Here is a 57,671-nt window from a genome sequence, read left to right on the forward strand (position 1 = left end):
CTAACGTAAATTTTCCTAAAGTATCTATACTTGTGCATAATCAATATTTACCAGTAAAGTATATGCTTGTAAGTGTTACAAGACCGCTAGAAGAAGCAGCAAGGACTGAGCCTAACGTAACTCTTGTAAGATCACAAACAGGCAATGGTCTATCAAAAATTCATGTTTATTTTAATTCAAATGTTAATCCAAAAACCGCATACCTTATGCTACAAGCAAGAATAGCAAAAATCAATTTACCCCCGGATTCAAATGTAAGTATCCGTTTAATGGAACCAAACATATATCCATTTGCAGAATATGCCCTTGTTTCAAACAAAATTGACAGTTCAAACATAATGAGTTATTATTATTTTCAAGTAAAACCCACGGTTCTTGGTATAAACGGTGTTTATAAAGTAGAAGAAACTTCACGAGGTTGGCCTGAAATTAATATAGCTATTGATCCCCAAAAATTATTACAATATAAAATATCACCTCAAGAAATAATACACTATCTTATTTTAAATCAGGGGCCTTTTTTTTCGGGAGTAATGAATTATTTCAATCAACAATTAAACCTCTCAACTACAAGTATAGATAATATCAAAGATTTATCTAATTTCACAATTCCTATAAAATCCAGAAATTCCGAATTTATACCGTTAACATTAGATAAAATAGCTGATATAAAAATCCAAAACCCACCATTAATAAAAGAAGCTAAAGTATCTGGGTACAAGCATGCATTAATAATGGACATACTTTCTCAAAATAAAGCTAATGAAGTAAAGGTATCTAAAGAACTTCAAAAAGTCTTTGAAACAATTAAAGATAGGTTGCCTTCTGGTATAAAACTAATAAAAATTTATGATTTAAGCGACTTAATCAAAAGTAACCTGAATGATGTGTGGATCGCGCTTATTTTAGGCAGCATCATTGCATTGATAGTTGTAATGTTATTTATAGGTAGAATAGATGGTGCTTTAAGTGTGTTTATAGTAGTACCGCTTTCTTTATCTTTAACTTTTATTGCTCTATATTTAATGGGTTTTGGATTAAATATTATGACACTTGGTGGAATTTGCGCTTCAATTGGTGCGATGATAGACCATGCCATAGTTATCATTGAAAGGGGTCTGCAAAACATAGAAAGCAATGCAAAGAAAAGATTGTCTGGTGTTTTTAAAAGGTTAAAAGATATACTGCTTCCCATGAGTTTAGCTACTATAACTTCAACTGTTGTGTTTATTCCTCTTATCTTTTTGCCAGGCACATTAGGGTTGTTATTTAAACATATGGCTATTGCTATAATTATAGCTCTTATTGCATCACAACTAATTGCTTTAACTTTTACACCAATATTATCCATGATGATTGTATATCGCAAAACCAATAAAAAAATTATACCAAAAAATAGAAAACTATACTTTATGTTCAGTCATTCATTAATTTTTTTTATGAGAAGACCATGGATTTCTATCATTATAATTCTTTTAGTTGCAGCAACAGGCTATGTTTGTTTCAAAAATCTTCCAACAGCCTTTTTGCCAAAATGGGATGAAGGCTTAATTTCTGTGCCATTTAGAACACCTGTTGGAAGCAGTGTAGAAACTACAACAAAAATAGGTGAACTTTTAATGAATGAAGCTTCGAAAAATCCAAATGTTGACAAAGTTTCTTTAATGGTTGGTAGAGGTTTTGGAAACTCTTTTTCTACACCAAACAAAGCTATCATGATGATCGTATTAAAAAAAGACAGAAAAGAAAGCACACAAAAAGTTATGTTAGAATTAGATAAAAAATTTAAAATTTTAGCACCTAACCTTATTTCATTAAATTCATCACAAATTATGGTAAATAGACTTGGTGATTTATCTGGTTCTCATGCTCCTTTAGAAGTTTTTCTATTTGGCAGCGATCCTGATAAATTATTCAAAGAAGGACAAAAACTTTATAAAATACTTGCAAAAAATAAAGATTTTGAATCTGTCACATATAAATCGCCTTCTGCAGGCCCAGAAATAGAATTTAACCCTAATTATTTTGCTACGGTAAATAATATAAACTCAAAAAATTTAGCTGACACAATCAAACTCTATTTTTGGGGTGAAAATGCAGGTTTTTTGTTGAAAGGTGAACAGTTATTTCCAATAAGGATAACACTTAAAGACAAACCACAAACAATTCAAGAGCTTAAATCTTTAAATATTATTCACAATGATATGCCTATGGCTTTAAATATGCTATCCAACATTAATATAAAAAACAGCGTTCCATATATTACACACCAAAATTTAGTGCCTTATTCATATATATGGGTCAAACCATATTCTCACATAGGTTTGACAAAGGCTGCAAATGATATTGATAATATAGTTAAGCATATGAATCTTCCACATGACATTAGCTATTCTATTGGTGGCTATTACAAACAACAAACAAAAAGTTTTCAAAATATGTATCTAATACTAACGATAGCGCTTTTTATTTTGCTAATACTTTTTGGTTTTCAATTTTCAAGCCAAAAATGTGCTATAGTTGCAATAATAGTTATTAGCTCTACTGCGAGTTTTTCTTTATTGTCACTTTTAATAGCGCGACTAAATCCTGATAGTACAGCTTTTTTAGGCATACTGCTTGTATTTGCTATTGTAGTAAACAATATAATACTCATATTTTCAAGATCAAAACAATTAAGCAAAACTCACACGCACAAAAGTGTAGCCCTTGCTGTTCGTAGCAGATTAAGACCAATTATTATGACAATGAGCGCTGATATTGTTGGTTTTTTGCCTTTAGCCATAGGTATTGGCAAAGGTACTGATTTATTGAAACCCCTTGCTACTGCTACTATTGGTGGTTTGATTTTTGGTGCTTTTGCATCTCTAATAATAGCTCCTTCTTTGTTCAGTTTGTTTAGTATTGTAAAATATAAAAAATAAAGGACAACTTAAATTTTCACACTTTATGGTTTTAAGTTATAAAAATTGAATAAAAATAATCAAAAAATGAAACTTGCATTTAGAAAAGACATATAAGATAATTTATTATGACCTTGATATTTATTTGTCTATTAATAGCACAAGCATCTCTTCTAAACTATTCTGGTAATCTTTATTGTGTTTTTATAGGTTAATACAATCAATTTCTACAAGCAAACTTTTAACTAAATTTATCCATTATCTTTTAGATTAAAAATAGACATAAGAATTACCCCTCAAAGCTTCTAAACTATTGTTCCCTCTATGTATACAATATTAGCAATTTTCAAGTTTTTGTACAAAATCTAGCATTTTTTTGATTTCAAACTGATAGATCTAATGTATTAGCAACAAATTATATTTGAATTTAAAGTACTATAGTATATAATGGTAATAATGATTGAGTGTAGAAACATTGTTAAAAAGTATAAAACAAAAGTGGCTGTGGCAGGCATTAATTTAATTGCAAAAAAAGGTGAAATTGTAGGACTACTTGGTCCAAATGGTGCAGGCAAGACAACAACATTTTATATGATATCAGGTTTTATCAGGCCAACTAGCGGTCAAATTTTTCTTGATGGTCAAGAAATCACAAAGATGCCAATACACAAGCGTTCAAAAATAGGAATTTCATATCTTCCGCAAGAACCTTCTGTATTTAGCGGATTAACAGTGGAACAAAATATTTATGCTGTACTTGAATTTGTTGATATAAAAAACAAAAAAGAACGTTTAGAAGAGTTGCTTTCTGAATTTAACTTAACCAGCATAAGAAAAACAAAAGCATATGCGGTAAGCGGCGGTGAAAGACGAAGGGTTGAAGTAGCCAGAGCCCTTGCAACAAATCCTAAATTTTTACTACTAGACGAACCTTTTTCTGGTATTGATCCTTTAATGGTTGAACAATTAAAAAAAATGATATTTGATCTCAAAGAAAGAGGTTTGGGAATAATTATTACAGACCATAATGTAAGGGAAACGCTTGATATAGTAAATAAAGCATACATATTATATGATGGAAAGGTTATAAAAGAAGGTTCTAAAATGGATATTGTAAATGATGAGCGGTTGGCTAAAATATATCTAGGCGAAACATTTAAACTATAAACTTATGGTAGAGCTAAGGCATGAATTAAATGTAAATTTAGGTCTTATTCTTACTCACCAACTTGATTTATCTCTTAAAATTTTAAGTGCAAGTCTGATAGAGTTACAAGAACAAATTGATGAAATAGTTTTGCAAAATCCATTAATTGATATAGATGCAAATTATCGTACTGCGCCAAACAACTATTTTGAAAGTAAATTTAAAGAAATAGATCAAAACTATAAAGTTAAATTTGAAAGTGAAGAAGAATATGATGAATTAGACTTTATTGAACAAGAAACTACATTCGAACAAAAATTACTACAAGATTTGGTTTTATCTTATAATTTGAATCAAAAAGAAATACAAATTGCTGAGCAAATAATATACAACTTAGATGAAAAAGGTTATTTTTTAGATCACGGTCTAGATAAAAAATATGAGTATATCAGAAGATTAATAATGAACCTCGAACCATTAGGTGTGGGCACTAAAAATGTTCAAGAGTTTTTTCATTTACAAAATGAATTTTTTTATAAAAACGAACCGTATTTTAATAAATTAAATGAATTTTTAGATACAATTTTTACTTTTGGTCTTGATCTAAAAAAACTTCAAAAATTCAATCTAAACGATAAACAGGTACAGTTTTTTTTAGAAAAAATAAAAGCTTTTAGGCCTTATCCTTTATATGGCTATATAAAGTCACATCAGGAAGATTTTTTATATTACGATATAGAAATAAAGCAAATTGGTAACGAATTTATACCCATCGTGAATGATGAATTTTCAAATAAATTAATAGTAAATGAAACACTTATCAATCAGATTAAAGACGTAGATTTCCTAAAGGAAAAACTTAAAGAAATTAAAATACTCCACGATGCTATAAATATGCGCTATCAAACGCTTTTAAAAATCGCAAATATTGTTGTGCAAAAACAGAGGCTTTTTTTTGAAAAAGGCGTGCTTACACCCCTTTCTATGTCTCAAATAGCTATGCATATAGGATATAGTGTTTCTACAATAAGTCGAGCACTTTCAAATAAATATATTTTATTTAAATCTAAAATTTACCCATTTAAAGTATTCTTCTCAAGTGCATCAAAAGAAGGTATATCAAAGCATAGAATATTAGAAATAATAAAAGCTGCCATTGCTCAAGAAGACGCTTCAAATCCACTCGATGATGAATCTCTAAGACAGATATTGATAAAACACAATATTAATGTAACAAGACGCGCAGTTGTAAAATATAGACAAGAACTTAAAATCCCAAAGGCAAAGGATAGAAAAAGCGAGTTTCTTTTATAATGTCTAAAAAAAACAAAAGTAAAAGAATTTATATAAAAGGTCTATTTAAAATAGAAAAAACACATTACTCAATAATTACAGACAAAAATACTTACAGTATTGAAAAAGAATTTTTTGATTTTTCAGATAAATTTGCTCAAGATAGTGATGAAGTTGAAGCACTTTTTATTTGGGCAAAACATCCAAAAGCAAAATTGTTAAATGTTGTAAAAAGGTACAATGAATACGTAGTTGGTTATATAAAAAAAATAAATTCTAATTATTTTTTTGAACCTTTAAAAACAAAATTTCTTGTTAAACTCTCAGGCCAAGCTGAGGAAGGTAAGCTTGTTAAAGCTAGAATTATACAGCAAAAAAATACTGAGTTTGCAAAAATTGTTGAAGTCTACTCTAATTCATCTTTAAATGACGAATTAATTGTAATAGACAAATATAGCTTGCCAACAGAATTTAGCCCGGAAGTTGAAAAAGAACTTCAATCTATAAATGAACCAAACGAGAAAGATTTTATTGGAAGAAGTGATTTTCGAAACTTAAGAACCATAACTATTGACGGTGCTGATGCTAAAGATTTTGATGATGCAATTGATATAGAGTTTTTAAAAAATGGCTATAGGTTATATGTGCATATTGCTGATGTAAGCTATTATGTTAAAGACAACAGCGCAATCGAAAAAAGTGCCTTTGAGCGAGGCTTTAGTGTATATTTTCCTCAAAGCAACATACCGATGTTACCAAGAAAACTTTCTGACGATATTTGCTCACTTGTTCCAGATAAAGACAGACTTGCATTTACAGTTATTATAGATTTTGACAAAAAAGGTAATCGAAAGTCATTTAAGTTTACAAAAAGCATTATAAGAAATAAAAATCGCCTTACATATGATTTTGTAGAAAATTGTTTGAACGATTTGGTGGATTGTGAAGAAAACTTAAAGTCTTATTTGCAAAAAATGAAAATTTTAGCTAAAATTTTACGTGCAAGAAGATTCTTAAAAGGAAGTCTTGATTTGGACATTAAAGAAGCCACTTTTATAATAAATAACAACGAAATAGTAAATGTCATACAAAAACCAAGATTGTTTTCTTATTCAATAATAGAAGAATTTATGTTGGCTGCAAATAAAACTGTTGCCGACTACCTAAACAATAAAACAATTTTTTTGCGTAGAATACATGAAAAACCCCAAATAACTAAACTTATGGATTTAAGCAATCAACTCAAAGAAATGGGTTATGCATTCCCTAAAAAACCAAATGCAAAAAAAATGCAAAAATTTATCTGGTCAATAGAGGAAACAAAAAGAAGCATTATATCAAAAATAATTTTAAAAAGTATGGAAAGAGCAGAATACTCACTAGAGGAAATCCCACATTTTGCACTTGGTTTTGAAAATTATACGCACTTTACATCGCCCATTAGACGCTTTCCTGATTTGATAGTACATAAAATACTTCAAGCTACATTACTTAATAAAAAAAATTATTCCCACAAAAGGCTTGAAAGTATAGTTAAACAAGTGCAAAAAAGAGAACTTATTACAGAAGCTGCCGAATACTTTGCAAAAGATATAAAGCAAGCAAGACTTATTGAAAAATATATTGGTAAAATTTTTAATGGTACAATTGTTTATATGATAGGAAGTGGTATGTTTATTGAACTAAAAGAAATGTTTGTAGAAGGATTTTTATCATACAGTGCTTTGAAAGATGACTTTTATACATTTTTTGACCAAAAACAAATGATAATTGGAAGAAAAACAAAAAAAATTTTTAGACTAGGTGATTCTATAAAAGTCAAACCTATAAAAGTTGATATTTATGAAGGAAAAATAGATTTAGAGCCAGTATAAGGAGTAAATATGAAGGTTTGTGTTAACATCGGCTTTGGCAATATTGTAAACAAAGAAAGGGTTATAGCCATATTAAACCCAGATTCAACACCAATCAAAAAATTAAAAGATGAATTTAAAAATACTGGCAAAATAATTGATGCTACAAAAGGAAAAAAAACACGCGCTATATTGATAACAGATTCAGGACATATTATAATGTCTGCAATTGCGCCTCAAACATTAGCTGAGCGCATAAATGAGACTTAGACTATGATTATTATTATTTCAAGCCCAAGTGGCGTGGGCAAAACAACAGTTGCAAAAGTACTTGAAAAATCAAATTTTGAGCGTATTGTAACTTATACTTCAAGACCAAAGCGTCCAATTGAAACAGAAGGGGTTGATTATTATTTCATAGAAAAAGAAAAATTTAATGAATTAATTAAGCAGGGTTTTTTTGCAGAGTTTTCATTGGTGCATGATAATTTTTATGGTATATCAAAAGAATCTTTAAAGTCAAATTCTAAACACAAAATACTCACCATAGATGTCCAAGGTGCTGCTAAAATAAAAAAAATTATGCCTTCTGTTGTAACAATTTTTTTACTTCCACCTTCTTTTGAAGAATGGATGAAAAGAATAAATAAAACCCAAAGAAATAACTTTGATATACGTTTAAAAAATGCTATAAAAGAATTGGATGAGGTATGGAATTTCGAGTATGCTATTGTGAATTACTCAGTAGAAAAAACCGTTAAACAAATTCAAACAATTGTATATTGCGAAGAAGTAAAATGTAAAGAAAATATAAAAAGTTTAATAAATGAGCTAAAATCTAACATTAAGCAATATGAGGAGGATTAATGGAAACAACTGTTGAGCTTGTATATAAGGCACTAGAACACATTGAAAGCAAATACGCTTTAGTAAAAGCAGCAGCAATTAGAACCCACGCGCTTTACAGAGGAGATAAACCTCTTATAAATATTAAACCAAATACACACAAAAATACTGTTATAGCATTAAAAGAAATAGCTCAAGGATATTGGAGTATAAAATAGAACCAGACATTGAGATTGCATATAAAGATTTAATAGAAACTATAAAGGATGCATGTCTAAAGCAACAAAAGAGTAATTTAAATTTTGAACTTATAGATAAAGCTTTTTTGTTTGCTTATGAAAAGCATAAAACTCAAAAGCGTGCTTCAAATGAAAGTTACATTATCCATCCAATAAATACAGCAAAAATCGTAACTAGATTGATATTAGATGAAAATACAATAGCAGCTGCACTTTTGCATGATGTTTTAGAAGATACGCAAACAAAAGAAGAAGAAATAGAAAATGCTTTTGGATCTGATATATTGATGCTAGTTAAAGCATTAACCAAAATTGAATCTTTGCAATACAAAAGCGTAGAACAAAAACAAGCAGATAACTTTAGAAAGCTTTTGATTTCAGTTGCAAATGATCTAAGGGTTATTCTTATAAAACTGGCAGACAGATTACACAATATGCGTACCATTGTTTATTTAAATGAAGAAAAAAGACAAAGAATAGCCCGTGAAACACTTGATATCTATGCACCTATGGCCCATAGACTTGGAATATACTGGCTCAAAAGCGAACTTGAAGACAGAAGCTTTGAAATTATAGATTATAAAACTTATAATAAAATAAAATCTTACCTGGAAAATATTTTGGAAAAAAAAGAAGAATATATAAGGTTTATAGAAAATTCTTTAAAGGAAGATTTATTGCAAAACAATATTAAATGCGAAGTTAACGGACGAGTAAAACACATATACAGTATATATACCAAAATGCAAAGAAAAAATATTGATCTTGATAGTATTTATGATTTTGTAGCTTTTAGAATCATAACAGACACAGAAAGGGATTGTTACAATGCATTAGGTGTGGTGCACAAGCTTTACAAACCCCTACCAAATCGTTTTAAAGACTACATTGCTCTTCCCAAGCAAAATATGTATCAATCGTTGCATACAACTGTATTTGGTCCGGGTGATGTTATACTTGAGATCCAAATTAGAACAAAAAAAATGCATGAAATAAACGAAGAAGGTTTGGCTGCTCATTGGCGTTACAAAGAAGGCAAAAAATTTAACCTAAATGATAAAATGTTTGTGTGGCTAAGAAAACTCCTTGAAAATACACAAAGTGAAAGTTCACAGGAATTTCTAAGAAACATGAAAAATGATTTGGAAAGTGGTGAAATATATGTCTTTACACCTGCTGGCGATTTAAAAGTTCTGCCTAGAGGTTCAACCTGTGTTGACTTTGCATATGAAATTCATACACAAATTGGAGATATGTGCACAGGTGCTAAAGTCAATAATAAAATAGTGCCTCTAAGACATGAATTGCAAAGTGGTGATATTGTAGAAATCCTAACAAGCCCATCTCATAAGCCCTCAAGAGATTGGCTTTCTTTTGTAAAGACATCAAAGGCAAGAAACAAAATAAAACAAAGCGTAAGAGAATTAGAAAAACAAGAAATGGTTGCAATAGGCAAAAATCTATTATCAAAAGAATTGCTAAGGCACAATATAACTCTTACCTCTTATCTTAAGTCTAAAACCTTTAAAGATATGCTTTCAAGTTTAGGATTTGCAAAAGAAGATGACTTATTTGAAAATATAGGACTAAAAAAAATAAATCCCCAAAACCTGCTAAGCTCTTTAGAACCTCAAAAAGATACAAAGAAAAAAGAAATCGACGCTCAGGCAAAATCTGAATTTATGATTACTATTGACGGCACAAACAACTTTGATATAAAATTAGCAAAATGTTGCAGTCCTGTTGTAGGAGATGAAATTATTGGGTATATTTCAAAAAAAGGTATTATTATGATACATAGACTTGATTGTGAAAATATTGCAAAAATTGGTTATAATTCAGAACGCCTAATTAAGGCTCAATGGCAAGAATCTAAAAAGAAAATTAAAACCATTCTCACTGTACACGCAAAAGATACACTTGGTTTAATATCAAAAATTTCTTCTGCAATAGCAAATTTAAATATAAATATAACAGACTTTAAAATGAAAAAAAAATCAGAAAAAGATATATTTTTACTCGAAATAGAAGTATCTAGTATCAAAGAAATAAATGAATGCATAAATGCACTATCAAAAGAACCAAGTATTATCAAAGTTGAAAGAGGATTAAAAAAAGATTTTAGAAGAGGAGAATAATAAAATGACTAGCTTGTTAGGTAAACTTATTAATTACTTTTCAAATGACATAGCAATTGATCTTGGAACAGCAAACACAGTTGTTTATGCAAATGGCAAAGGTATTATACTAAACGAACCAAGTGTTGTTGCAGTAAAAAAAGAATCAAATGGTGTTGAAAAAGTATTGGCAGTAGGTAAAGAAGCTAAAGAAATGGTTGGTAGAACACCAGGTAATATTACAGCAATAAGACCTATGAAAGATGGAGTTATTGCAGATTTTGAAATAGCAGAGCGAATGATAAGGTATTTTATCAAAAAATCAAAGAACTCAAGAACAATATTTAAACCAAGAATTATAATAGCTGTACCTCATGGAATTACTCAAGTTGAAAAAAAGGCAGTAAAGGATGCAGCAAACGATGCAGGAGCAAGAGAAGTATATTTAATAGAGGAACCCATGAGTGCAGCAATTGGTGCTGGCCTACCAGTCCAAGAAGCAATAGGCTCAATGATAGTAGATATTGGTGGTGGTACTACAGAAGTTGCCGTCATTTCACTTGGAGGTATTGTCAATAGTGTTTCTATTAAATGTGGCGGCGATAAATTAGATGCAGCTATAGCTAGCTACATAAAGAAAAAATATTCACTACTAATTGGCGAATCAAGCGCAGAAAACATTAAAATAAACTACGGAAGCGCTTATCCTCAAGAAAATGACAGCCAAAAAATATCAATTAAAGGCATTGATTTAATAACAGGCATACCAACCTCAATAGAAATTACGGTAGAAGAAATTAGAGATGCAATAAAAGAGCCTATACAGTTAATTGTTAATGCTGTAAAAGATGCGCTTGAGCAAACTCCACCCGAACTTGCAAGTGATATTGTAGACAATGGTATTACACTAACTGGTGGTGGATCTCAAATAAAAGGTTTGGATACACTGATTTCAAAAGAAACTGGTTTATCTGTAAAGGTTTTTGAACAACCACTACTTGCTGTTGTCTTAGGAGCTGGAAAAGTACTTGAAAATCTTGATTTTCTAAGTGAAGTTACAATTGAATGAAAAAACTCATTATATATGCGTTACTTGCTTTTATTCTTTCACTCATAAATTACTATACAGATTTTAGTTTTTTTATTGCAAAGAGTTTATTGTATATTGCAAATCCAGTTGAAACTCAAAGCTTTTATGCTTTGGATTCAATTTCAAATATTGCAAAAAACTACATAATCTTGCAAAATGCTCAAAAAGAAAATAGACATTTAAAAAATGAAATTAATAAATTAAATTTAGAAAATAAGATTTTGCAAGCAAAACTTCGCAATATTGATACTTCCATTGCACCAAATTTAATAAAATGTCCATTTATATTTAAAGATTTCTCTGATATTAATTATATTTACATAAAATCAAATGCACCTGAAAAAGACATCCTTCATAAAACAGTTGTATCTCAAAAACTCAATTTAGTTGGAACAGTGGAATCAAAATTAGGCAATCTTTATGCAGTAAAAACAATATTCAATAGTAATTTTGTAGCAGATTGTTTTATAGTACACGAGGGTAAATATTACAGAGGTATTTTCAAAGGTTCACTAAATCAACCTAAAATAGAATTTTTAAATACACAAAGTCATATACAAAAAAATGATTTAGTAATAACGTCTGGTTTGATAGGTAATATACCACCAAATATAAATATCGGTACAGTTGAAAAGATTTACGAAGTTAGAGGCTTTTACAAAGTCGCTATAGTTAAAGTTGACAAAACATTTTTAAATGATAGTTTTGTTTTTGTGGTTAAATAGATGAAATTTTTGATTTTAACAGTTATTTTTATTATAGCATGTGCATTTTCAATATTTAGCAGCTATATGTTTTTTATACCTTATAACTTTTTTTCTTTTTTAATAATTATCATACTTGCTTTATCCAATAATACACAATCCAGCTCTAAAAGTAATAACAAGCTCTACCTTGTAGCTTTTTTTGGAGGTTTTTTATTGGATAGTTTACAGCATAATACAATTTTTTATAATGCAATTATCTTTTCTTTTATAGTTTTTTTAAATGATTTTTTAAAAAATATGTTTGGTTCTAAATTTGTTTATATTTTTTTATTATTTATTGCTATATACGATAATTTGGTATTTAAAATACCCGTTTTTACTTCATTATTAAATCTTTTTTTGCTATTAGTTTTTTATCATATTACTAAAAGACTTCTGCAAATTAACTATGCCAAGAAAGATTGATATTCCTGTATCAAAAAATTTTACCACAGCAAAAAATTACATTAAATTTATTTTACTTATAGCAACAATTATAATTATAGGCAGGTTATTTTATCTGCAAGTTATAAACTATAACCAATATAATGAAATGGCAAAAAATAACTGCTTGCGCCTTATTGGGATAAGACCGGCACGTGGTGAAATTTTAACTTCTGATAATTATATTATTGCATCAAATGAACCGTCATTTACATTGTATTTTACAAGAAATATTAAAACCGACCAAAAAGAAATAGATCTATTATCCAAAATCCTTAATGAACCTAAAAATAAAATTGAAAAAAAAATTAATTCTATCGGCTACTTTTCAACTCAAATACTAGCAAATAATATAAGTCATGACCAAGTTTTTGAGATATTATCGCATAAAAATACATTAAAAAATGTTGATGTTGAAATAGAACCAAAAAGAGTTTACCTTGGAAACCCATATATTTACGCAAGTGTTGTAGGATATATTCAAGAAGCCAATCAGCAAGACATTGAAAAAGGTGCAATTCCAGGCTCATATGTTGGACAAATGGGCGTTGAAAAAATATTTAATAAGCAGCTTCAAGGTACATGGGGCTATAAAGAAGTAGAACGTAATGTTTCTGGCACAACGGTAAAGGTTTTAGGCCAGCAAAATCCAATAAAAGGAGAAAACATACGATTAACCATAAACTATAAAGCTCAACAGATAGCCTATGATGCACTTGGTAATTATAAAGGGGCTGTTGTTATTCTAAAAAGCAACGGTGATGTGTTAGCCCTGGTAAGCAAACCATCTTTTAATCCCAATGATTTTGTTGAAGGCATAAGTGAAGCTGAATGGAAACAATTACAAGAAGGCGATAAAATTTCCCTTTTTAATAGAGCTGTTCAGGGCGCATACCCTCCAGGCTCAACAATCAAACCTTTTTTAATTTTTGCTGCACTTCAAAAAGGCATTATAACGCCTGATACCTATTTATACTGCCCTTACGAAATTAAAATTGGCAAATATACTTTTAAAGATTGGAAACCGGGTGGTTTTGGCAAAATTAATCTATATACAGCTTTAGCTGGATCATCAGATGTTTTTATGTATCAGATAGGTATGAAATTGGGTATAAAAACTATTGATGAATATTTGCAGAAATTTGGGTTTGGTAAAAGTGTAGGTTTATTTGGGTATGAATCAAAAGGAATTATTGCTTCTCCAAAATATAAATATGAAATGTATCATACACCATGGTATTTAGGAGATACAATTACAAGTGCTATTGGACAAGCCTATACACTTGTTACGCCACTGCAACTTACTGTTGCATTTTCTGTAATAGCAAACGATGGAATTGCCTATAAGCCTAGATTAAGTTATATCCAGCCCCATGAAATTCTATATGATATTAAAAATGCCAAAAAAGATTTTGAAATCATCAAAGATGCGCTTGAGTTAACCGTATCAAGCCCGGTTGGCACAGCCCACAATGCTTACATCCCAAACTTAACTATATGTGGCAAAACAGGCACAGCTCAGGTTGTGACAAGTCAACAGCTAAATACGTTACTTGTAAATAGTAACTGGGATTTAAACAAAATCAGAAAATATTTACCTCAAGCATGGTTTGCTTCATTTGCACCAAAACATCACCCTCAGATAATCATGGTAGTGTTTTTGGAGCATGGCTATGATAGTCACTATGCAGCAGCTGTTTCAAAAAAAATTTATGAGGGATTATTAAAATATCATTTGATAGAACCAAATAAATAAGCTATAGGATTTTTTCATAAATACGATAAGTTTTATAATGTTCTGCATTCATTGATAAAATAGCTTTATTAATTTTATCGTTGTCTTCTAATGTCCACGAAAGCTCACCGCCTTTTCCGTTTCTTTTTTCAACAACCTCAAAACTTTTAAGATATAAAAGCAAATCAATACCCAACTTTCTATATTCTGGTAAGATTCCAAGTGTAATAAGTCTGTAATTATCAATTTTAGGTAATGCTGACATAATTGAAACCAAATTCAAAGGTGTTATAGAACCTTTTGCTTTTTTTAAAATATAATTAAAATCAGGTATAATTGCAGAGTAAGCACAAGGAATTCCGTCTTTTTCTGCAATTATAACAAGTTCTGAGCTTACTAGATTTTTCATATCATTTGATAAATAAAAAAATTCTTCTTTGGTTGGAGGTACAAATCCCCAGTTATCAGCCCAGGCTTTAGAGTATATGCCCCATAAAATTTCTAAATCTCGTTTAAAATGTTTTTTTGAAAGATTTCTTAAAGTAATATTGTATTTTTTTGCAATCTTTTTGCTTAATTCTATATACTTTTGGTTAGGCTTGTTTGCCACAGATAAATAAAAAGCATATAGATCTTTTGCCTTTTTGAAGCCATAATTTTCGATTAATTCAATATAGTACTTAGGGTTATAAGGCATCATATAAACTGGTTCTTGAAAATAACCTTCATATAATACTGCGCAGGTATGGTTAAGTGAAGGGTTTGCGGGTCCCCTTATGGATTTTAAACCATTTTGTCTCAAATAATCGCTTGCAGCATCAAATAAGGCTTTTGCAACTTCATAATCATCAATGCATTCAAAAAACCCAAAAAACCCAACTTTATCTTTATGGTAATCATTGTGCCATTTGTTAACAATAGCGGCTATTCTTCCAAGTATTTTATTTTCTTTTTTGTAAAGAAATAGTTTTATCTTGGCATTTTTGTAAAATGGATTTTTCTGGTCAAATAATTTTTTTTCTTCAAAACGCAACGGCGGCACCCAAAATTTGTCTTTTTGGTATAATAAAAAGGGAAAATCGATAAATTCTTTTAATAAATTGTTGCCAGTTACCTCAACAATCATATAACGCCTAATTTTTTGCCTACTTTTGTAATTTTTTCAATAGCAAAATCTATCTGATCAAATGTATGTGTAGCCATCAAACTTAATCTTATGAGAGCTTTGTTTTTTGGTACAGCAGGCGAGACTACTGGATTAACAAATATGCCCTCTTCAAAAAGCATTTTTCTATACTGCAATACCTTTAAATCTTCCCCTACAAGTACAGGAATAATTGGCGTGCAGCTTTGAAGCGTATCAAAACCAGCGCTTTTTAAACCGTTCCTCATGCGATTTGTATTTGCCCACAATTTTTCTATCAACTGAGGCTCACTTTGCATTATCTCAAGGCTTGCAAGTACAGCAGCACATGATGCTGGCGTTATACTTGCAGAAAATATCAAACTTCGCGCAAAATGCTTTAAATAATCTATAACATATGCATCTGCAGCAATAAAACCACCAAGTGAAGCAAATGACTTGCTAAATGTGCCCATTATAATATCAGTATCTTCTATTAAATTAAAATGGCTTGCAGTCCCAGAACCATTTTCACCAATTACACCAAAAGCATGTGCATCATCTACCATTACGCGTGCATTGTATTTTTTCTTAAGCTTTATAATTTCTGGTAAATTAGCAATATCTCCGTCCATACTATAAATACCATCTACTACAATAAGCTTACCCGCATCTATATCAATAGATTGAAGCACTTTCTCTAAAGATTGCATATCGTTGTGTAAAAAGCGCTTTACTTCACCAAATGATAGCTTTGTGCCATCAACTATGCTTGCATGGTCTGATTTATCAATGATAACATAATCATCTTTGCCTACAAGACCAGCTATTGCTCCTAAATTTGCTTGAAAACCTGTAGAAAAAAGAACCGCTTTTTCTTTTTTTGTAAATTTTGCAAGTTTTTCTTCAAGCTCTATATGAATATCTAATGTTCCATTTAAAAAACGAGATCCAGCACACCCAGTCCCATATTTTTTTATTGCATTAATTGCTGCTTGTTTTACTTTAGGATGAACAGTTAAACCTAAATAACTATTAGAACCAAGCATTAGTATTTTTTTGCCATTTATTATTACTTCTGTACCCTGCTCGCTTGAAATTGGCTGAAAATAAGGGTAAAGTCCTGCTTGTTCTATTTCTTTGTAAACCACAAAATTTTTGCATTTATCAAATAAATCCATCCTGCAAACTCCTTTTAGTGTTTTTTTCAAAATCCAATAACTCTTTTTTAAATTCAACAGAATACTGATATCCACCAATTGAATTTTTTGCAACAACTCTATGACATGGTACAACGTATACAAAAGGATTTTTTTTCATTAAATAGGCAATTTTCCTTTGATGAAAACCAAACTTTTCGCCCAATTCTTTATAAGTGATAATTCCATTGAGTAGCCTTAAATAGTCATACACCATCCTTTGTTCGTCACTTAACTTTTCCCAATTAAGTAAATCATAATCAAAAAAAGACAAATCCTTTTTGTTAAATACCATAGAAAACATTTTTTGTAAAGGAGTTTGTTTATATGTATTATTTTTTTGAACAAAAATAATTCTGTCTATCTTATTTTCACCCATAATCAACAAATCCTTTGAAAAAGGAGTTTTAATTATCAAATACAATTTTTAAATGGAAAAGGGTTGATAAACATTCTTCTTTGAGATTATTTATCATATCTTCAAACATCTCAAAAGAAGCTTTTTTATATTCCACTAATGGATCCCTTTGACCATAACCTCTAAGCCCAATTGATTCTCTTAATGCATCCATATTCTTTAAGTGCTCTCTCCAAGCTGAATCTAAAACTTGTAGCAATATGTTTCTTTCTAGATCTCTCATCTGGTCTTGTAGTATGTCTTCTTTTTCTTTATATACTGCAAGGACTAAGTTTTTTAATTGATCAAATATCTTTTCTCTATCTTTTTCATTTTCATCGATATCAATTTCTAAATTAAAAATTTGTTTAAATTTTAACTTAAGTGCTTTTAAATCGATAATGTTTTCTAAATAACTATCCACAATGGAGCTTATTACATCATCTATAAAATCTAAAATTGTATCTTTAACGCTTTCACTTTCGAGTATTTCTTTCCTTTGTCTATAAATTACACTTCTTTGAGTATTTGCCACATTATCGTAATCAAGCAGGTGTTTTCTTATATCAAAGTTATATTCTTCAACTTTCTTTTGAGCATTTTCAACTGCTCTTGTAACGAATTTATTTTCTATAGCCTCACCTTCAGCTATGCCTAGCTTATCCATTATAACTTGAATTCTCTCTGATCCAAATATCCTTAATAAATCATCTTCCAGTGAAAGAAAAAACCTTGATTCTCCAGGATCGCCTTGTCTGCCAGCTCTACCTCTTAGCTGATTGTCTACCCTTCTTGACTCGTGGCGTTCTGTACCAAGTATAAACAAACCGCCAAGTTTAGCTACTTCTTCATCTATTTTTATATCAACACCTCGTCCAGCCATGTTTGTAGCAATTGTTACTGCCTTTTTTTTGCCTGCTTGAGCGATAATTTCTGCTTCTTTTTCATGGTGTTTGGCGTTTAACACCATATGTGGGATACGCATTTTAATAAGGATTTTGTGTAATTCTTCTGATTTTTCAACACTTGTTGTACCAACCAGTACAGGTTGACCTTTTTCGTATCTTGCTTTTATTTCATTTATGATCGCATTAATTTTTTCTTTATGTGTTTTAAATATTAAATCCTGTCTGTCTATTCTTATCATAGGTTTATTTGTAGGAATAACCACCACATCAAGGTTATATATTTCCTTAAATTCTCTACTTTCTGTATCTGCCGTACCCGTCATTCCACACAACTTTTCATACATTCTATAATAGTTTTGAAACGTAATTGTAGCTAGCGTTTGAGATTCTTCTTGAATTTTAACTTTTTCTTTTGCTTCAATGCACTGATGAAGGCCGTCAGAATAGCGTCTATCTGGCATCATTCTGCCTGTAAATTCATCAATTATTATTACTTTAGCGTCTTTTACTATATAGTCTCTATCCTTTAAAAATAAAGTGTGAGCTTTAAGTGATTGGTTAACTATATGTATTATTTCTATATTTTTGCTATCGTATAAATTATCCAAATGTAGAAGTTTCTGTATTTTTTCTACGCCTTTATCTGTCAAAACAGCTGTTTTAAGTTTTTCATCTACCTCATAATCATCTTTGGTGAGCTGACTTACTGCTTTGTCTACTTCGTAGTAAACTTTAGTAGGAGTACCACTTGGACCTGATATTATAAGTGGCGTTCTTGCTTCATCTATCAAAATTGAATCAACTTCATCTATTATAGCATAATAAAAACCACGCTGTACCCACTCATCTTTAGAATATGCCATATTATCTCTCAAATAGTCAAAGCCAAACTCACTATTTACACCATATGTTACATCTGCCAAATAGGCATCTTTTCTCTCACAGGGTACAAGCTTTGTTTTAAAAGTCTTTTCATCTTCAAATTCAACTAGGTACGATTTATTTTCCTGTTGTATAACACCAACATTCAAACCTAAAAATTTATATATAGGACCCATCCATAAGGCATCTCTTTTTGCAAGATAATCATTTACGGTTATTAAATGAATATTTTTTTTGGTTAACGCATTTAGTACAATAGGTAATGTAGAAACAAGTGTTTTGCCCTCCCCTGTTTTCATCTCAGCAATTTTACCTTGATGGAGCACAATACCACCTATTAATTGCACATTAAAATGCCTCATTGAAAGCGTTCTGTTAGCAACTTCTCTTGTTATTGCAAAAGAATCAATAAGCAAATCGTCTAAGGATTTACCGCTTTCGTAATCAATTTGAAGCTTTTTATATGCAGCTTGCAATTGTTCATTGCTCATAACTTTGTATGTAGATTCTTTTTCATTGATTTTCAAAACAAGAGGCTCAATGCTCTTTAAAACCCGTTCATTCTGTGTACCAAAAACTTTTTTCAAAAAACTACCTATCATGCAATCTCCATTTTAATGTCAAAGTTTATTTTTTTAAAAGTCAACCTTAGTAATCTTTTCAACATAACTTTCAAAGCTTTTAAGCTATTTTTGAGTATAAACTAAAATTACGAAAAATCAAGATGCTTTGCGATTTATGAAAATATTGAAAAAATTTTTTTTAAATTATCATTAAAAAATAATTTAATTATATTGACAAAATGTAATTAGTAGTTAAAATATAGAATTGAGTTAAAAATTAAGGAGGTAGCGCTATGAAACGACTGCTTGTATTTTTAATTGTTGCTCTTTTTGGTATTTTTTCTACACAGTCTTTTGCAAAAGACCAAATTTTAATTGGTTTTACAACTTCTCTAACGGGCAAACTTAATGCAGAATCAAAGGCTCAATTACAAGGTATTCAGCTATGGGTTAACGATGTAAACAAAAATGGTGGTATTTATGTAAAATCCATGGGCAAAAAGCTACCTGTTGCTCTTAAGTATTATGACGATGAAAGTAATAAAGAACGCGTTCAGCAATTGTATGTGAGATTAATTAATAATGATCATGTTGATTTCTTGATAAGCCCATATAGTTCAGATCTCACGGCAACGGCAGCAATTATTGCTCAACAATACGGTAAAATCATGATAAGCACAGGTGCTGCTGCAGATGATATTTTTGCAAAAGGCTTTTCAGTGGTTTATCAAATGTATACACCGGCTTCCAGGTATTTAACTGGAGCTTTGGATATGCTTAAAAAATACGATCCTAAAGCTAAAAAAGTCGCTATAATTTATGAACAAAGTGAATTTGCAAAAGCTGTATGTGATGCAGCAAAAGATTATGCTCAAAAACATGGCTTTAATGTAGTTATGTTTGAAGCCTATACTCCAAATACAACAGATTTTAGTGCATTTCTAAACAAAATGGCTTCGCTTAAACCAGATGCATTAATTGGTGGTGGTCATTTTGCTGACGGTGAAACACTTGCAAAACAGGTTTACGAGCAAAAAATGCCTCTTAAGTTAATATCGCTAATAGTCGCACCAGCAGTTCCAAAGTTCAAAGAAATTGGTGAAGCTGCTTTGTATGTAACAGCTCCTTCTCAGTGGGAACCAGAAGCTACATACTCACCAGAAAATGCCAAAAAATTAAAATTGGCTTATTATGGTCCAAGCGTAAAGTGGTTTGCAGATGCTTATAGAAATACTTACAAACAAGAACCAGGATACCACGCAGCAGGCGGTTTTGCCTCAGCTTTAGTGTTACAAAAAGCCATTGAAGAAACAGGCACGCTGGACTCCAACAAAATAAAGCAAGCACTTGATAGAATGAACATTATGACATTTTACGGACAGATAAAATTTGCTCAAGGCAAATACCATGGTCTGCAGATTGGCCATGAGATGGTCTATTTACAATGGGTAAAACAAAATGGTCAAATATCAAAAGAAGTTGTGTGGCCACTTGCTGCTGCTAATACAAAGCTTGTATTTCCATACAACATTAAGTTTAAAAAGTAAGTTGTTATGTTAGCTTATGTAAATGCTGTAATTAGTGGTATTCTTATAGGTTTAGCCTATGCTATTGCTGCATTAGGCTTAAACCTTATATGGGGTGTAATGAAAGTAATAAATTTATCTCATGGAGCTTTTATAGCTTTTGGCATGTTTGCAGCATATATGTCAGTAAAGCTACTTGGGGTTTCAGTTTATACGTCTTTGATACCCATTTTTGTAGCAGGATTAATTGTAGGTATCGTAGCTTTTTTTGTAAGCTTATACAGGGTGCTAAATGCCCCTGAGCTTACAACATTGCTTTCTACTTATTCTTTGAGTCTTATATTAATTGGACTTGGAACATTTTTTTTTACAACAAACCCAAGGGCAATTGACACTCATCTAGGTTCAATTACTCTTGGCTATTCCAGCATATCGTATTCGCGCATAATTGTAGGTTTAATTTCATTATTTCTTGCTGTAACATTATATTTATTCTTATTTAAAACATCGTTAGGTAAAGCCATAAGAGCAGTATCGCAAAACCCAACTGCAGCCAAACTATACGGTATAAATACAACATTGGTATTGTCTATTTCTTTTGGCATTGGCGTTGCTTTTGCTAGTGTATCTGGTGCCCTTATTGCATCATTGTTTCCGTTTACCATACTATCTGGCGGTGTTTATGAACTCAAAAGTTTTGTTATTTGCGTACTTGGTGGTCTTGGAAGTCCTGCTGGTGCAATTTTGGGAGGTTTAATCTTGGGACTGCTAGAAAATCTCTTATCGCTTAAAATGCCTGTAGATTACATGCCTTTTATAGAATTTAGTATCCTTGTTATAATTTTGCTTATTAAACCAAATGGTATATTGGGGAGGCGCTAATGCAAAAAGGCTATACTCTCTTTTGGCTTTTACCTGCACTTATAGCGCTTGTAATTTACCCAATTGTAACCAATAATGTAATGCTTAGAGAAACAGTATTTTTGATTTTGTTAAGTATTACGCTCTCTATTAGTTTAAATATTATTCTGGGATTTACTGGATATGTAAGCTTTGGACACATTGTATACTATGGTATTGGCGCATATTTTGCATTTTACTTGATGTATGCATATAAAGTAAGCCTTATAGTTTCAATTGTTTTAGGTGGACTTGTTTCTGCTGCAATAGCGTTTGTTTTGGGCCAGGCGGTTTTAAGCCTAAGGGGCGCAATTTTTGCCATTGCTACAATTGGTGTTAATGAAGCAGTAAAAAGTCTCATTAATAACATATCGATTTTAGGCGGCGCAATGGGATTGTATTTTGATTTTAGCATATATGATAACTATGGTGGGGCTTTAAAAGCTATCTGGCTATCTTATTACCTTATGGGTACTCTGACAATTTTAAGTGTAATCGCTGCATACTATATAAAAAAATCCAAATTTGGACTCGGCTTGTTTTCTATACGAGAAGATCAAGATGCAAGCGCAGTTCTTGGTATAAAAACAAAGCTTTACAAATCCTTAGCATACGCAACTTCGGCGTTTTTCCCTGCTATAGCTGGCGGCATCTTTGCCTTCAAAGCAGGAAATATTGAGCCATCTGGGGCGTTTAACCTTGTAAAATCAATTGAAATGATTGTAATGGTAATGCTTGGTGGCTACGGCAGCGTTGCTGGAAGTGCACTTGGTGCGCTATTTTATGAAAAAATTAAAAGCATACTGCTTGTTATGCCTTATGTTAAAGACCTACATCTTGCAGTCTCTGGTTTAATATTACTTATTATTGTACAGTTTGCTCCAAGCGGTATAGTGGGCTTTTTAACTAAATATTTTAAAAATTTGCGGAAGGTACTTGAATGATTTTAAAAGGAACAAATTTAAAATTATCCTTCGGCGGTCTTGTAGCTGTAAATAATGTGTCTTTTGAAATTGAAGAAAAAACGATATTTGGCATTATCGGTCCCAATGGTGCTGGTAAAACTACACTTTTTAACATAATAAGTGGTGTTTACAAACCTCAAGAGGGAAAATTATTTTTTAAAGATAAAGATATAACAAACTTTCCTACATATAAGCGAGCTCGTCTTGGCATAGCAAGAACACACCAGATTGTAAAACCTCTATCTGAACTTACAGTCATAGAAAATGTCATGGTAGGAGCTTGCTTTGGGAAAAAAAATTACAATTTAAAACAAGCTCAAAAAGTAGCTTTGGATGTTATTAATTTTGTGGGTTTGTCTACTAAAATGTTTACACAGGCAGGCCAGCTTAATGTAGCGTTTAAAAAAAGACTTGAGCTGGCAAGAGCTCTTGCAAATGAGCCAGAAATTCTCCTTTTGGATGAAGTTTTAGCTGGCTTAAACCCAAAAGAAGTTGACAGCATGCTAAATGTAATATTAAAAATAAAACAAAATGGCATAACAATTATTATGATTGAGCATCTCATGCATGCCATAATGAAAGCTAGCGATTATATAATGGTGCTTGATTCCGGAGAAAAAATCGCACAAGGAAGCCCTCAAGAAATCTCAAATAACCAAAGAGTTATTGAAGCTTACTTGGGAGACCCAAAACTTGCAATGCAACTGGTAGGTGCTAAATGAGTTGTGTATTGGAAGTTAAGAATTTAAATGCAGGATATGGTGAAATACAAATACTATGGGATGTCAGTATTAAAACTTGCAGTGGACTGTGCGCAATTATTGGCTCAAACGGAGCAGGCAAAACCACACTGCTTAGAGCAATTACAGGTATTATACCTACAATGAGTGGCTCTATCATATTTGACGGCAAAGACATAACAAAACTACCAGCCCATATCAGAGCTCAAATGGGCGTTATAATGGTTCCAGAAGGCAGATTGCTTTTTGGCGAAATGAGTGTTCTTGAAAATTTGCAAATGGGTGCTTATCTGAAGCGGGCCAAAGACAAATACAAGCAAAACCTAGATTTCGTATTTAGTTTGTTTCCAAAGCTATCTGAAAGGATTAATCAAAAGGCCCAAAGTCTATCTGGCGGCGAACAGCAGATGGTTGCCATTGCAAGGGGCTTAATGGCAGACCCAAAAATACTAATATTTGACGAGCCAAGTCTTGGCTTATCACCAAAACTGACAATTGAAGTGTTTAGTATTATCAAAAATCTGAAAGAAAAAGGCATTGCTATGCTTCTTGTTGAGCAGAATGTTCACTTGTCTTTGTCAATAGCAGACAACGCCTATGTGCTTTCAGAAGGCAAAGTAGTGCTATCTGGAAGCGGTGGGGATTTGCTGGAAAATCCCCAAGTAAAAGAAGCCTTTTTAGGTTTATAGGTTTATAGCTTTAATCATCCAGGTAATCATCAAGGCTTATGTTTGCCATAGGCTTAAACAAAAAAGTCAAAACTAACAAAACAACAATTTCAATAGCAATGCCGTATAAACCTACCCATATTCCCTTATAAACAGCCAACTTAAAATGACCCAAATATAAAATGTAAGTAGTAAGCACTATACCCGCTATTGTTGAAATACCAGCTGGAATTTTTGAAACCCTGTTTGTAAAAAGCGGCAAAAAAATGAGTGGAAATAACTACACTACCCACGATCCAGCTATTAGCTGCAAAGTAATAATAAATGAAGGACTCATTGCAAGGCTTAAATACAGGGCAAGTAGTATTATTATTGCAACAGAAACTTTACTTATTTATTCTTTCAGTAGAATCACTTATGTTTGGATTAATTAAGTTTTTATAGATATTTCTTGTAAAAAGATTGGCACTTGCAATTGACATAATGGAAGCAGGTATCATACTGCCAAGTATTATAATTGCCCCTATTAATTAATGCTGTAGTAATAGGTCCAAATGTTTTTGAAATAAGCATTGGAAATGCCATATTGGGATTTTTTAAACCAGGAACTACAAACAATGCCGCAAAACCTAACAATGTTATAAATAGCAGCATTATATTGTATATTGGAAGCACAATAGCGTTTTTTCTTACAGTATTTGCACTTTTTGACAAATAAACGCCAGTTATTGCATGCGGATATAAAAATAATGCTGCAGCAGATCCAAATGCAAGCGTGCCAAATACACTAATCTGACCAGGAGCAAGTACAGATTTTTTTGGATAATGCTCATTAAACCAGCTAAACATATGTCCAATTGAGCCAAAATAATGTATGGGAATGTAAATAATTAAAAACAACACCATAGCCCATACAAAAAAGTCTTTTATAAATGCAGTTAATGCTGGAGCTCTAAGTCCATTAAAAACCGTAAAACCCATAACTAAAAGCAAAGAGATTATTATGGTAATGTTTGAAGGTACATGTGTAACACTTAGCATAAAATTCATCCCAAAAATCTGCAAGCCGATATATGGTAGCTCAGCTAAAATTCCAACAATACCCACAATAACAATAAACACAAGCATAATAGATAATTCTAAAATATTCATTTACCTCTCCTTTGACTGGTTTTTTGCTCAATCTTATAGGCAACAAAAGTCAATATAATTGTAATAATGTCCATAACTATGAGAAAAAATGACATAAAATTGAGACCAAAAACAATATCGTTTCGGTTGTAATAAGGTATCCCAAAGGATAAAATTAAAATAGGTATAATAGTAAGTATCCATACAAGTGGATGGTAACGCTTGTAAGTTTTCATAAATCCTCCTTAATATTTTTAAAATAATTATTACATTTTTTAATAAAAGTCAATATATTATCAACTTATAATTTATTTACAAAAATTACATTTTTGTAATCAATAATTAATAAATAATTTTTATATTCTCGCAATAATTTTTAATTAGAACTTATTGACAAATTTTTTAAATTAATTTATAAATTAATTTAAAGTTTAGACTTGGGAGGTGAACCATGGGCTGGTTCAAAAAAAGTATATTTTTTATGCTTGCATTAATGATGGGTATTGTTTTGATGCCTTTTTATGCTAAAGCTGCGGCACCAAAACAAATACTTATTGGCACGCTTTATGCAAGCTCGGGGCCATTTGCAACCTCTTCTACATCGCAGTATCATGGTCTAGAATTTTGGGTAAACCAGGTTAACAAACAAGGCGGTGTATATGTAGCTGCTTTTAAAAAGAAGATACCGGTAAAATTAGTAGCATATGACGATCAAAGCTCTACAACACTTGCAGCTACACTATACAACCAGTTAATTACAAGGGACAGGGTAAATATTTTAGTTGCAGACTTTGGTTCTGTGTTAACATCTGTTGCTGTGCCTATTGCTCAAGAACACAAAATGTTACTTTTTGATCCAACAGGTACTTCTGCAAAATTCTTTTCACCTAATAACCCATACCTAGTTCTTACAAGTCTGCCAACAAGCGGTGTATGGCCAACTGTATTAGCTGACTTTCTAATTTCTCACAAGATAAACAAAGTCGCTGTAATTTATTCAGCAAACGACTTTAATCAATCACAAGCAGAAACACTCAAATCTAAATTAGAAGCCGCCAAGATCAAACCTGTTTATTATCATGCTGTACCAACCGATACTTCAAATTATACTGTACTTATAAGAACAATTGAAGCAACACACCCTCAGGCACTTATAGAATTTGGATATCCAACAAATGATATAGCATTCTTGCAAAATTTACAGGCAACTGGAGCTAAATTCAATATGGTATTTACCATCTTCCCCGGTCAACAACTTGCTTTGATAGAAAAAAATGTTGGAACAAAAGCACTTGAGTATACTTATACATACCCAACACCGCCTTTGCTGGTTTACAACAAAGTAAATTATGGTATGCCAATGAGCGAGTTTGAAAAGATTTACACACAAACAACAAAAAGACCTGTAGATTTTCTAACTGTAGCAGGCTATAATGCTGGTTTGATAATACAAAAAACACTTGCAACAAGCAAAGAATTTAATCAATTGGCATTAAGAAACGCAATAAATACTTTTTCAGGAAAATTATTCACACTCAATGGCTTGTTTAAAATCAACAATGAAGGTGCTCAAATTGGAGAATTTTTGCCTGTGGGACAATTCCAACCAACAAAAACAGGTTTAGTATTACATGTTGTATATCCACAAAATATTGCTACTGGAAAACCAATTTACCCAGCACCTTAAAGGCAAAACGCTATGGAATTGTTTTTCTACGCTTTAATTAGCGGAATTTTATATGGAATATTTTTTGCTCTTGTAGGTATAGGATTAAATTTAATCTTTGGCGTCATGCGAATGGTTAATCTAGCGCATGGAGATTTTATTATGCTGGGCGCTTTTGGCGCCTGGCTTGCTTATAGTAAATTAAATATGAATCCACTTTTAGCTATACCAATAGAAGTATTGATTTTTATGATAATTGGTTTTGGTGTTTATTATGCATTTGTACCAAGGCTTTCAAAATCAAGAGATCCCGAAATGCTATCTTTTATACTTTTTTTTGGGATTGCGCAGATTATAGAAGCACTTGCTATATTTGCTTTTGGAAATAATCAAAAATCTATACCGTTTTCTACATTAGGTAAAGGTAGCATAAGTATACTCTCACAGTCGATCCCATTCTCCTGGGTTGTTAGCGCTGCTATTAGTCTGATTATGATAGGTTTTGTTTATTATTATTTATACTTTACAAGAACTGGATATGCTACAAGGGCAATAATGTCAAGCCCAGAAGAAGCTTCAAGTGTAGGCATAGATGTTTCTAAAATATCTGCTTTTGCAATGGGTATAGGTTTAAGCTTAGCAGCTATAGCTGGAGTACTTGCCCCTTTTATGATTGGAAGCATAGACCCATCTATTGGTGCCTCGCTTACCACAACATCTTTTGCAATCGTTGTAATTGGATCTTTGGGTAACCCAATAGGTACAATCCTTGGGGGTATTATATATGGACTTGCTATGATGTTTATGCAAACATATTTAGCATCGTGGACCAATCTTGTTCCTTATGTTATTTTAATCTTAATTCTTCTAGTAAAACCCAGTGGGCTTTTAGGTAAAAAGGTGAGAAATGCGTAAAAAAAACATAAGACTGATTATTGGAATAATATTAATTTTAGTCATGACAGCTTTGTTTGCTCTGCTACCCAAAATTTACAACAATAATTTTTTACTTTTTAATATAATGCTCTATATCGCTTTAGCCGAAGGCTTAAATCTTATCTATGGCTTTACAGGATATTTGCCTTTTGGATATGTGGGCTTTTTTGGCATAGGTGCATACAGTGCATCTCTTTTAATATTACTTTTGCATGTAGGCGTTGTGCCAGCCATTTTACTGGGCGGTGTAGCTGCAAGCATAGTAGGCATAATCCTAACGCCTCTTTTGAGGCTTTCTGGTGCATATTTTGCTATAGCAAATCTGGCTGCTTCCCAAGCTATTTATTATATAATATCAAATCCTCATCTGGAAAATATAACACAGGGCCCCTACGGCATAATGCTATCTAGCGTATATGATGCAACAGCAAGTTACAATGCTATGCTAATAGTTATGTTTTTTGCATTTATGCTTGTTTTATTTTTTAGACAATCAAGGTTTGGTTTATCGCTTATGGCAATAAGAGAAGATAGTATAACTGCAAGCGTAGCTGGCGTAAATGTAGTTCTTGCACGCACCATTGCATGGCTTTTGAGTGCATTTGTTGCAGGATTGTGTGGTGGAGTTTTTGCTTGGTATACATCTGTTTTTTACCCGGAAACGGTTTTTAGTTTAAATATAAGCATATTTGCTATTGTATTTGTGCTTTTTGGTGGAGCTGCAACATTGCTTGGACCATTAATTGGCACCGTTATTTTATACGGAATGTATAATTTTATAGGTATATCAACACCTCAATATTTTCAGTTGATTTATGGTCTTTTGATTGTTGTGTTAATAATGTTTTTGCCAAATGGCGTTATTTCTTTGTTTAAGAAGGTAAAAGACTATGTCCCCTAAAGAAATACTTAAAGTTGAAAATGTAGAAAAACGATTTGGTGGCCTAAAAGCATTAAATAAAGTTAATTTAAGCGTTTATGAAAACGAGATCCTGGGTCTTGTAGGTCCAAATGGTTCTGGAAAAACTACGCTTATAAATGTCATATCTGGCATATACAAACCTGATGCTGGTAAAATTTACTTTTTTGGCAAACGCATAGATGGTATAGCAACATATAAACTTGCTCATTTAGGAATAAATAGAACATTTCAGATACCAAAACCTTTTCATGGTTTGACCGTGCGTGAAAATGTTGAAGTAGCTGCATTGTATTCTGGCAAACAATGTCTAAAATCTTTTTTTAAACACTTAAAAAACTTTAAATTTATGGAAAAAGGCTATTGCAATATCGAAGATGATGTCCAAACTGCCCTTTCAATAGTAGGTTTAGATAAATTGCAGGACAAGCAAGCAACACAACTAAATACATCAGAGCAAAAATTATTAGGGCTTGCAAGAGCTCTTGCAACAAAACCTAAATTACTCCTTGTAGATGAGATTGCAGCAGGACTTAATCAGGAAGAAACAGATAAAATTGCCGAAATTTTACAGTCACTTGTTAAAAAATCTATTTCTATCATTGTAGTTGAACACTTGATGCATTTCATTCACAAAATTACTTCAAGGGTAGTTGTAATGGATTCTGGGTCGCCTATTTTTGAAGGTACACTAGAGCAAGCGGCAAATGATAAAAGGGTTGTAGAAGTATTTTTGGGAGGTTAGCATTGAGCCTACTGGAAGTCCAATCTTTAGAATCTGGATATAAGATTTTGAAAGTTTTGTGGGGTATTGATTTAAATGTTGAGCAAAAAGAAAGAGTTATTTTACTTGGTGTTAATGGTGCTGGAAAAACCACGCTTTTAAAAGCAATTATGGGCCTTTTAAAAATATTCAATGGTAAAATTTATTTTGAAGGCAAAGACATAACACACTTAAGAACCGACAAGAGAGTAAAATTAGGTATAGCATATATGTCTGAAATTGGAATATTTCCAAATCTTACTGTAGACGAAAACCTGGAGTTAGGTGCATTTTTTTTAGACAGTAAACTTACGCATCAAAGAAAACAGCAAATGTATGAATACTTTCAAGATCTATTGAGCCATAAAAAGGCTTTAGCAGGTAGTTTAAGTGGCGGTCAAAGAAAAATGCTGGGCATAGCAAAGCTTTTGATGTCAAATCCAAAACTTGTAGTTTTAGATGAGCCTTCAAATGGCCTTTCGCCTAAATTTGTAAAATTAATAATAAATATTTTAGACGATTTACAAAACAAAGAACAATTTTCTATACTAATTGCAGAACAAAACATAGCTTTTTTAGACTTTGCGCAAAGAGGTTATGTTATAGATAATGGTAAAGTGGTAGTTTCAGGCAATCTATCAGATTTAAAATCAAATAATATAGTAAAAAAAGCATATTTTGGCATAGAAAATTAAATTTTTATTTCAAATTCAACGAAATTCTTGACTTTTTTCTTATAAAATGCATTAATTATACGGTTGATTAATTTTAAAACTCAAAAGGAGAAACTATGTGGAAGCGTTTTTTAATTGCTTTTATAGTGCTTTTGGTAATCTTTGGCAGTATTTTTGGTTTTAAAGCTTATATGGCCTCAAAACTAAAACAAGCTCAAATGATGCATGGTACCCCAAAAGTATATGTAAGTGTTGCATACTCAAAGTTAGAAAACTATCAGCCCTACCTGGAATCCATTGGCAATGTTGTATCGATTGATTCTGTTAACGCAACAACACAGGTGAGCGGTCAGATTGAAAAGATTTACTTTGATTCGGGAGAATCTGTAAAAAAAGGCCAGATACTTGCTAAATTGGATGACTCCACACAAAAAGCCCAGTTAGAACAATACAAAGCCCAACTAATTCTTGATGAATTTAACTACACTCAGTATAAGCAATTATATGAAAAAAACGCTTCTTCAAAAGCTTCTTACATACAGTCACTATCGGCATTAAAGCAAACTCAGGCTTTAATAGCTCAAACTCAATCTATAATTGACAAAATGACCATAAAAGCGCCATTTTCAGGCATTTTAGGTATGAGATATGTAAGTGTAGGTCAATATGTAAACCCCGGTCAACCAATTGTTTCTTTATATACGATTGATCCAATTTATGTGGATTTCACACTGCCTCAAAATGATTTGGGAAAGATCGGTGTAGGTCAAAAAATTGAGATTCATACCGATTCAGATCCAAATAAAACCATAATAGGTAAAATAAAAACAATCAGTATAAACATAAATAATATTTCAAGAAATGCAACAATAAGAGCTATTGTTAACAATAAAGACAACCTGCTAAAACCTGGAATGTTTGTTAAGGTAAACATTATATTGCCTAAAATACCAAATGTGGTTGTTGTGCCAGCTTTAGCAATTACCTATAATCCATATGGTGATTTTGTATATGTTGTAACAAAAAAAGGCAATGAGTATATTGCAAATACGGTGTATGTCAAAACAGGTCAGACTCAAAACAACAAAGTGGTTATTCTAAAAGGCCTAAAAAGTGGCCAGATGGTTGTAACTCAAGGCCAGCTAAAACTGAGAAATGGTTCAAGCGTAATTATTGAGTCTATAGATAAGGACTATTAAAATGAAATTTACTGATATTTTCATTAAAAAACCTGTTTTATCGGTTGTTATTAGCCTTGTAATCTTATTTTTGGGTTTAAGGTCAATAAGTGAGCTTGGTATAAGACAATTCCCTAAAACAGAAGATACACTAATTACGGTTCAAACCGCCTACCCTGGTGCAAGCGCTGATGTTGTGCAAGGGTTCATAACAACACCACTTGAGCGCGCAATTGCCTCAGCAGAAGGAATTGATTATATGACTTCTTCAAGTCAGGAAGGCATTAGCACAATAAATGTTTATATGAAACTAAACTACAATCCAAACGCTGCATTATCCGAAGTATTAGCCCAGGTAAACTCTGTTTTAAATCAGTTGCCAAAGCAGGCACAGTTGCCCGTTATTACAAAAACAAGCGTTACAAATGTTGCGTATTTGTATCTTGCATTTACTTCAAACGGTATGAATTCATCTCAAATGACTGACTATATAAACCGAGTTATAGTACCTCAAATTCAAGCAGTAAATGGCGTTGGGCAAGTTATGGTTTATGGCAACAAAACATTTGCAATGCGCGTCTGGCTAAACCCTACAAAAATGGCTGAATTTCACATAACACCCCTGCAGGTTTATCAGGCACTTTCGGCAAATAACTACATTTCTGCTACAGGCTACACAAAAAGCCCATACATTCAAATAAATATATCTACTGCAACTGATTTGCACACAGTTGATGAATTTAAAAATTTAGTTGTAGCCAATTACAATGGTACGCTAATACGCTTAAAAGACATTTCAAAAGTAGAGTTAGGCTCTGTAAATTACTCAGCAACAAATATTTTTAACGGCAAAGAAGCAATAGTGCTTGGTATATTTACTACTCCAACGGCAAACCCCCTCACAGTTGTAGACAATATTTATAAAATACTGCCATCAATACAAAGCCAGCTACCAAGCGCAATGAAAATGAAAGTTGCATACGATAGAACAACCTACATTAGAACATCTATCGATGAAGTAGTTAAAACAGTTTTAGAAACATTAATTGTTGTTATTGCCGTAATATTTTTGTTTTTGGGCTCATACAGAAGCGTTATAATTCCTGTTATTGCAATACCACTATCTATAATTGGCGGTATGTTTATGATGTTCTTGCTTGGATATACTATAAACCTTCTAACATTACTAGCTATGGTTTTAGCTATTGGTCTTGTGGTAGATGATGCTATAATTGTTGTTGAAAATGTTGATAGACACATAAGTGAAGGCAAAAACCGTCTTGAAGCATCTCTTTTAGCAGCTAGAGAGCTTGGAGTACCGATTTTAGCCATGTCAATAACACTTGTTGCCGTATTTTTACCTATTGGCTTTATGAGTGGTCTAACTGGTGCTTTGTTTAAAGAGTTTGCCTTTACATTGGCTGGCGATGTTGTAATATCTGGTATTGTAGCACTGACACTATCTCCAATGCTTGCATCAAAATTTTTAAAAGAAGAAACAACAAAAAAAGGTTTTTCTCACTTTTTAGATAAACAATTTGAAGCGGTGCGCAAACTATACTCAAAAATTTTAAAAGTAGTGTTGGATTCAAAGCCCGTTGTTGTGTTTGTTATTGTTGTTGTGCTAACAAGCGCGTATTTTTTGTTTATTACAAGCAAATCGGAACTAGCCCCAACAGAAGATCAAGGTGTAATATTTGTCCAAGGCACAGGCGCACCAACAGCTACACTCAATGACCTTACAAAAAGCGCAAAGCAAATTGAGCAAATATACAAAACATTCCCCGAGCTTCAGCAGTACTTTATGGCATTGGGTTTTGGCTCATCAAACAACGCTCTAATCTCTGGATTTATGCTAAAGCCATGGAACCAGCGCAAAAAAACACAAATGGAAATAATGCCTTATCTACAGCAAAAATTAAACACAGTACCTGATTTGCAAATTGTTGCTTTTCCTCTGCCAAGTTTGCCTGGTTCTCAGGGTTTGCCAGTTCAATTTGTAATAACAACAACATCAAATTACCAACAACTGTATGAAGTCTCAAATGAACTTATTGCTCAAGCTATGAAAAGCGGTCTTTTTGCTTTCATGGACAGCGATCTTAAATATGACCAGCCTCAAATAGATATAAAAATAGATAAAAGCAAAGCTCAAAGTATGGGAATAAATATGCAAACAATAGGTGATAGTCTTTCTACGCTTTTAAGTGAAAACTACATAAACTGGTTTAGCATGCAAGGTTACAGTTATAAAGTCATACCGCAGGTACCTGAAAAATACAGACTGGATCAAAATAGCCTAAAAAATTATTACATTAGTGCTTCAAACGGCCAGCTGGTACCATTATCAAGCATTATTACCATCAAAACAAGCACTGTCCCCGAAGCTCTAAACAGGTTTAACCAGCAAAATAGCGCAACTATATCTGCTACAATGAAGCCAGGCGTAACGCTTGGTCAGGCACTTAATTATTTAGAAAAATTATCAAAAAAAATTTTTCCTCAAGGTTATACTTACAATTTTTCTGGACAATCACGCCAATTTGTCCAGGAAGGCTCGAGTATGCTCATTACCTTTATCTTTGCACTTGTAATAATATATCTTGTTTTATCAGCATTATTTGAGAGTTTTGTAGATCCGCTCATAATACTAATTAGCGTTCCTATGTCTATAACCGGTGCATTAATATTTTTAAGTCTCGGGTTTGCTACTGTTAATATTTATACTGAAGTTGGTCTGGTTACATTAATCGGTCTGGTTAGCAAACATGGTATACTAATTGTAAAATTTGCAAATGACTTGCAAAATCAGGGAGTTAAAAAACGACAAGCTATAGAGCAAGCTGCTCAAATTAGGCTACGCCCAATTTTAATGACTACCGCTGCAATGGTCTTTGGCGTTGTCCCGTTGCTTGCCGCAACAGGTGCAGGTGCTGTTAGCAGGTTTGATATAGGTCTTGTAATAGCAAGTGGCCTGGGCATAGGTACTTTTTTAACAATATTTATTGTACCTACAGTGTATTTGATTATTGGTAAAAATATGAACAAAACTACGTAAAAAAAGTATACTCAAACGCAAATTTTGTCATCTTAAAGTGCAAGCGAAGTTAGTCATCCTGAAGTGTCTTTTTCGTCATTCTGAAGCGCTAGCGAAGAATCCCATTTACTTTATAATGGTTGCTAGGTAGATTCTTCGCTAGCGCTAACGCGCTCCTCAGAATGACAAGGGGGATGTGTCATTGTTAAGTGGTAGCAAAGAGTCCCTTTCTATATAATTATAAAAGATCCTTTCAAACGCTTTTTTACGTTCCCAAAAAGACAAAAGACTACGAGCAATAAATTATTTTAGAAGTCCCCAAATCATCTTTATTGCTACAACATACAAAACAATAGCTATAATTTTTTTTACCTGATTGGCATTCAATTTTGTGGTCATTGCCCAAGAACCTACCAAAGCACCTGCAATTGAAGCAGCAATACATAAGCTCACCAGCATAATATCAATTTTGCCAATTGCAATGTGCCCCAAAAAGCCCGCAAAAGACAAAAATATTACAATAAAAGCGGTGGTACCCGATGCATTTTTTGGGTTAAAGCCACTCCAGACCAGTCCAGGCACTATAAAGTTTCCCCCTCCAACGCCAAGCAAACCGCCAAGGTATCCTGCGCCAACTCCTAAAATACTTCCCAGTGCCCAATCGTTTACCTTTTTTTGCCCAGTTTGCTTTGGTTTGTAAAACAACATCATTGTACCGGCAAAAAGTAAAAACAATACAAAAAACAAAAGCAAAAGTTCTTTTGAAAAATACTTTGTACTGTATGCTCCAAGCGGTGAAAATACAATCCCAAAAACTATTATAGGGATGGCTGCCTTGAAATTTACAAGGTGATTTTTAATGTAGCCTATACTTGCAAAGCTCATACTCACAGCATTAAGAAGCAGTCCAATAGCCATAGCTTCTTTTAGTGGAATACCCAGATAATACAGCGTAGGAATTACAATAAATGCTGCGCCTAAACCCGCTACAGTTAAAAAGATTGTAAATATAAATATAAGAAGGGGTCCAAGTATTAAAGTCAGCATCTAAGCCTCACTTTGAGTAAGTAAAACACTCAAGGCAAACCTTTTTAGAGTTTTCAATCCTTGCGTAATTTTCTGCGCACAACTGACCACATACTTCACATTCTACAAGGTTAAATGTTGCGGGTGGCTCAAAAAAGTCATATTCAAATGGACCTTTAATCTCAATAAGCTCTCCAACAGGCGTATTGAAAGGTTTTTTTAGCATCTCAAAAGCAATCTCAGATGGTATGTCAGATGGCTTTATCCCTTTTTTTCTAAACTCTGTAATAAACGGTGAATTAAACGCATTTTTTATCACTTCATTTTTTATACGTACATGCACAGCTTTTTTGGTTAGCTTGTCTATTAGCAAGAAAGCAAACTTACCTTTTGGGTCTTTTTTCATAAGCCCTTTGCCAAATGTAGCGCCTGTTGAAAACTGCACACCATCTGCAAAACAGCCTGCTGCATGATTGTCTCCAGACTCAAGAATTACAAATTTATCCATATTCTGCTCTCTTTCTACACCTAAAGCTTTTAGTGCAGCTTCGCCTGCTATAAAGCCAAGCGGCATACCACCGCATACATGGCCATGAATTGCAAGGCTTGATGCAAGAAGCCTTGACCTTTTTTCATCTAAACCTAGTTGATCTACCAATTTTTCAAAATCATTCATCGAAACACCTCCAGATATATTTTGTTATAGTAATATAACCAAAATTAAAAATTTGTCAAGATAATATAAACTAATTAGAAATATTTACATTATTTCATAATTGAGTCACAAATATGAAATAAAAACCATATAGCTTAAAGAATGATATGAGAGAAGAATTTGAAAAACAAATTATACAAATGATACTTAAAAATTTTGATATACAAAGCGAAATTTATGAACTTGAAAGTACGCTGCAAAAAAACGGCTTAAAACGATTAAATAACATCAAAAAAACATTACTTGAACTTAAAAAATTCAAAGACAGGCAAATTATCTTTTTTCTTTTTTTAAAAGCCAAAATTTTAGAATTTGTCCATATTTAAACATTGACTTTTTTGCAAAAAGTGATTAGTATTAAAATATGTTAGAAAAAATCAATATAAAAACTGATTGTCACAAGTGCCTGTTAAATATAACAGATAAAATCCAGCAGGTTTTACCCAAAAAAAATGGTATTTGTCTTATATTTGTGCCTCACACAACCGCAGCTATCACAATAAACGAAGGCGCCGATAAAGATGTAAGTTTAGATATTGTAAACCACCTGCAAAAACTGATACCCAAAAATGCTGGCTTTTTACATATTGAAGGTAACTCTGATGCGCATATTGTATCAAGCCTGATTGGCACTTCATTAGAAGTAATAGTCGAAAATGGAAAAATTATACTTGGAGTTTGGCAGAAAATATTTTTTGTAGAATTTGATGGTCCACGCAATCGAAGCGTGTATGTAAAATTTATAGAAGGATGACTTTATGAAATATTTGATCTTATTAGGCGATGGCATGGCAGATTACAAAATCAAAGAACTTGACAATAAAACACCCCTTGAATATGCAAACACACCTTACATGGACAAACTTGCAAGTGGCACAGTGGGGCTTTTAAAAACTGTACCAGACGGTTTGCCGCCTGGCTCTGATGTGGCAAATTTAAGTGCAATAGGATATAACCCAAAACAAATCTATACAGGAAGAGCACCAATTGAAGCGCTTGCCAAAAATATTGCACTTGGCCCAGATGATGTAGCCTACAGATGCAACTTTGTAACCATAGAAAATGACATTATGAAAGACTTTAGCGCATCACACATTAGCTCAGATGACGCAAAAAAACTTATTGATTTGTTAAACGAGCAATTAAAGCTTGATAATATCAAATTTTTTGCAGGGGTTAGCTACAGAAACCTAATGGTTTGGAAAAATGGCAAAACAGACTCTACTACACCACCACACGATATTACAGACAAAAATATAAACGATTACCTACCAAAAGGAGAAGCTAGAAACGAGCTTATAAAAATCATGCAAATGGCTAAAGAAATCCTAAAAAATCCGATAAATAATACATCAGCAAATGCAATCTGGCTTTGGGGGGAAGGCAAAGCGCCAAAAGCACCATCCTATAGGGAAGTTTACGGCATTAATGGCGCAGTTATAAGCGCGGTGGATCTAATGAAAGGCATAGGCAAGTTATTAAAACTTGAAACGCCTTATGTTGAAGGTGCAACTGGTTTTATTGATACAAACTACGACGGCAAAATGAAAGCTGCCTACAATGCTTTAAAAGAGCTTGGGTTTGCTTATGTGCATATTGAAGCACCAGATGAAGCCGGGCATATGGGAGATTTAGAGCTAAAGATTAAAGCTATTGAATTATTTGACAAAAATATAGCAGCACCAGCAATTGAATTTGCTAAAGAATTTGATTTAAAAATTGCATGCTTGCCAGATCATCCCACACCAATTAGTCTAAAAACGCACACAAGCGATCCGGTGCCTTTTGCCATCTGGCATGGACAGTCTGGCTCAAAAAAATATTGCGAGGATTTAGGTAAAATCGGTATTTTTTTAGAAAACGGTACAGAATTTGGAAAATTCTTTTTTAAAGATACATAATAAAAATGCCCCAAAGCCAAATAGGAGTGGCAAATGGTAGGCCCAATTGATATGCAAAGTGTTATATTAAACTCCTACACTCAGTCTAACGTAAACAATAACCTGCTACTTCAAGCAGCCCAGGCAGACAGTGTAAAGCGAATAGCACACAAAAAAGAACAAGAAGAAGAAAACACAAAAGTAGAAAACGCTCAAAATTCTCAAAATCCAAATATTAGCGAACATCAAAAACCAAAAGCTCAAGAAAATACTCCAAAAAGCAGTAAAAAACACATTGATATAGAAGTTTAAAGGTTGTTGAATTAAAGTGGAAAGTTCTTCGCTATGCTATAGTTTGCTCAGAATGACAAGAAGTGGTGTTATCATAAAACGCATGTAAAAGGACTCGCGCGCTTTCGTGTGCTTCAGAATGACTAATTGGTGTGCGTCATCCTAAAGCGCAAGCGAAGGATCTACTTTGTGGACTCTTCGCTTCGCTCAGAATGACAAAAAACCCTCCCAAAAAGGAGGGTTTTAAAAGGTTTAAATATGAAAAAAAGGCTTTTTTAAAATTTATAAGTACCTACAAAAAATACCTGATTGCTTACTCTGCCGTTATTGGGATCATTGTTTGAGCCTACATAGTATGTTTTGTTCCTATCATACTCTAGACCCAGCGTTGCTGATTTTGTTAAATTGTAGCCCATATTGACAAATATTGTAGATGCTTTTCGCGCATACGCGGTTGTTGTTGTGTTGCTTAGAGTAGTTAAGTTGCCAAATACTACCTGAGCGTAACCACCAGCTAGTGTTATTGGTACCTGTGCAAGACTGTTAAAATCAACCTTTAACATAGCATCCCATGCTGTAGCACTAACTTTTTCTATTGAAGTACCATTTAGGTAATATGATGGAGGCATAACATTGCCATATAGCAAATCATATTTTGTAAATCCCTTTGAGTAGTGCGCATCGGTTTTAAAACTTACAAAATAAATTGGCAACTCTAACCCACCGCCAAATTCATACGAATTTTGGTTTGAGCTATCAATACCAGCTGTTTGCTTTGTTAATTTTAAATTTTGCCACTGAAAATCAGCATAAAAACTAGCAGGTTTACCTAAACCAGTATTAAACTCAACTGGTAATCTTACACCCAAACCCGGCATTGTGGATCTATAGCTATCAAAGCCACTTTGAGAAATAAATGTAGTTAATAAATCTTGCGCTGCAATTTGGGGGTTTAGCTTTACGCTTCCTAAATCAAACTTAACACCAAACCCTACCTGTGGGATTCTATTAGTAGGTCCGTTTGATGAGCCTGCAATGTTGCACGGAGCATTCATAGTGTAGGAAACATAAAAACCTGAGTTAAACGTTTGACCAACTAATAGCCATGGTGTGTAATTGCAGCCTTCCTGGCAAAATTCTTTTACAAAATACGCATGGCGAAGTCTAAAGTTACCATTACCATCAGTTGAAATATTTGCGCCACCACCCCAAAAATCACCTTCAATTAAGCCTTTAATGCCTTCGGATTTGTTTTCTAATGCAAGAGACAGTCTTGTAAAATTTGCAGTTGAACCAAATGATGTTTGTGCCGCAGATGATTTAGTGTTTGCCTTGATAAACTCTGGGTTTGCAGTATTGGCTAAAAATCCCTGGTTATTTGCCCAATCAAAATACATCTGAGTAAAACCACTGATACTGATATTTGTATCAGTCTTTGTGGTAACACTACCAGCACTTGCAATACCCACACAACCAAAAATAGATAGTGCAACTACTGCAGAAACCAACTTTTTTTTCATCTAACACCTCCAATTTTAAAATTCTCATTTAAATGAGAATGTAATATATTACTAGTTCATATTATAAAAAAATTATTTTTATATGTCAAGAAAAAAATAAAAATTTAATCTATATAATTAACTTATTAAAATGGACATAAAAAAACCCTCCCAAAAGGGAGGGTTTTGTATCAGTAGAAAAAAAGCTAAATCTTAGAAACTATACATTCCTCTTAAGAATACTTGATTGCCATTTTGTGCAGAACCACCATCGTTACCAGCGCCTACATAGTAAGTTCTGTTTCTATCATATTCCAAACCTAATGCCAAAGATTTAGTCAACTGATAGTTTACGTTTGCAAACATTGTTCCCATCTTCCTAACAAGAGGCGTGGTGCCGTCAGCTAATTCTCCGTAATTGCTAAATACAGTTTGACCATAGCCAAATGCAAATGTTACCGGAACCTGAGCTAGTTTATTAAAATCAATTTGAGCCTGTGCGTTCCAGCTTGTGCCACGAACTGCTTGTACAGAACCATTGCTATCAATGTAGAAAGATGGCATAGTATATGTAGAGCCAAATAGTGGCATATCAAACGCTGTCATGCCACGCTCATAATGGAAGTTACCTGTTAAGTTAACAAAATATACGGGTAATGTTAAACCTACAGTTGCCATCCATGCATTTTCATTCTTGCTGTCTATGCCTGCTTTAGCATTGGTAAGTTTCATTGGCTGCCACCCAAAGCCTGCATAAGCACTGGCTGGTGAGCCAAAACCTGTATTAAATTCAACAGGTAATTTGAAAGCAAAACCTGGTGAAACAAGCCTTTGAGACAATGTATATTGAGTTGGATTAGGTACATTATAGGCTGTAGCAACTAAATAACTATTTGTAAAAGTGGAATCACCAGCTAAATTAGCTGCATAAATACCAGGATTTAGCTTTACGCTTCCAAGATCAAATTTTACACCAAAACCTATCTGCGAAGTCCTAACTACACCTTCACCGTAGTTTTGACCGGCTATACCTACTATACTATTTAAAGTAAAGCTATTTAGCATCGCAAGTGGATCCCATGTCTGACCGATCAATAGCCAAGGTGTGTAATTGCAGCCTTCCTGACAAAATTCTTTTACAATGTAAGCATGTCGCAACCTAAAGTTACCTTTTTCATACAATTGTTGTCCTGCGCCACCACCCCAAAAATCACCTTCGACTACACCAGTTATGCCTTCTGTTGGGTTGCTAAGGCCTAGTGAAATCCTGGAAAATTGTGTGCTTGTACCCAAAGATGTCTGTGCGGCAGTATTTTTTTTACCTGGTGCAGTATACTCTGGGTTTGCTTGATAGCCCAAATTTGTCTGGTTATTTGCCCAATCAAAGTAGGTCTGGATAAAGCCACCAATAGAAATGTTTGTGTCACCTTTTGTGGTAACTGTGCCAGCAGATGCTAATGAGACACTGCCCAAAAGCGCAGCTGCTGCAACGAGTGAGACTAGCCTTTTTTTCATACTTAACCTCCTAACTGAAAACTTTTTTAAATTCGTTTCTAAATTTAACAACTTTTTTCACACTTGTCAAGAAAAAAATTTAACTTGCAATAATTTTTCTCTTAACCTCAAACCTACAGTTAAAAATAATCCAATTACGCTTTTTTGTCAAGAGTTTTAAAAACGCTTTTTATAAACTTTTTTAAAAAAAATTTTACTCTCCTTTTTAAAAAGCGCTTGAAAAAAAATAAATTAATAATATACTAAAGTTAAAAAAATCGTGGAGGTTTTTATGAGAGTAGCTATAAATGGATTTGGTAGAATTGGTAGAATATTTTTTCGCATTGCAAGCGATTATAAAGAAATCGAAGTTGTTGCAATAAATGACCTAACAGATACAAAAACGCTTGCACACCTATTAAAATATGATACAAACCATGGTATTTTTCAAAAAACAGTTTCCTATGATGATGAAAACATTATAGTTGATGGCAAAAAAATAAAAATATTTGCAAAAAAAGACCCAGCTGAGCTACCCTGGGGCGAGCTTGATATTGATGTAGTACTTGAGTCAACAGGAATTTTTTTAACAAAAGAATTAGCCCAAAAACATCTTCAGGCAGGTGCAAAAAAAGTATTGTTAAGTGCACCTCCAAAAGATAAAACCATTCCCACAGTGGTACTTGGTGTAAATAGCGATAACTTTGATTTTAAAAATAATCAGATTATATCAAATGCATCCTGCACAACAAACTGCATAGGGCCAGTAATCCGTGTGCTTCATGATAATTTTACAGTAACAAAAGGCTTTATGACAACAGTTCACTCGTATACAAACGATCAAAGAATACTTGATTTGCCTCACAAAGACCTAAGACGGGCGCGCGCTGCTGCAATGAATATGATCCCAACCACCACAGGCGCAACAAGAGCAATCGGCGTAGTAATCCCAGAACTAAACGGCAAACTTGACGGTATATCAATACGTGTGCCTACTTCCAATGTATCTTTGATTGACTTTGTATGCAATGTAAAAAATATCCCAACAATTGAGCAGGTAAATGAAGCTTTTAAAAAAGCCAGCCAGACTAAGTTAAAAAACATATTAGAATATACAGAAGAGCCCCTTGTGTCGCATGATTTAAATGGAAACCCACACTCAAGCATATTTGACGGTACAATGACACATATTATAGATGATATGGTAAAAGTTTTTGCCTGGTATGACAATGAGTTTGGCTACTCTTCAAGATTAAAAGATGTTATGTTAAAAATGATCTAAAGGGGTAAATTATGATTTTTATAAATGAGCTTAACCTTACAAATAAAAGGGTTTTTGTCAGGTGCGACTTTAATGTGCCAATCGATGATGAAGGAAACATAATGGATGATAAGCGCATAAGAGAAACACTGCCTACCATAAATTACTGCATGGATGCAAAAGCAAAAGTAATATTGGCTTCTCATATGGGAAGACCAAAAGGCAAAAAAGACCCAAAATACTCTCTTGCAAATGTAGCAAAGAGGCTTTCTAGACTATTGAATAAAGAAGTAAAATTTATAGATTCTTGCATTGGTGATGAAGTCAAAAAAGCTATAGATTCTATGGATTATGGGGATTGTTTGTTGCTTGAAAATTTGCGATTTCAGCCAGGTGAAGAAAAAGATGACATAGAATTTGCAAAAAAACTAAAAGAGTTATTTGATGTGTACATCAATGATGCGTTTGGCGTAAGTCACAGAAAACATACATCTGTATACACACTTCCAAAAATTTGTGAGATTAAAGCTGCAGGCTTTTTGCTTAAAAAAGAGATTACATACTTCAGTCGTATTTTGGATAACCCAGTAAGGCCTTTAATTGCTGTGCTTGGCGGAGCTAAGGTATCTTCAAAAATATCAGCTGTATATAATCTTATTGATAAGGTAGACAAAATTATAATTGGCGGGGCTATGGTGTTTACCTTCTTTAAAGCATTAGGCTTACCGGTTGGTAATTCTCTGGTAGAAAATGACTATTTAGAAACTGCAAAGGATATATACCAAAAAGCTCAGGATAAAAAAATTAAAATGTACTTTCCTGTAGATTTTGTAGTCTCAGAAAAAATGGACGAAAAAGCTGTAACAAAAATTGTACCCTATCAGGAAATACCAGATGGCTATATGGGGCTTGATATAGGACCTGCTTCATGCAAGATGTTTGAAGAAGTAATGCACGATTGCGGATCTATTGTATGGAATGGTCCTATGGGTGTATATGAAATCGACAGGTTTTCTCGTGGCACAAGAGAAATGGCGCGCATCGTAGGCTCAAGCTATGCATTAAGTGTAGCAGGAGGAGGTGATACAGCAGATGCCATAGCTCGTGCACACGAAACAGACAATATTACATATATATCCACAGGAGGTGGTGCAAGCTTAGAGCTACTTGAAGGCAAAAAGTTGCCAGGTATCGAAGCACTGGAGGCCTAAATGATAGTAGCTAACTGGAAAATGCATTTTGACTACAAAAAGGCTTTAGAGGTAGGCTGCGCCATAAAATCAAAATTGTCAGATGCCAAAGCAGAAATTGCCGTTTGTGCACCCTTTGTCTACCTAAAAGACCTATCTGAGTGTTTTAAAAATTCAAACATAAAGCTTGGGGCACAAAATTTATACTTTGAAGACGAAGGTGCCTATACTGGTGAAGTTTCAGCAATGATGCTAAAATCTGTAGGCTGTCAGATTGTTATTGTTGGACACAGTGAGCGCAGACAATTGTTTGGTGAAGATGACAATATGATTAATAAAAAAATAAAAAGCGCTATTAAACACAACATAACTCCAATTTTATGTGTGGGTGAAAGCTTATCTCAAAGACAAAACAACGAAACATTTACAATCATAGAAAATCAGCTTGCCAAAGATTTGCTAGATATAAAAGAAACTGTTATAATCGCATATGAGCCTATATGGGCAATAGGAAGCGGGAAAGTTGCAAATTCTGAGCAAATTTTTGAGGTACATGAGTTTATAAAGAAATTTATAGACACAAAAGTACTCTATGGTGGCAGCGTAAATGCTCAAAATGCAGGAGAGCTTTCAAAAATACAAAATGTTGATGGTTTTTTGGTAGGCGGTGCAAGTTTAGATGCGCAAAAATTTTATGAAATTGCTTTGAATTTTGAAAAAGAAAAAGGAGTTAGTTGATGCTTACTGTCCTTATGATACTGCAGGGTATAATGTCTATTTTATTAATTGTTCTTATTTTGCTTCAAAAAGGAAAAGGTGCAAATATGGGCGTATCCTTTGGCGCTGGAGCTTCTGATACACTTTTTGGAGCAACAGGTGCAATGTCGTTTTTTGCCAAAATCACATGGGTTTTAGCCTTTTTGTTTATGATTAATTCTGTTGCTATCTCGTATTATGTCTACAAAAATCAAACCCAATCAACTATATTTACAAATACCACTACTAAAGCGCCTAAATAAGTTGGCGCTTTAGTTTAACTTGACAAAACTTATCAAGATATATTGACTTTTTAAAAGTTAGTATTATAGTATCTAAATAGGAGGTTGTATGGAAAGCTTTGAAAGCCATTTTTTTTACCCTATTAAAGATACTGTACTTGATCCAGATGGCATAGGCGTTAGAGAAAATATTGAATTCAACGCAAAGATCATATTTTATGTTAAAACTAAACAAGGTATAATTGTAGCTATCGATTATAAAGTAAAAGCCTGTCCTGTTGCTATTGCAGTTGCAAGTTTTCTAGCCAAAACATTTAAAAATAAGACAATAGAAAATGCCTTAAGCATAGATGAAAACTTTTTAAATTCTAATTTAGTTGGTATCCCAAAAGAACGCCTTGAGTGCGCAAATAGTGCTATTGAAGCTTTTAAAGAAGCTCTAATTAATAGTAAGGGGGGAAAATGAACAGAATTTACTTTGATAATGCAGCAACAACTAAAGTAGATGATGAAGTATTAAAAGCAATGATACCTTTTTTTACACAAAACTATGCCATAGCATCATCAATATTCAGTCATGAAGACGGTTTGATTGCCCAAGAAGCACTTGAAAGTGCAAGAGCATTTATATTGGATAAACTAAACGCTAAAGATTATAGGTGTATTTTTACATCTAGTCCTACAGAATCAAATAATCTAGCACTAAAAGGAATAGCTTTTAGCAAAAAAAAAGGGCAATATCGTTATTAGCAAAATTGAAGATTTATCAATCATAAATACATGTAGGTTTTTGCAAAAAAAAGGCTTTGAAATAAGGTATATAGGCGTCAACAACGAAGGATTGGTTAATCTTAATGAATTAAATAATCTAATTGATGATAATACAATCTTAGTCAGCATTCAACATGTAAATCAAGAAATAGGCACACTTCAGGATATAATCAGCATTGGTGAAATTTGTAAGCAGAAAAATTGTGCGTATCACTGTGATGCAACTTTTTCTTTTCCTTTTTTTGATATTGATCTATCAAAATACAATATTGATCTTTTAACTATAGGCTCAGATACATACTATGGCCCAAAAGGAGCATCAGCTTTAATTGCAAAAAACTCTATTGAGCTTGAACCACTTATTACTGGTGGTTATCAGGAATATAACTTAAGAGCTGGCACTCAAAATATACCTGCAATTGTTGGCATGCAAAAAGCTATAGAGATATTTGACAAAAAAATATACGACTATATTAAAAACTTAAAAGATTACTTTCTAGAAAAAATAAACCAAATACCGCACATTAGAATAAATAGTCCCAAAATGTCTCATCCAGGTATAGTAAATGTAACTTTTTTGTTTATTGAAGGTGAATCTTTGACTTTAAGGCTAAACTTAAGGGGCGTAAGTGTGATAACGGGTAGTGCTTGTTTTTCCAAATCACTTGAAGCCTCACATGTGCTTCTTGCATGCGGTTTGACGCACGAGTTGGCTCATGGTTCTATTAGATTTTCGTTTGGTAAATTTAACATATTAAAAGAAATAGATCAGACAATAGAGTATTTAAAAGAAGATGTAGCTTTTTTAAGAAATTTAAGCCCACTATACAAGGAGGATTAAATGCCAAGTATACCATACTCAAAAAAAGTTATGGATTTATTTTTAAATCCAAAAAACTTAGGTGAAATCGAAAACCCTGATGCTCAAGCAACAGAAGGTTCTCCCGCTTGCGGTGATATGGTTCAGTTACAATTAAAAGTAAATAAAGATACGCATGTTATTGAAGATATAAAATTTAAATCTTTCGGATGCGCTTCAAACATTGCAACAGCGTCTATTATTACTGAAATTGCGAAAGGCAAAATAATTGAAGAAGCAAAAAACTTAAAATATTCTCAAGTAGTAGATGAACTTGGAGGTTTGCCAGCTGTTAAAGTACACTGTTCTATTTTAGCCATACAGTCTCTTAAGCGAGCAATTGAAAACTATGAAGAAAAAAACGGCCTTGTACCCAAAGATAAGCCAACTGATGAAGCATTGATAAAAGAACGCCTAAGGGGCGTAATAGACCCAAATACAGGCAGAGACTTAGTGGGATCAAAACTACTTTCAAAAATAGATTTTGTAGATGGCAAGCTTACGATATATTTAAATCTTAAAGATACAAATCAATTTGCAAATGCAATAAAAGAAGAAATTGTCGAGAAATTTGAGTACAGATGGGATGTAAAATCCATTGATGTAGTTTTTTTAGATTAAATTCTTTTTTTTCTGGCAGGCGTTGCAAGTACCATAAATCTGCAATTGGACGCTTTGCACGCTTGCTTGATCAAAACTTTTTAGAATACAACTTATATCTATATCTAAATCTTCTATTTTTTTGCAGTTTGTGCAGATAAAATGTGCATGAAAGTCGGCCAATAACTCATATTTTGTTTTTTGCTGAGCAATTTTTATCTCATTTAATATGCCATTTTCTACCATTACCGAAATATTTTTGTAAATTGTTGCAAGTGACATGTAGGGGTAGTTTTTTTTAATCTGTAAATACAATTCATCTATATCCATGTGACCAAACTGTTTGATAAGAGATAATATATGCAATCTTTGTGGCGTTACTTTTAAATTTTTTTTGTTTAGTATACTTTCTAAATACGCATAATCAATTACTTCCATAAAAGCAAATATAATACTTTTTTAAAAAATTGCAAATAATAATTTTTTTCCTTGACAAATTTTTATTTTTTGATAATATTTATCAAAATTGATTTGGAGGTGTACGATGAGTTTAGTTCTTCAAAAAATGCCAGAGTTTAAAATGGATGCATACGATGCACAAAGTGGCCATTACAAAAAGGTTTCAAGCGCAGATTACGCAGGCAAGTGGACAATTGTTTGCTTCTACCCAGCAGATTTTACATTTGTTTGCCCAACTGAGCTTGCTGCAATGAATGCAAAATATGATGTATTACATGACGAGCTTGGCTGCGAGATACTTGCAATTTCAACAGATACAAAATTTTCACACAAACGCTTTGTAGAAACAGAGCCACTACTAAAAGGCTTGAAATTAACTATTGGCGCAGATCCAACCGGTGAGGTTTCAAGAAAATTTAATGTCATGATAGAAGGTGCCGGTATTGCTTTACGTGGCAGATTTTTAATAAATCCAGATGGTGTAATTGTAGCAGAAGAAGTTCAAGCACCACCTGTAGGTAGAAACGTAAATGAGTTCATAAGACAAATCCAGGCCCATCAGCATTCATATAAGACAGGCGAAGTTTGCCCAGCCAATTGGAGACCTGGCAAGAAAACTTTGCCTGTCAATACAGACGAAGAAAAAATGACAGGTCGCGTTGGTGACTATGTGACAGTAGAAGAGCTCCTCTCCTAACAATATATACAAATCGCCTCAAGGCTTTTAGCTTTGGGGCGATAAATTTAGCTTCTGGATTGTTTTTTCAAAGATGTCTTTTACAGCAAATGCGCTTTTGCAATCATATTCAATAATTGGCTTTGCTTGTTTTGTAGCTTCTACAACAGTTTTGTCAAAAGGAATTTTGCCAATTATTTCTAAATTTTCTTCTTGAGCGTATTTTTCAATCTCTTTTGTTTGCTCATCGTTTATATCAAACTTGTTAATCACAATTCCATGTGGTATTTTAAAATGCTTTATTGTTTCCACAATGCGCACCAAATCATGAAGGCCGCTTTTTGTAGGCTCACTTACAACTATTACATATTTTGCACCCACAATTGATGATGTAGCAGGACAGCCAATACCTGGAGCTCCATCAATAATAATTAATTCTATCTTTTTTGAATAGGCAATTTCTAAAGATAGCTTTCTTACTTCAGATATTAAACCACCTGAGGTTTCTTCACCTGGGTTCAACAGCGCATGTGCCATATAACCTGTCTCGCAGGTAGACTCAAAATACTTGCCATTTAAAGTTTTTTTCAAACTTATAGCATTAACTGGACAGGCAATCACGCATGCATTGCAGCCCTCGCAAGCATACTCTTTAACCCTGTATTGATTTTGCTCAAAATCTATTGCTTCAAATCGACAAACTGAGGCGCAGATACCACAATTTATACATTTATCAAAATCAATAAATGCCTTTTGTGAACCAAAATACTCAAATGTTTTATTAACTTCAGGCTTTAGTATAATATGTAGATTTGGTGCATCTACATCACAATCCACCATCAAAGCATTTTTTGCCAGATGTGCAAAAGAAGCACTGAGCGTTGTCTTGCCTGTGCCACCTTTTCCGCTTACAATAGCAAGCTGTTTTACAATCACTGCACTATCTCCAAAATTTTATTGTATAATTCAACAAACATATTCTCGTATTGAGGAATTTCTTTTGAAAACAACTTACCTTTTGAGTAGCTTTGAGCAATTTTTATATCGTAGGGTATCTTTAGCAGCATTGGTATGTTGTTTTCTTCCAAATATGACTCAAGTTCAATAAATTTATTATCGTATCTGTTTATTACAATACCTATTTTTAAACCAAATTGTCTTGTAAGATCCACTGCAAGCTTTAAATCATGCAAACCAAATGGTGTAGGTTCTGTTACAAGTACACAAAAATCTGCCATCTGTATTGATTCAACTGTAGGACAAGATACACCTGGCGGACAATCTAAAATGTTGATTTTATCTTTATTTGTATATTTTTTTGCCTGTCTTATAATTCTAACAGCAGATGGCTCTCCTATATTCATCTGGCTTTTTACAAAATCAATGCCATTTGCACTACCCAAAGAAATTTTTCCTATATTTTTTGGTATTTCTTCCAAAGCATTATACTTGCATGCAAGTAAACATGCACCGCACGCATGGCACAAATGTGCAAACACAAGCACTGATTTGCTTGATACAACAATAGCGCTAAACTGACACGCTTTTGCGCAATCACCACAGTGAGTGCACTTTGCATTATCAACTTTTGGTATTTTTACATCTACATCTATATGTTCACTATAGTCAATATCAAAAAAAAGATGCGCATTTGGCTCTTCTGCGTCTAAATCTATAAGCTTTACGCTATGGCCTTTTTTGTCTAAAACATAAGCAAGGTTTGTTGAAACAGTGGTTTTGCCCGTGCCCCCTTTGCCTGACAATATTGCTATTATCATAACTCTTTTAATTCATTTGACTTTAACTTTTCTATAGCCTGCTTTGCACTTAAACCAACTGCCTCGTAAACTTTAATATTTGCTGATCTAATAGCTTGCAGGGCATTTTGACCGGGCATTGCAGAAATTATTGCACTTGCACCATTATCTATGGCGATCTGAACCGCTTGGGGACCTGCGCCGTGCGAAAGCTCTTGATTATTGTTTATTACATCTAATTGACCTGTTTTGTCATCGTAAATCAAAAAATAGCTGGCTCTTGCAAACCTCTCATCTATTGCGCTATCTAATGTTTGACCTTTTGTCGCAAGCAGTATTTTCATATTCAACCCTCCTTAAAAGGTATTATAAATGAACATATGACCATTGTCAATTATTTTTTGAAATCTATGGGCACAATAAAAAAACTGAGTAAAATAAATATGGCAAGCGCGATATAGAGTATATCAAAAAACTCATTTGGTAAATTCCAAAATAGTATTTTGTTAATAAAACCAGCTATAAAAGGTGTATTTTGATAATGCATTTTAGCCAAACTTAGCAATTTATACTCTATGTATGTCAAAGGACATTCTATATGAAAAACAGACTCAAATGCTATAATCATTATCATAACTAAATGGATAATCCTGAATGTTGCATTTTTTACAAAATGCCATTTTAAATATTTTCCAATATATATTAAAATAAGCCCAACAATAATCGTGGCTGCATATAAAAAATGTACTACAACAACAACATCGGCTAAAGCTGCATAAATCTTCATATTCATTAATTTAAGCATTTTTTGAATAAAATAAAGCTTGATACAATTTAAAGATTTTTATTAAAGACTTTAATTTTTTAAAATTCGTCCGATTCATAAAGTAGAAGCTCAAAAAAGGAGGTTTATTATGAGTCTTCAAATTAACACAAACATAGCGGCAATGCAGGCTATAAATAGCCTAAACAACACAAACACAAAGTTGTCTAACACGTTAAACAGTTTATCAACAGGCTTGAGGCTAACAAGTGCTGCAGTTGATCCAGCTGGTATGACAATTGCAGATTCTTTGAATTTTCAGGCAACAAACTTAGGTCAGGCAATATCAAACGGCAACGACACAGTAAACTTGATAAACATAGCAGATCAAGCACTACAGCAATCTATAAATTTGGTAACAAACATTGCACAACAGGCAATTGAAGCTGCAAACGCCACGCAAGATTTAGCTTCAAGACAGGCTCTGCAAAGTAATATAAACGGTTTGCTTGCAGAAATTAACAATATTGCAGCAACCACATCCTACAAAGGTATAAACCTACTTGATGGCAGCTTTGTAAATAAGATTGTCCAAATTGGCGCCTACCAAAATCAAACTATCGGTATTGGCATACAAAATACTGCTGCAAATGCAATAGGCTGGGTAGCAAATCAGACATTTACAAATAACGCACCTGTAGGTTCTGCATCTTTAATGGTGAATATTGTTACACCAAGTACCGGTATTACTAATGCTAGTTTTGCTCAATTTGGGATTGATTTTTCCGCAAACAAACAATTTGCAACAATTGCAAATGGCAATGTCCAAATTAATGGCGTAAACATAAATATTTTTGGTACAAGCCAAACTCAACAATTAGATGCAGGTAACTGGGCAAAAGCTATAAACGCAGTAAGTGCCCAAACAGGTGTATCTGCATCTGCAAAAACAACCGTTGTTGGCACTCAAGCAATTCAAGCTGGAGTAATTTCTGCTGGTGGTTTGCTAATAAATGGCGTTAATATAGGTCAAATTACAGTAGGTGTAGGAGATTCCGGTGGAAATTTAGTAAATGCCATTAACCAATACACCAGTCAAACTGGTGTAGTTGCAAGCGTTAACTCGCAAGGCCAACTTGTTTTGACAAATACGACTGGTGGCAACATTGCAATACAGGCAACAAACAATACACAGATTATGCTAGGAATCAAAGATACAACAACACAACTTATAGCATCTAATGCTGGTTTAGGTTTAAGAAAAAACCAATCATTTTATATTAATGGTGCTCATGTAGTTTTAACAAGTGTTACTAGTGGTGCCGTAAGCGCAGCTGCAATTATCAACAACGCTCTGGCTGCGGCTGGTGTAGTAGGCGTACATGCAATTGCATCTACAGGTAACGGAGTGTCAACTATTAGATTTGTAGCAAACAATGGAAGTGATTTAAATATTACCACTAAAAATGGTGCTGCCTTATTATCTGCAGTAGGATTAATAAATTTGGGAACTAATGCTGGAGCATACCTTGCCAACAACTCCTATCATGGAACAATTACATTAACTTCGGATAATGCGATAACAGTTAGCGGTCAAAATAATAATGCATTTGTAGGTTACGCCGGATTAGCTGCTGGCACATATAGCCCAAATGTTAATCTTTCAAATGTGGATGTAACAAATCAAGACAGTGCAGGCCTTGCTGTAACTATTGCAAACTCTGCACTAAAAGCGTTAGATAAAATTAGAGCCGCTTTGGGTTCCATTGAAAACCAAATTAATGCAACAGTGCAAAATATCCAGGTTGCTCAAGTAAATGTTACACAGGCAAAATCAGCCATAACAGATACCAACTTTGGAGCAGAAACTTCAAAATTTGCAACACTGCAAGTTCTGGCACAAGCCGGTACATACGCTCTAGCTCAAGCAAACGCAACTCAGCAATTAGTACTAAGACTAATGCAATAACAATTTTAGAAAGCTCAAGGTTTACGCCTTGGGCTTTTATTTTTTAAAAAATCATTAATTTATATTTGAAAAAATGTCAGTTTTGTGGTAATTATTTCGTTAATGTATACAGGAGGAGGGCTATGGCAGCAAAACAAGGCAAATATAGTTTATTAATGCTTATTTTTACAATCTTTATTGCATCTTGCGCAACAAACCCATATAAAAGTTCTCTAAACTCAACCATTGACAACTCAAAAACTTTTGATTTAAGCGCTCAAAAGTGTTATCTTGCTTCAAAAGCAGTATTGCTAAAAAGAGGCTTTTTAATAGAAAAAGACGAGCCAAACGCTTTTAGTTTTGTTGCCACAAGGTATTTTCCATCTGGCAAAGACAGCACGGTTGTTGTTGTAAATATAAATGTTTTGCAAAATTCGCAAAATAAATCAACTGTGTTTATAAGTGCCATGCAGTATAAAAATGTCATAAGGACAACCACGCAAACTACACTGCTTGGTCTTGTGCCGATTGGCTCAACTGCAACCACAAGCAAGCAAAATGAAAAATCCATAACCGACAAACAATTCTTTGATACATTCTTTAAAGAATTGTCAGATGAGCTAAAGCAAATATAAAAAATACAATAGCAAACATATATTATTGAATCTTTTTGTAAACTCTAACAAAATTATTAGATATCGGATAAATTATTTTCTTGACAAAAATTTAAAAGCGTTATATAAGAAAATATATAATGAAACAAATGGAGGTATTTGTATGGATGAAAAAATTTCAAGAAAAAATTTTTTAACAAGAGCAAGTATTGTTGGTCTAGGTGCATTGGTAGGTGGATTTGCTACACAAATTGCAAATGCTGATAAAACACAAAACTGGAGTGCAAACAAGTGGCCATGGCCTTATGTAGAGCTTGATCCAGAAACAACTGCTCAAATCGCTTATGAAGAATGGTATAGGCTTTGGTGTGGAGGTACAGTAATTTATAGTGTTTTCCATCAGTTAGCACAAAAAGTTGGTGAGCCTTACAAATCATTCCCTATTGATCCTTTTGCAATATTTGAAGGCGGATTAGCCGGCTGGGGCACATTGTGCGGTTCTGTAAATGGTGCAGCAGTTGTTGCAAGCTGTATAATTGGTCCTATGACACAGGAAGGTTGTGAAGATGGACATATTATTGCTTCAAATATGCTTGATTGGTACTCACACACAAACATGCCTATATTTGTTCCCAAAAACCCTAAAGCAAATAAAAAAACAATTGTACATACTGTAAGCGAATCTCCACTATGTCATATTAGCGTAGGAAAATGGATGCATGCAAGCGGCTACCCAATAAATAGCCCAGAGCGCAAAGATAGATGCGCTCGCGTAGCTGCAAGCGTAGCATATAAATTGGTTGAAGAATTAAATAAATGGCACAAAGGAAAATATGATGAAAACATTGCATGGTTTGCACCAAAAAAAGTGGGAATTACGGCCCAATTTAACTGCGCAGAATGTCATGGTGCAAAAATCCCAAAACCCCCAACACCTCTTAAAAAACTTTAATTAAAGGAGTATTAAAAATGCAAAGAAAAGATTTTTTAAAAGGTGTTATAGGTAGTATTGCTTTTTTATCATTTATACCATTACCAATTGTTTTTAATCAAAAAAATGAATGGAGCCAGCCAAGTCCCATAAAGGAAGGGCGTCTAAAAAAAGAACACAACTACGCTATGGTAATAGTTCAAGATAGATGCATAGGCTGTAAAGCTTGCGAGGTTGCTTGCAAAACCACATGGCATATACCAAAAAACCCACAAGACTATAGGACTAAAGTATTATATATTGGTAAAGCTCAAAGCGATAGTTATAAAATGAATTGGCTGCCAATATTGTGCAATCAATGCGATAATCCTCCCTGCGTTTGGGTTTGCCCCACAGGTGCAAGTTATAAAAGAAAAAGCGATGGTATAGTCCTTGTTGATTTTGATAAATGTATCGGGTGCAAAGCCTGTATGGAAGCTTGCCCATATGATGCTAGATACTACAATGAAGAATTGAGCTCTGTTGATAAATGCACATTTTGCTTGCCACGATTAGAAAAAGGCTTACCTCCCGCATGTGTGGAAGCCTGCCCAATGCATGCAAGAAATTTTGGTGATTTAAATGACAAAGAATCAATCGTATCAAGACTACTCAAAGAAGCTACTTCATACCATGTTTTAAAACAAACAGATGGCACATTACCAAATGTTTACTACACTCAAGATATCCCTACCTAATCTTTTTTTTAGCCTGGGTTTTAGCCTAGGCTAGAAACTTTTCCAGCGTAACTAAATCTCTAAACTCATTAAACTGTCTTTCATGATTTAAATCTTTTGGTATTAACTTATTCATCTCTTGTAAATCACTTTCACTTGTAAATGGTGGATACATTGTAGTGCGGATAATTAAATGTCCTTGAAAATGCTTTAGTAACTCAAAGGATTCTTTTAGTTTTTCACAATCACCGCCAAATGTTTTGTATTTTTCGCATGTTGCTTTTAAATCAAGCGCAATTACATCTACAAGATTAATTGCATCAGCCAAAACATCAGGGCAATGACCATTTGTATCAAGTTTTACCAGAAACCTTAGTTTTTTAATTTTAGTTATAAAATCAGGCAAATCATTTTGTAGAGTAGGCTCTCCACCTGTTATAACAACCGCTTCAATTTTGCCAACTCTGCTTTGTAAAAAAGACAATACACTAAACTCATCTAAAGTATTACCTTTAAAAAATACAAGTTCAGGGTTGTGGCAATATGGGCATCTTAAATTGCAGAAAGGGCAAAATAGCACAGATGCTATTTTGCCAGGATAGTCTATAAAACTTACCTTTTGAATTGCTGCTATTTTCACAGATTATACTCCAAACGTTGTTTAAACTCTTCTTGTTTGCCTTTATTCCAGTTTTGAACTGGTCTGTAATAACCTACAACCCTTGAATAAACCTCAGTTTCTTCACCACAGATTGGGCAGTTAAAATGTTCACCGGCTATGTATCCATGAGTTTTGCATATTGAAAATGTAGGCGTTATTGTCATATACGGTATTGGATAATTTTCAAAAGCTTTTTTAATGAAACTCTTTAGTGCGTCTTCCTGCGGCTTTTCCTGTAAAAATATATGCACCACGGTTCCGGATGTGTATAATACCTGCAATGGCGATTGATGATCCAATACTTCAAAAGGGTCATCCGTGTAGTTTACTGGCAAAAATGTAGAGTTTGTATAGTATGGATCTGATTCGCCTGATTGTTTTATGTCTGGGTATAACTGCTTATCTTTGTAAGCAAGTCTATAAGATGTACCTTCTGCAGGCGTTGCTTCAAGGTTGTAGAGATTACCTGTTTCTTGTTGATACTTTCTCAATGTTTCCCTCATAAATTCAAGAACTTCTATGGCAAAACTTCTGCCCTCTTTAGTTTGAATACCTTTTCCCATGAAGTTTAATAAAGACTCATGCATACCTACAATACCTATTGTTGAAAAATGATTGTTGAAGTGCCCAAGGTAAGCTAAAGTATAAGGCATAAGACCGTTTTTTAAGTTTTGCTCTACTACTTTGCGTTTGATTTCAAGCGATGTTTTTGCAATATCCATCATTCGTTTCAAGTTTTTGAAATATTCATCTTTAGTTTTTGATAAATAACCAATACGTGGTAAATTTATTGTAACAACGCCAATTGAACCTGTTTTATCGCTTGCGCCAAAAAGACCGCCACCACCTCTATTTTTTAATTCTCTTAAGTCTAATTGAAGTCTGCAACACATACTTCTTACATCGCCAGGGTTTAAACTACTTGAAACAAAATTTTGAAAGTATGGTAAACCATATTTAGCTGTAGCTTTAAGCAACAAATCAACATTTGGACCATCCCAGTCAAAATCTTTTGTAATATTGTATGTAGGTATTGGAAAAGAAAATATTCTGCCTTGAGCATCTCCTTCAAGCATTGTTTCTAAAAATGCTCTATTTATCATATTCATTTCATGTTGATAATCGCCATATACTGTATCTAAAACTTCACCGCCTATAATAACAGGTTTATCTTTTAAATCATCAGGCACAATCCAATCAAATGTAAAGTTAATAAATGGTGGCTGAGACCCCCATCTGCTTGGTACATTCATTGCAAATACCATTTGTTGGATTAACTGTTTGACTTCGTTATAATCAAGCTTATCAGCCCTTACAAAAGGTGCAAGTAGCGTATCAACAGAGTTAAATGCCTGAGCGCCTGCAAACTCCATTTGCATTACACCCAAAAAATTAACCATCTGCCCAGTAAGTGCAGATAAATGTCTTGCTGGTTTTGCTGTAATTTTGCCTTCAACGCCACCAAATCCCCTTGATATTAAGTCCATTAAAGACCAGCCAGCACAATACGCAACAATACCATGTGACAAATCGTGTATATGGATAGCACCATTTGTGTGTGCATCTGATACTTCTTTTGGGTAAATATTATTTAACACATAGTTTGCTAAAACGCTTCCAGCCAAATGTAAATAAAGACCAGGATAGCTGAATGTTGTATTTGAGTTTTCTTTTATGCGCCAATCGGTTTGGTTTACATACTCGCTTACAGTTTTTTCAACATCAAAAATTGCCTTTTTTGTATCCCTTGAAACAGCGCGCTTTTCTCTGTAGAGAATATACGCTTTAGCAACTTTAGCAAATCCTAGCTTTATAAGTTCTTCTTCGACAGTGTCTTGAATGTCTTCAATGTTAATTTCTTTAAGGTTTGCAAACTTTCTTTTTAAACTAAAAAGCACATTGTTTGTAACAAGTGTTGAGTAATCTTCTTCTCCAACAGCTAAAAACGCTTTTTTGATAGCATTTTCTATTTTG

At 33.3% G+C, this 57,671-nt stretch carries 58 protein-coding genes and 1 pseudogene (2 of these 59 cut by a window edge); 41 read left to right on the plus strand and 18 right to left on the minus strand.

What is annotated here, in order from left to right; all coding sequences use genetic code 11:
• The 12 genes from BLQ93_RS06315 to mrdA form a co-directional block, all read left to right on the plus strand.
• Positions 1–2,924: the 3' portion of an efflux RND transporter permease subunit gene (locus BLQ93_RS06315; RefSeq protein WP_092129005.1), read on the plus strand. Its footprint begins 115 nt before the window's first position; the window shows 2,924 of its 3,039 coding nt (coding positions 116–3,039); its start codon lies off the left edge, out of view; its stop codon occupies positions 2,922–2,924.
• A gap of 435 nt (positions 2,925–3,359) precedes the next feature.
• The gene (lptB, locus tag BLQ93_RS06320) at positions 3,360–4,070 is read left to right on the plus strand and encodes an LPS export ABC transporter ATP-binding protein (protein ID WP_092129007.1); all 711 of its coding nucleotides are present in this window, start codon (positions 3,360–3,362) and stop codon (positions 4,068–4,070) included.
• Between the two features lie 4 nt (positions 4,071–4,074).
• The gene (locus BLQ93_RS06325; RefSeq protein ID WP_092129009.1) at positions 4,075–5,364 is read left to right on the plus strand and encodes an RNA polymerase factor sigma-54; all 1,290 of its coding nucleotides are present in this window, start codon (positions 4,075–4,077) and stop codon (positions 5,362–5,364) included.
• Positions 5,364–7,217 carry a ribonuclease R family protein gene (locus tag BLQ93_RS06330; protein ID WP_092129011.1) on the plus strand — a complete coding sequence of 618 codons (1,854 nt, stop codon included), beginning with the start codon at positions 5,364–5,366 and terminating at the stop codon, positions 7,215–7,217. Before BLQ93_RS06325 ends, BLQ93_RS06330 begins: the two co-directional genes overlap by 1 nt.
• A 9-nt stretch (positions 7,218–7,226) precedes the next feature.
• Positions 7,227–7,466 carry a DUF370 domain-containing protein gene (locus BLQ93_RS06335; RefSeq protein ID WP_025391316.1) on the plus strand — a complete coding sequence of 80 codons (240 nt, stop codon included), beginning with the start codon at positions 7,227–7,229 and terminating at the stop codon, positions 7,464–7,466.
• Positions 7,467–7,469: 3 nt separating this feature from the next.
• On the plus strand, positions 7,470–8,063 hold the full coding sequence (gene gmk, locus BLQ93_RS06340; RefSeq protein ID WP_092129013.1) for a guanylate kinase: 594 nt from the start codon (positions 7,470–7,472) through the stop codon (positions 8,061–8,063).
• Positions 8,063–8,260 (plus strand): DNA-directed RNA polymerase subunit omega, encoded by a 198-nt coding sequence (rpoZ, locus tag BLQ93_RS06345; protein ID WP_025391314.1) that lies wholly within the window; start codon positions 8,063–8,065, stop codon positions 8,258–8,260. The genes gmk and rpoZ overlap by 1 nt, the downstream gene beginning before the upstream one ends.
• Complete coding sequence (locus BLQ93_RS06350) at positions 8,245–10,419, plus strand: RelA/SpoT family protein (RefSeq protein WP_025391313.1); 2,175 nt, start codon at positions 8,245–8,247, stop codon at positions 10,417–10,419. The genes rpoZ and BLQ93_RS06350 overlap by 16 nt, the downstream gene beginning before the upstream one ends.
• A 4-nt stretch (positions 10,420–10,423) precedes the next feature.
• Positions 10,424–11,467, plus strand: a complete 1,044-nt coding sequence (gene mreB / locus BLQ93_RS06355; protein ID WP_025391312.1) for a rod shape-determining protein — start codon at positions 10,424–10,426, stop codon at positions 11,465–11,467.
• The gene (gene mreC / locus BLQ93_RS06360) at positions 11,464–12,213 is read left to right on the plus strand and encodes a rod shape-determining protein MreC (protein ID WP_025391311.1); all 750 of its coding nucleotides are present in this window, start codon (positions 11,464–11,466) and stop codon (positions 12,211–12,213) included. The genes mreB and mreC overlap by 4 nt, the downstream gene beginning before the upstream one ends.
• Positions 12,214–12,660, plus strand: coding sequence for a hypothetical protein (locus BLQ93_RS06365; RefSeq protein WP_025391310.1), 447 nt, complete (start codon positions 12,214–12,216; stop codon positions 12,658–12,660).
• Positions 12,644–14,434: a penicillin-binding protein 2 gene (gene mrdA, locus BLQ93_RS06370; RefSeq protein ID WP_092129015.1), complete on the plus strand. Its 1,791-nt coding sequence runs from the start codon at positions 12,644–12,646 to the stop codon at positions 14,432–14,434. Before BLQ93_RS06365 ends, mrdA begins: the two co-directional genes overlap by 17 nt.
• A gap of 1 nt (position 14,435) precedes the next feature.
• On the opposite strand, the gene BLQ93_RS06375 is transcribed toward mrdA, so the two are convergent.
• Genes BLQ93_RS06375 through secA form a run of 4 tightly spaced genes read right to left on the minus strand, consistent with a single transcriptional unit; the run spans position 14,436 to position 19,524 of the window.
• Positions 14,436–15,539, minus strand: coding sequence for a hypothetical protein (locus tag BLQ93_RS06375; protein ID WP_025391308.1), 1,104 nt, complete (start codon positions 15,537–15,539; stop codon positions 14,436–14,438).
• A complete protein-coding gene (locus BLQ93_RS06380; RefSeq protein ID WP_092129017.1) occupies positions 15,536–16,717 on the minus strand; it encodes an aminotransferase class I/II-fold pyridoxal phosphate-dependent enzyme in 1,182 nt (393 codons plus the stop codon). Before BLQ93_RS06380 ends, BLQ93_RS06375 begins: the two co-directional genes overlap by 4 nt.
• Positions 16,704–17,114 (minus strand): methylated-DNA--[protein]-cysteine S-methyltransferase, encoded by a 411-nt coding sequence (locus BLQ93_RS06385; protein ID WP_143338713.1) that lies wholly within the window; start codon positions 17,112–17,114, stop codon positions 16,704–16,706. Before BLQ93_RS06385 ends, BLQ93_RS06380 begins: the two co-directional genes overlap by 14 nt.
• A gap of 28 nt (positions 17,115–17,142) precedes the next feature.
• A complete protein-coding gene (secA, locus tag BLQ93_RS06390; protein ID WP_092129021.1) occupies positions 17,143–19,524 on the minus strand; it encodes a preprotein translocase subunit SecA in 2,382 nt (793 codons plus the stop codon).
• Between the two features lie 254 nt (positions 19,525–19,778).
• On the opposite strand from secA, the gene BLQ93_RS06395 reads away from it, so the two are divergent.
• Genes BLQ93_RS06395 through BLQ93_RS06415 form a run of 5 tightly spaced genes read left to right on the plus strand, consistent with a single transcriptional unit; the run spans position 19,779 to position 24,305 of the window.
• A complete protein-coding gene (locus BLQ93_RS06395; protein WP_092129023.1) occupies positions 19,779–21,032 on the plus strand; it encodes an amino acid ABC transporter substrate-binding protein in 1,254 nt (417 codons plus the stop codon).
• Positions 21,033–21,038: 6 nt separating this feature from the next.
• Positions 21,039–21,893: a branched-chain amino acid ABC transporter permease gene (locus tag BLQ93_RS06400; protein WP_092129025.1), complete on the plus strand. Its 855-nt coding sequence runs from the start codon at positions 21,039–21,041 to the stop codon at positions 21,891–21,893.
• The gene (locus BLQ93_RS06405; protein WP_025391302.1) at positions 21,893–22,855 is read left to right on the plus strand and encodes a branched-chain amino acid ABC transporter permease; all 963 of its coding nucleotides are present in this window, start codon (positions 21,893–21,895) and stop codon (positions 22,853–22,855) included. The genes BLQ93_RS06400 and BLQ93_RS06405 overlap by 1 nt, the downstream gene beginning before the upstream one ends.
• A complete protein-coding gene (locus tag BLQ93_RS06410) occupies positions 22,852–23,598 on the plus strand; it encodes an ABC transporter ATP-binding protein (protein ID WP_025391301.1) in 747 nt (248 codons plus the stop codon). Before BLQ93_RS06405 ends, BLQ93_RS06410 begins: the two co-directional genes overlap by 4 nt.
• On the plus strand, positions 23,595–24,305 hold the full coding sequence (locus BLQ93_RS06415; RefSeq protein WP_092129027.1) for an ABC transporter ATP-binding protein: 711 nt from the start codon (positions 23,595–23,597) through the stop codon (positions 24,303–24,305). Before BLQ93_RS06410 ends, BLQ93_RS06415 begins: the two co-directional genes overlap by 4 nt.
• A 10-nt stretch (positions 24,306–24,315) precedes the next feature.
• Here the strand turns inward: BLQ93_RS06415 and BLQ93_RS06420 are convergent, their stop codons facing one another.
• Positions 24,316–24,546, minus strand: coding sequence for a hypothetical protein (locus BLQ93_RS06420; RefSeq protein WP_092129029.1), 231 nt, complete (start codon positions 24,544–24,546; stop codon positions 24,316–24,318).
• Between the two features lie 4 nt (positions 24,547–24,550).
• Between BLQ93_RS06420 and BLQ93_RS09405 the strand changes: the two genes are divergently transcribed.
• Entirely contained in the window at positions 24,551–24,718 is a 168-nt protein-coding gene (locus tag BLQ93_RS09405; protein WP_159427507.1) for a hypothetical protein, read from the plus strand.
• A 4-nt stretch (positions 24,719–24,722) separates the two neighbouring features.
• On the opposite strand, the gene BLQ93_RS06425 is transcribed toward BLQ93_RS09405, so the two are convergent.
• Both BLQ93_RS06425 and BLQ93_RS06430 read right to left on the minus strand, forming a co-directional pair.
• Positions 24,723–25,436, minus strand: a complete 714-nt coding sequence (locus BLQ93_RS06425; RefSeq protein WP_092129031.1) for an SLC5/6 family protein — start codon at positions 25,434–25,436, stop codon at positions 24,723–24,725.
• Complete coding sequence (locus tag BLQ93_RS06430) at positions 25,433–25,651, minus strand: hypothetical protein (protein WP_092129033.1); 219 nt, start codon at positions 25,649–25,651, stop codon at positions 25,433–25,435. The genes BLQ93_RS06425 and BLQ93_RS06430 overlap by 4 nt, the downstream gene beginning before the upstream one ends.
• A gap of 215 nt (positions 25,652–25,866) precedes the next feature.
• On the opposite strand from BLQ93_RS06430, the gene BLQ93_RS06435 reads away from it, so the two are divergent.
• The 7 genes from BLQ93_RS06435 to BLQ93_RS06465 all read left to right on the plus strand — a co-directional run bounded on the left by BLQ93_RS06435 (position 25,867) and on the right by BLQ93_RS06465 (position 34,609).
• Entirely contained in the window at positions 25,867–27,102 is a 1,236-nt protein-coding gene (locus BLQ93_RS06435; protein ID WP_092129035.1) for an ABC transporter substrate-binding protein, read from the plus strand.
• Positions 27,103–27,114: 12 nt separating this feature from the next.
• Positions 27,115–27,996 (plus strand): branched-chain amino acid ABC transporter permease, encoded by an 882-nt coding sequence (locus BLQ93_RS06440; protein ID WP_092129037.1) that lies wholly within the window; start codon positions 27,115–27,117, stop codon positions 27,994–27,996.
• On the plus strand, positions 27,989–28,918 hold the full coding sequence (locus tag BLQ93_RS06445; RefSeq protein ID WP_092129039.1) for a branched-chain amino acid ABC transporter permease: 930 nt from the start codon (positions 27,989–27,991) through the stop codon (positions 28,916–28,918). Before BLQ93_RS06440 ends, BLQ93_RS06445 begins: the two co-directional genes overlap by 8 nt.
• Positions 28,908–29,681, plus strand: coding sequence for an ABC transporter ATP-binding protein (locus BLQ93_RS06450; RefSeq protein WP_092129041.1), 774 nt, complete (start codon positions 28,908–28,910; stop codon positions 29,679–29,681). Before BLQ93_RS06445 ends, BLQ93_RS06450 begins: the two co-directional genes overlap by 11 nt.
• A gap of 2 nt (positions 29,682–29,683) precedes the next feature.
• The gene (locus BLQ93_RS06455; RefSeq protein WP_025391292.1) at positions 29,684–30,394 is read left to right on the plus strand and encodes an ABC transporter ATP-binding protein; all 711 of its coding nucleotides are present in this window, start codon (positions 29,684–29,686) and stop codon (positions 30,392–30,394) included.
• Positions 30,395–30,489: 95 nt separating this feature from the next.
• Positions 30,490–31,572, plus strand: coding sequence for an efflux RND transporter periplasmic adaptor subunit (locus BLQ93_RS06460; RefSeq protein ID WP_092129043.1), 1,083 nt, complete (start codon positions 30,490–30,492; stop codon positions 31,570–31,572).
• 1 nt (position 31,573) lies between these two features.
• Complete coding sequence (locus BLQ93_RS06465) at positions 31,574–34,609, plus strand: efflux RND transporter permease subunit (RefSeq protein ID WP_092129045.1); 3,036 nt, start codon at positions 31,574–31,576, stop codon at positions 34,607–34,609.
• Positions 34,610–34,891: 282 nt separating this feature from the next.
• Here the strand turns inward: BLQ93_RS06465 and BLQ93_RS06470 are convergent, their stop codons facing one another.
• Positions 34,892–35,635 carry a sulfite exporter TauE/SafE family protein gene (locus BLQ93_RS06470; protein WP_173801020.1) on the minus strand — a complete coding sequence of 248 codons (744 nt, stop codon included), beginning with the start codon at positions 35,633–35,635 and terminating at the stop codon, positions 34,892–34,894.
• 7 nt (positions 35,636–35,642) lie between these two features.
• Complete coding sequence (locus BLQ93_RS06475; protein WP_025391288.1) at positions 35,643–36,290, minus strand: FmdE family protein; 648 nt, start codon at positions 36,288–36,290, stop codon at positions 35,643–35,645.
• Between the two features lie 146 nt (positions 36,291–36,436).
• Here BLQ93_RS06475 and BLQ93_RS06480 point away from each other — a divergent pair, with 146 nt between their 5' ends.
• From BLQ93_RS06480 to BLQ93_RS06495, 4 genes are read left to right on the plus strand one after another with little or no spacing between them, the layout of a single operon-like run.
• Positions 36,437–36,655, plus strand: a complete 219-nt coding sequence (locus BLQ93_RS06480) for a hypothetical protein (protein ID WP_092129047.1) — start codon at positions 36,437–36,439, stop codon at positions 36,653–36,655.
• 38 nt (positions 36,656–36,693) lie between these two features.
• Entirely contained in the window at positions 36,694–37,083 is a 390-nt protein-coding gene (locus BLQ93_RS06485; protein ID WP_092129049.1) for a secondary thiamine-phosphate synthase enzyme YjbQ, read from the plus strand.
• A gap of 4 nt (positions 37,084–37,087) precedes the next feature.
• Positions 37,088–38,230, plus strand: a complete 1,143-nt coding sequence (locus tag BLQ93_RS06490; protein WP_092129051.1) for a cofactor-independent phosphoglycerate mutase — start codon at positions 37,088–37,090, stop codon at positions 38,228–38,230.
• Between the two features lie 33 nt (positions 38,231–38,263).
• Positions 38,264–38,521, plus strand: a complete 258-nt coding sequence (locus BLQ93_RS06495) for a hypothetical protein (protein ID WP_092129053.1) — start codon at positions 38,264–38,266, stop codon at positions 38,519–38,521.
• A gap of 254 nt (positions 38,522–38,775) precedes the next feature.
• On the opposite strand, the gene BLQ93_RS06500 is transcribed toward BLQ93_RS06495, so the two are convergent.
• Both BLQ93_RS06500 and BLQ93_RS06505 read right to left on the minus strand, forming a co-directional pair.
• Entirely contained in the window at positions 38,776–40,020 is a 1,245-nt protein-coding gene (locus BLQ93_RS06500) for a hypothetical protein (RefSeq protein WP_092129055.1), read from the minus strand.
• Between the two features lie 192 nt (positions 40,021–40,212).
• Complete coding sequence (locus BLQ93_RS06505; protein WP_092129057.1) at positions 40,213–41,514, minus strand: hypothetical protein; 1,302 nt, start codon at positions 41,512–41,514, stop codon at positions 40,213–40,215.
• A gap of 271 nt (positions 41,515–41,785) precedes the next feature.
• On the opposite strand from BLQ93_RS06505, the gene gap reads away from it, so the two are divergent.
• The 7 genes and pseudogenes from gap to BLQ93_RS06545 all read left to right on the plus strand — a co-directional run bounded on the left by gap (position 41,786) and on the right by BLQ93_RS06545 (position 47,193).
• Positions 41,786–42,775 carry a type I glyceraldehyde-3-phosphate dehydrogenase gene (gene gap, locus BLQ93_RS06510; protein WP_025391281.1) on the plus strand — a complete coding sequence of 330 codons (990 nt, stop codon included), beginning with the start codon at positions 41,786–41,788 and terminating at the stop codon, positions 42,773–42,775.
• Positions 42,776–42,786: 11 nt separating this feature from the next.
• Positions 42,787–43,965, plus strand: a complete 1,179-nt coding sequence (locus tag BLQ93_RS06515; protein WP_092129059.1) for a phosphoglycerate kinase — start codon at positions 42,787–42,789, stop codon at positions 43,963–43,965.
• Positions 43,966–44,682 (plus strand): triose-phosphate isomerase, encoded by a 717-nt coding sequence (gene tpiA, locus BLQ93_RS06520; RefSeq protein WP_025391279.1) that lies wholly within the window; start codon positions 43,966–43,968, stop codon positions 44,680–44,682. It abuts the gene before it with no gap.
• Positions 44,682–44,963: a preprotein translocase subunit SecG gene (secG, locus tag BLQ93_RS06525; RefSeq protein WP_092129061.1), complete on the plus strand. Its 282-nt coding sequence runs from the start codon at positions 44,682–44,684 to the stop codon at positions 44,961–44,963. The genes tpiA and secG overlap by 1 nt, the downstream gene beginning before the upstream one ends.
• 88 nt (positions 44,964–45,051) lie before the next feature.
• Positions 45,052–45,408 carry an iron-sulfur cluster assembly scaffold protein gene (locus BLQ93_RS06530; RefSeq protein WP_092129062.1) on the plus strand — a complete coding sequence of 119 codons (357 nt, stop codon included), beginning with the start codon at positions 45,052–45,054 and terminating at the stop codon, positions 45,406–45,408.
• 59 nt (positions 45,409–45,467) lie between these two features.
• Positions 45,468–46,554, plus strand: a pseudogene (locus BLQ93_RS06540) (cysteine desulfurase family protein).
• A complete protein-coding gene (locus BLQ93_RS06545) occupies positions 46,555–47,193 on the plus strand; it encodes an iron-sulfur cluster assembly scaffold protein (protein WP_092129067.1) in 639 nt (212 codons plus the stop codon).
• Here BLQ93_RS06545 and BLQ93_RS06550 read toward each other — a convergent pair.
• The gene (locus BLQ93_RS06550; RefSeq protein ID WP_092129069.1) at positions 47,185–47,610 is read right to left on the minus strand and encodes a Fur family transcriptional regulator; all 426 of its coding nucleotides are present in this window, start codon (positions 47,608–47,610) and stop codon (positions 47,185–47,187) included. The genes BLQ93_RS06545 and BLQ93_RS06550 overlap by 9 nt on opposite strands.
• Before the next feature lie 106 nt (positions 47,611–47,716).
• Between BLQ93_RS06550 and BLQ93_RS06555 the strand changes: the two genes are divergently transcribed.
• On the plus strand, positions 47,717–48,328 hold the full coding sequence (locus BLQ93_RS06555; protein ID WP_092129071.1) for a peroxiredoxin: 612 nt from the start codon (positions 47,717–47,719) through the stop codon (positions 48,326–48,328).
• A 27-nt stretch (positions 48,329–48,355) separates the two neighbouring features.
• On the opposite strand, the gene BLQ93_RS06560 is transcribed toward BLQ93_RS06555, so the two are convergent.
• From BLQ93_RS06560 to BLQ93_RS06575, 4 genes are read right to left on the minus strand one after another with little or no spacing between them, the layout of a single operon-like run.
• On the minus strand, positions 48,356–49,243 hold the full coding sequence (locus BLQ93_RS06560; RefSeq protein WP_216818753.1) for an ATP-binding protein: 888 nt from the start codon (positions 49,241–49,243) through the stop codon (positions 48,356–48,358).
• Positions 49,240–50,085, minus strand: a complete 846-nt coding sequence (locus BLQ93_RS06565; RefSeq protein WP_025391271.1) for a nucleotide-binding protein — start codon at positions 50,083–50,085, stop codon at positions 49,240–49,242. The genes BLQ93_RS06560 and BLQ93_RS06565 overlap by 4 nt, the downstream gene beginning before the upstream one ends.
• Positions 50,082–50,408 (minus strand): NifB/NifX family molybdenum-iron cluster-binding protein, encoded by a 327-nt coding sequence (locus BLQ93_RS06570; protein WP_092129073.1) that lies wholly within the window; start codon positions 50,406–50,408, stop codon positions 50,082–50,084. The genes BLQ93_RS06565 and BLQ93_RS06570 overlap by 4 nt, the downstream gene beginning before the upstream one ends.
• A gap of 50 nt (positions 50,409–50,458) precedes the next feature.
• Entirely contained in the window at positions 50,459–50,851 is a 393-nt protein-coding gene (locus tag BLQ93_RS06575; RefSeq protein WP_159427508.1) for a DUF2784 family protein, read from the minus strand.
• Positions 50,852–50,978: 127 nt separating this feature from the next.
• On the opposite strand from BLQ93_RS06575, the gene BLQ93_RS06580 reads away from it, so the two are divergent.
• The 4 genes from BLQ93_RS06580 (at position 50,979) to BLQ93_RS06595 (ending at position 55,057) form a co-directional block, all read left to right on the plus strand.
• A complete protein-coding gene (locus BLQ93_RS06580; protein WP_092129076.1) occupies positions 50,979–52,796 on the plus strand; it encodes a flagellin N-terminal helical domain-containing protein in 1,818 nt (605 codons plus the stop codon).
• Between the two features lie 122 nt (positions 52,797–52,918).
• Positions 52,919–53,410, plus strand: coding sequence for a DUF2242 domain-containing protein (locus BLQ93_RS06585; RefSeq protein ID WP_092129078.1), 492 nt, complete (start codon positions 52,919–52,921; stop codon positions 53,408–53,410).
• 142 nt (positions 53,411–53,552) lie between these two features.
• Positions 53,553–54,341 carry a C-GCAxxG-C-C family protein gene (locus BLQ93_RS06590; protein WP_092129080.1) on the plus strand — a complete coding sequence of 263 codons (789 nt, stop codon included), beginning with the start codon at positions 53,553–53,555 and terminating at the stop codon, positions 54,339–54,341.
• Between the two features lie 17 nt (positions 54,342–54,358).
• Positions 54,359–55,057 (plus strand): 4Fe-4S dicluster domain-containing protein, encoded by a 699-nt coding sequence (locus BLQ93_RS06595; RefSeq protein WP_216818754.1) that lies wholly within the window; start codon positions 54,359–54,361, stop codon positions 55,055–55,057.
• A 25-nt stretch (positions 55,058–55,082) separates the two neighbouring features.
• Here the strand turns inward: BLQ93_RS06595 and BLQ93_RS06600 are convergent, their stop codons facing one another.
• Positions 55,083–55,676: an anaerobic ribonucleoside-triphosphate reductase activating protein gene (locus tag BLQ93_RS06600; RefSeq protein WP_092129082.1), complete on the minus strand. Its 594-nt coding sequence runs from the start codon at positions 55,674–55,676 to the stop codon at positions 55,083–55,085.
• Positions 55,673–57,671 carry the 3' portion of a ribonucleoside triphosphate reductase gene (locus BLQ93_RS06605; RefSeq protein WP_092129084.1) on the minus strand. It continues 95 nt past the right edge of the window, so 1,999 of the gene's 2,094 nt are visible here — the last part of the coding sequence; its start codon lies beyond the right edge, outside the window — the gene reads right to left on this strand; its stop codon occupies positions 55,673–55,675. The genes BLQ93_RS06600 and BLQ93_RS06605 overlap by 4 nt, the downstream gene beginning before the upstream one ends.

It is taken from the genome of Desulfurella multipotens (assembly GCF_900101285.1).
Lineage (GTDB): Bacteria > Campylobacterota_A > Desulfurellia > Desulfurellales > Desulfurellaceae > Desulfurella > Desulfurella acetivorans.

What these genes read in the sequence shown, in the direction of transcription:
- BLQ93_RS06530 (WP_092129062.1), top strand. Translation starts at nt 45,052, where the DNA reads ATGGAAAGCTTTGAAAGCCATTTTTTTTACCCTATTAAAGATACTGTA.
- BLQ93_RS06440 (WP_092129037.1), top strand. Translation starts at nt 27,115, where the DNA reads ATGGAATTGTTTTTCTACGCTTTAATTAGCGGAATTTTATATGGAATA.
- BLQ93_RS06550 (WP_092129069.1), bottom strand. Translation starts at nt 47,610, where the DNA reads ATGGAAGTAATTGATTATGCGTATTTAGAAAGTATACTAAACAAAAAA.
- rpoZ (WP_025391314.1), top strand. Translation starts at nt 8,063, where the DNA reads ATGGAAACAACTGTTGAGCTTGTATATAAGGCACTAGAACACATTGAA.
- BLQ93_RS06325 (WP_092129009.1), top strand. Translation starts at nt 4,075, where the DNA reads ATGGTAGAGCTAAGGCATGAATTAAATGTAAATTTAGGTCTTATTCTT.
- lptB (WP_092129007.1), top strand. Translation starts at nt 3,360, where the DNA reads ATGATTGAGTGTAGAAACATTGTTAAAAAGTATAAAACAAAAGTGGCT.
- BLQ93_RS06395 (WP_092129023.1), top strand. Translation starts at nt 19,779, where the DNA reads ATGAAACGACTGCTTGTATTTTTAATTGTTGCTCTTTTTGGTATTTTT.
- BLQ93_RS06450 (WP_092129041.1), top strand. Translation starts at nt 28,908, where the DNA reads ATGTCCCCTAAAGAAATACTTAAAGTTGAAAATGTAGAAAAACGATTT.
- mreB (WP_025391312.1), top strand. Translation starts at nt 10,424, where the DNA reads ATGACTAGCTTGTTAGGTAAACTTATTAATTACTTTTCAAATGACATA.
- BLQ93_RS06400 (WP_092129025.1), top strand. Translation starts at nt 21,039, where the DNA reads ATGTTAGCTTATGTAAATGCTGTAATTAGTGGTATTCTTATAGGTTTA.
- BLQ93_RS06515 (WP_092129059.1), top strand. Translation starts at nt 42,787, where the DNA reads ATGATTTTTATAAATGAGCTTAACCTTACAAATAAAAGGGTTTTTGTC.
- BLQ93_RS06375 (WP_025391308.1), bottom strand. Translation starts at nt 15,539, where the DNA reads ATGATTGTTGAGGTAACTGGCAACAATTTATTAAAAGAATTTATCGAT.
- BLQ93_RS06500 (WP_092129055.1), bottom strand. Translation starts at nt 40,020, where the DNA reads ATGAAAAAAAAGTTGGTTTCTGCAGTAGTTGCACTATCTATTTTTGGT.
- BLQ93_RS06410 (WP_025391301.1), top strand. Translation starts at nt 22,852, where the DNA reads ATGATTTTAAAAGGAACAAATTTAAAATTATCCTTCGGCGGTCTTGTA.
- mrdA (WP_092129015.1), top strand. Translation starts at nt 12,644, where the DNA reads ATGCCAAGAAAGATTGATATTCCTGTATCAAAAAATTTTACCACAGCA.
- BLQ93_RS06385 (WP_143338713.1), bottom strand. Translation starts at nt 17,114, where the DNA reads ATGGGTGAAAATAAGATAGACAGAATTATTTTTGTTCAAAAAAATAAT.
- BLQ93_RS06460 (WP_092129043.1), top strand. Translation starts at nt 30,490, where the DNA reads ATGTGGAAGCGTTTTTTAATTGCTTTTATAGTGCTTTTGGTAATCTTT.
- BLQ93_RS06490 (WP_092129051.1), top strand. Translation starts at nt 37,088, where the DNA reads ATGAAATATTTGATCTTATTAGGCGATGGCATGGCAGATTACAAAATC.
- gmk (WP_092129013.1), top strand. Translation starts at nt 7,470, where the DNA reads ATGATTATTATTATTTCAAGCCCAAGTGGCGTGGGCAAAACAACAGTT.
- BLQ93_RS06495 (WP_092129053.1), top strand. Translation starts at nt 38,264, where the DNA reads ATGGTAGGCCCAATTGATATGCAAAGTGTTATATTAAACTCCTACACT.
- BLQ93_RS06570 (WP_092129073.1), bottom strand. Translation starts at nt 50,408, where the DNA reads ATGAAAATACTGCTTGCGACAAAAGGTCAAACATTAGATAGCGCAATA.
- BLQ93_RS06545 (WP_092129067.1), top strand. Translation starts at nt 46,555, where the DNA reads ATGCCAAGTATACCATACTCAAAAAAAGTTATGGATTTATTTTTAAAT.
- BLQ93_RS06415 (WP_092129027.1), top strand. Translation starts at nt 23,595, where the DNA reads ATGAGTTGTGTATTGGAAGTTAAGAATTTAAATGCAGGATATGGTGAA.
- BLQ93_RS06405 (WP_025391302.1), top strand. Translation starts at nt 21,893, where the DNA reads ATGCAAAAAGGCTATACTCTCTTTTGGCTTTTACCTGCACTTATAGCG.
- BLQ93_RS06465 (WP_092129045.1), top strand. Translation starts at nt 31,574, where the DNA reads ATGAAATTTACTGATATTTTCATTAAAAAACCTGTTTTATCGGTTGTT.
- gap (WP_025391281.1), top strand. Translation starts at nt 41,786, where the DNA reads ATGAGAGTAGCTATAAATGGATTTGGTAGAATTGGTAGAATATTTTTT.
- BLQ93_RS09405 (WP_159427507.1), top strand. Translation starts at nt 24,551, where the DNA reads ATGAGTGGAAATAACTACACTACCCACGATCCAGCTATTAGCTGCAAA.
- BLQ93_RS06330 (WP_092129011.1), top strand. Translation starts at nt 5,364, where the DNA reads ATGTCTAAAAAAAACAAAAGTAAAAGAATTTATATAAAAGGTCTATTT.
- BLQ93_RS06430 (WP_092129033.1), bottom strand. Translation starts at nt 25,651, where the DNA reads ATGAAAACTTACAAGCGTTACCATCCACTTGTATGGATACTTACTATT.
- BLQ93_RS06435 (WP_092129035.1), top strand. Translation starts at nt 25,867, where the DNA reads ATGGGCTGGTTCAAAAAAAGTATATTTTTTATGCTTGCATTAATGATG.
- BLQ93_RS06565 (WP_025391271.1), bottom strand. Translation starts at nt 50,085, where the DNA reads ATGATAATAGCAATATTGTCAGGCAAAGGGGGCACGGGCAAAACCACT.
- BLQ93_RS06590 (WP_092129080.1), top strand. Translation starts at nt 53,553, where the DNA reads ATGGATGAAAAAATTTCAAGAAAAAATTTTTTAACAAGAGCAAGTATT.
- BLQ93_RS06585 (WP_092129078.1), top strand. Translation starts at nt 52,919, where the DNA reads ATGGCAGCAAAACAAGGCAAATATAGTTTATTAATGCTTATTTTTACA.
- tpiA (WP_025391279.1), top strand. Translation starts at nt 43,966, where the DNA reads ATGATAGTAGCTAACTGGAAAATGCATTTTGACTACAAAAAGGCTTTA.
- BLQ93_RS06575 (WP_159427508.1), bottom strand. Translation starts at nt 50,851, where the DNA reads ATGAAGATTTATGCAGCTTTAGCCGATGTTGTTGTTGTAGTACATTTT.
- BLQ93_RS06365 (WP_025391310.1), top strand. Translation starts at nt 12,214, where the DNA reads ATGAAATTTTTGATTTTAACAGTTATTTTTATTATAGCATGTGCATTT.
- BLQ93_RS06580 (WP_092129076.1), top strand. Translation starts at nt 50,979, where the DNA reads ATGAGTCTTCAAATTAACACAAACATAGCGGCAATGCAGGCTATAAAT.
- BLQ93_RS06595 (WP_216818754.1), top strand. Translation starts at nt 54,359, where the DNA reads ATGCAAAGAAAAGATTTTTTAAAAGGTGTTATAGGTAGTATTGCTTTT.
- BLQ93_RS06445 (WP_092129039.1), top strand. Translation starts at nt 27,989, where the DNA reads ATGCGTAAAAAAAACATAAGACTGATTATTGGAATAATATTAATTTTA.
- secA (WP_092129021.1), bottom strand. Translation starts at nt 19,524, where the DNA reads ATGATAGGTAGTTTTTTGAAAAAAGTTTTTGGTACACAGAATGAACGG.
- BLQ93_RS06485 (WP_092129049.1), top strand. Translation starts at nt 36,694, where the DNA reads ATGTTAGAAAAAATCAATATAAAAACTGATTGTCACAAGTGCCTGTTA.
- BLQ93_RS06505 (WP_092129057.1), bottom strand. Translation starts at nt 41,514, where the DNA reads ATGAAAAAAAGGCTAGTCTCACTCGTTGCAGCAGCTGCGCTTTTGGGC.
- secG (WP_092129061.1), top strand. Translation starts at nt 44,682, where the DNA reads ATGCTTACTGTCCTTATGATACTGCAGGGTATAATGTCTATTTTATTA.
- BLQ93_RS06425 (WP_092129031.1), bottom strand. Translation starts at nt 25,436, where the DNA reads ATGAATATTTTAGAATTATCTATTATGCTTGTGTTTATTGTTATTGTG.
- BLQ93_RS06470 (WP_173801020.1), bottom strand. Translation starts at nt 35,635, where the DNA reads ATGCTGACTTTAATACTTGGACCCCTTCTTATATTTATATTTACAATC.
- BLQ93_RS06335 (WP_025391316.1), top strand. Translation starts at nt 7,227, where the DNA reads ATGAAGGTTTGTGTTAACATCGGCTTTGGCAATATTGTAAACAAAGAA.
- BLQ93_RS06475 (WP_025391288.1), bottom strand. Translation starts at nt 36,290, where the DNA reads ATGAATGATTTTGAAAAATTGGTAGATCAACTAGGTTTAGATGAAAAA.
- BLQ93_RS06380 (WP_092129017.1), bottom strand. Translation starts at nt 16,717, where the DNA reads ATGGATTTATTTGATAAATGCAAAAATTTTGTGGTTTACAAAGAAATA.
- mreC (WP_025391311.1), top strand. Translation starts at nt 11,464, where the DNA reads ATGAAAAAACTCATTATATATGCGTTACTTGCTTTTATTCTTTCACTC.
- BLQ93_RS06480 (WP_092129047.1), top strand. Translation starts at nt 36,437, where the DNA reads ATGAGAGAAGAATTTGAAAAACAAATTATACAAATGATACTTAAAAAT.
- BLQ93_RS06555 (WP_092129071.1), top strand. Translation starts at nt 47,717, where the DNA reads ATGAGTTTAGTTCTTCAAAAAATGCCAGAGTTTAAAATGGATGCATAC.